54 protein-coding genes, 1 tRNA gene and 4 pseudogenes (1 of these 59 cut by a window edge) are annotated in these 55,004 nt (G+C 70.5%); 27 read left to right on the top strand and 32 right to left on the bottom strand.

Translation table 11 applies throughout. The features are described 5' to 3' along the window. Positions 1-80: the end of a SigE family RNA polymerase sigma factor gene (locus ACFW6B_RS06155; RefSeq protein WP_386592718.1), read on the top strand. 550 nt of this gene lie to the left of the window's left edge; 80 of the gene's 630 nt are visible here — the last part of the coding sequence; the start codon falls outside the window, past its left edge; its stop codon occupies positions 78-80. Next, positions 77-1,213 (top strand): hypothetical protein, encoded by a 1,137-nt coding sequence (locus ACFW6B_RS06150; RefSeq protein WP_386592508.1) that lies wholly within the window; start codon positions 77-79, stop codon positions 1,211-1,213. Before ACFW6B_RS06155 ends, ACFW6B_RS06150 begins: the two co-directional genes overlap by 4 nt. 102 nt (positions 1,214-1,315) lie before the next feature. On the opposite strand, the gene ACFW6B_RS06145 is transcribed toward ACFW6B_RS06150, so the two are convergent. Both ACFW6B_RS06145 and ACFW6B_RS06140 read right to left on the bottom strand, forming a co-directional pair. Further along, positions 1,316-2,182, bottom strand: a complete 867-nt coding sequence (locus ACFW6B_RS06145) for an SURF1 family protein (protein ID WP_386592505.1) — start codon at positions 2,180-2,182, stop codon at positions 1,316-1,318. Between the two features lie 49 nt (positions 2,183-2,231). Beyond that, positions 2,232-2,315 (bottom strand): annotated as a pseudogene (locus ACFW6B_RS06140) (nuclear transport factor 2 family protein); the annotation flags it as partial. Positions 2,316-2,569: 254 nt separating this feature from the next. On the opposite strand from ACFW6B_RS06140, the gene ACFW6B_RS06135 reads away from it, so the two are divergent. Further along, the gene (locus ACFW6B_RS06135) at positions 2,570-4,399 is read left to right on the top strand and encodes a prolyl oligopeptidase family serine peptidase (RefSeq protein ID WP_386592503.1); all 1,830 of its coding nucleotides are present in this window, start codon (positions 2,570-2,572) and stop codon (positions 4,397-4,399) included. 83 nt (positions 4,400-4,482) lie between these two features. Here ACFW6B_RS06135 and ACFW6B_RS06130 read toward each other — a convergent pair whose 3' ends face one another. Continuing rightward, a complete protein-coding gene (locus ACFW6B_RS06130) occupies positions 4,483-6,441 on the bottom strand; it encodes an NAD-binding protein (protein WP_386592716.1) in 1,959 nt (652 codons plus the stop codon). Positions 6,442-6,953: 512 nt separating this feature from the next. On the opposite strand from ACFW6B_RS06130, the gene ACFW6B_RS06125 reads away from it, so the two are divergent. Together ACFW6B_RS06125 and ACFW6B_RS06120 are read left to right on the top strand one after the other, a co-directional pair. Further along, positions 6,954-7,559 (top strand): DUF4232 domain-containing protein, encoded by a 606-nt coding sequence (locus ACFW6B_RS06125; RefSeq protein ID WP_386592501.1) that lies wholly within the window; start codon positions 6,954-6,956, stop codon positions 7,557-7,559. A gap of 116 nt (positions 7,560-7,675) precedes the next feature. Further along, entirely contained in the window at positions 7,676-8,611 is a 936-nt protein-coding gene (locus tag ACFW6B_RS06120) for a hypothetical protein (protein WP_386592498.1), read from the top strand. 793 nt (positions 8,612-9,404) lie between these two features. Here ACFW6B_RS06120 and ACFW6B_RS06115 read toward each other — a convergent pair. After that, positions 9,405-9,743 carry a hypothetical protein gene (locus ACFW6B_RS06115; protein ID WP_386592496.1) on the bottom strand — a complete coding sequence of 113 codons (339 nt, stop codon included), beginning with the start codon at positions 9,741-9,743 and terminating at the stop codon, positions 9,405-9,407. A 275-nt stretch (positions 9,744-10,018) separates the two neighbouring features. On the opposite strand from ACFW6B_RS06115, the pseudogene ACFW6B_RS06110 reads away from it, so the two are divergent. From ACFW6B_RS06110 to ACFW6B_RS06095, 4 genes and pseudogenes are all read left to right on the top strand, one after another. Then, positions 10,019-10,734 (top strand): annotated as a pseudogene (locus tag ACFW6B_RS06110) (DUF3631 domain-containing protein); the annotation flags it as partial. 432 nt (positions 10,735-11,166) lie between these two features. Further along, positions 11,167-11,376, top strand: a complete 210-nt coding sequence (locus ACFW6B_RS06105; protein ID WP_386592494.1) for a helix-turn-helix domain-containing protein — start codon at positions 11,167-11,169, stop codon at positions 11,374-11,376. Positions 11,377-11,476: 100 nt separating this feature from the next. Beyond that, positions 11,477-11,782, top strand: a pseudogene (locus ACFW6B_RS06100) (site-specific integrase); the annotation flags it as partial. A 280-nt stretch (positions 11,783-12,062) separates the two neighbouring features. Further along, the gene (locus ACFW6B_RS06095; protein WP_386592492.1) at positions 12,063-12,653 is read left to right on the top strand and encodes a site-specific integrase; all 591 of its coding nucleotides are present in this window, start codon (positions 12,063-12,065) and stop codon (positions 12,651-12,653) included. A gap of 562 nt (positions 12,654-13,215) precedes the next feature. Here the strand turns inward: ACFW6B_RS06095 and ACFW6B_RS06090 are convergent. From ACFW6B_RS06090 to ACFW6B_RS06080, 3 genes are all read right to left on the bottom strand, one after another. Next, a complete protein-coding gene (locus tag ACFW6B_RS06090; protein ID WP_386592490.1) occupies positions 13,216-13,488 on the bottom strand; it encodes a hypothetical protein in 273 nt (90 codons plus the stop codon). A gap of 161 nt (positions 13,489-13,649) precedes the next feature. Continuing rightward, entirely contained in the window at positions 13,650-13,859 is a 210-nt protein-coding gene (locus ACFW6B_RS06085; RefSeq protein WP_386592488.1) for a hypothetical protein, read from the bottom strand. A gap of 4 nt (positions 13,860-13,863) precedes the next feature. After that, complete coding sequence (locus tag ACFW6B_RS06080; RefSeq protein ID WP_386592485.1) at positions 13,864-14,418, bottom strand: DUF5994 family protein; 555 nt, start codon at positions 14,416-14,418, stop codon at positions 13,864-13,866. A 282-nt stretch (positions 14,419-14,700) separates the two neighbouring features. On the opposite strand from ACFW6B_RS06080, the gene ACFW6B_RS06075 reads away from it, so the two are divergent. Continuing rightward, entirely contained in the window at positions 14,701-15,195 is a 495-nt protein-coding gene (locus ACFW6B_RS06075) for a DUF5994 family protein (protein ID WP_386592483.1), read from the top strand. A gap of 66 nt (positions 15,196-15,261) precedes the next feature. On the opposite strand, the gene ACFW6B_RS06070 is transcribed toward ACFW6B_RS06075, so the two are convergent. From ACFW6B_RS06070 to ACFW6B_RS06060, 3 genes are all read right to left on the bottom strand, one after another. Then, positions 15,262-16,461, bottom strand: coding sequence for a PP2C family protein-serine/threonine phosphatase (locus ACFW6B_RS06070; RefSeq protein ID WP_386592481.1), 1,200 nt, complete (start codon positions 16,459-16,461; stop codon positions 15,262-15,264). A gap of 459 nt (positions 16,462-16,920) precedes the next feature. Beyond that, positions 16,921-17,451: an NUDIX domain-containing protein gene (locus tag ACFW6B_RS06065; protein ID WP_386592479.1), complete on the bottom strand. Its 531-nt coding sequence runs from the start codon at positions 17,449-17,451 to the stop codon at positions 16,921-16,923. Position 17,452: 1 nt separating this feature from the next. After that, positions 17,453-18,808, bottom strand: a complete 1,356-nt coding sequence (locus tag ACFW6B_RS06060) for a tetratricopeptide repeat protein (protein WP_386592477.1) — start codon at positions 18,806-18,808, stop codon at positions 17,453-17,455. 223 nt (positions 18,809-19,031) lie between these two features. Here ACFW6B_RS06060 and ACFW6B_RS06055 point away from each other — a divergent pair, with 223 nt between their 5' ends. The 5 genes from ACFW6B_RS06055 (at position 19,032) to ACFW6B_RS06035 (ending at position 22,294) form a co-directional block, all read left to right on the top strand. Next, on the top strand, positions 19,032-19,781 hold the full coding sequence (locus ACFW6B_RS06055) for a hypothetical protein (RefSeq protein ID WP_386592475.1): 750 nt from the start codon (positions 19,032-19,034) through the stop codon (positions 19,779-19,781). A gap of 76 nt (positions 19,782-19,857) precedes the next feature. Further along, a complete protein-coding gene (locus ACFW6B_RS06050; protein ID WP_386592473.1) occupies positions 19,858-20,769 on the top strand; it encodes an aminoglycoside phosphotransferase family protein in 912 nt (303 codons plus the stop codon). A 1-nt stretch (position 20,770) separates the two neighbouring features. Further along, positions 20,771-21,463: a class I SAM-dependent methyltransferase gene (locus ACFW6B_RS06045; RefSeq protein WP_386592470.1), complete on the top strand. Its 693-nt coding sequence runs from the start codon at positions 20,771-20,773 to the stop codon at positions 21,461-21,463. Between the two features lie 31 nt (positions 21,464-21,494). Next, positions 21,495-22,040 (top strand): HAD domain-containing protein, encoded by a 546-nt coding sequence (locus tag ACFW6B_RS06040; protein ID WP_386592468.1) that lies wholly within the window; start codon positions 21,495-21,497, stop codon positions 22,038-22,040. Next, on the top strand, positions 22,037-22,294 hold the full coding sequence (locus tag ACFW6B_RS06035; RefSeq protein ID WP_386592467.1) for a hypothetical protein: 258 nt from the start codon (positions 22,037-22,039) through the stop codon (positions 22,292-22,294). Before ACFW6B_RS06040 ends, ACFW6B_RS06035 begins: the two co-directional genes overlap by 4 nt. 153 nt (positions 22,295-22,447) lie before the next feature. Here ACFW6B_RS06035 and ACFW6B_RS06030 read toward each other — a convergent pair whose 3' ends face one another. From ACFW6B_RS06030 to ACFW6B_RS06000, 7 genes are all read right to left on the bottom strand, one after another. Beyond that, on the bottom strand, positions 22,448-23,617 hold the full coding sequence (locus tag ACFW6B_RS06030; protein WP_386592465.1) for a helix-turn-helix domain-containing protein: 1,170 nt from the start codon (positions 23,615-23,617) through the stop codon (positions 22,448-22,450). Further along, positions 23,604-24,398, bottom strand: coding sequence for a hypothetical protein (locus tag ACFW6B_RS06025; RefSeq protein ID WP_386592463.1), 795 nt, complete (start codon positions 24,396-24,398; stop codon positions 23,604-23,606). The genes ACFW6B_RS06030 and ACFW6B_RS06025 overlap by 14 nt, the downstream gene beginning before the upstream one ends. Positions 24,399-24,716: 318 nt before the next feature. Continuing rightward, complete coding sequence (locus ACFW6B_RS06020) at positions 24,717-25,586, bottom strand: hypothetical protein (RefSeq protein ID WP_386592461.1); 870 nt, start codon at positions 25,584-25,586, stop codon at positions 24,717-24,719. 56 nt (positions 25,587-25,642) lie between these two features. Next, entirely contained in the window at positions 25,643-27,289 is a 1,647-nt protein-coding gene (locus ACFW6B_RS06015) for a relaxase/mobilization nuclease domain-containing protein (protein ID WP_386592460.1), read from the bottom strand. Then, on the bottom strand, positions 27,290-27,784 hold the full coding sequence (locus tag ACFW6B_RS06010) for a MobC family plasmid mobilization relaxosome protein (RefSeq protein WP_386592458.1): 495 nt from the start codon (positions 27,782-27,784) through the stop codon (positions 27,290-27,292). A gap of 230 nt (positions 27,785-28,014) precedes the next feature. Then, positions 28,015-28,812, bottom strand: coding sequence for a DUF2637 domain-containing protein (locus ACFW6B_RS06005; protein WP_386592457.1), 798 nt, complete (start codon positions 28,810-28,812; stop codon positions 28,015-28,017). Between the two features lie 191 nt (positions 28,813-29,003). Next, complete coding sequence (locus tag ACFW6B_RS06000; protein WP_386592714.1) at positions 29,004-30,227, bottom strand: DUF3631 domain-containing protein; 1,224 nt, start codon at positions 30,225-30,227, stop codon at positions 29,004-29,006. Between the two features lie 293 nt (positions 30,228-30,520). Here ACFW6B_RS06000 and ACFW6B_RS05995 point away from each other — a divergent pair, with 293 nt between their 5' ends. From ACFW6B_RS05995 to ACFW6B_RS05985, 3 genes are all read left to right on the top strand, one after another. Further along, positions 30,521-31,003, top strand: a complete 483-nt coding sequence (locus tag ACFW6B_RS05995) for a helix-turn-helix domain-containing protein (protein WP_386592455.1) — start codon at positions 30,521-30,523, stop codon at positions 31,001-31,003. Positions 31,004-31,132: 129 nt separating this feature from the next. Then, positions 31,133-31,513: a helix-turn-helix domain-containing protein gene (locus ACFW6B_RS05990; protein ID WP_386592454.1), complete on the top strand. Its 381-nt coding sequence runs from the start codon at positions 31,133-31,135 to the stop codon at positions 31,511-31,513. Positions 31,514-31,540: 27 nt separating this feature from the next. After that, positions 31,541-33,070: a LacI family DNA-binding transcriptional regulator gene (locus ACFW6B_RS05985; RefSeq protein WP_386592452.1), complete on the top strand. Its 1,530-nt coding sequence runs from the start codon at positions 31,541-31,543 to the stop codon at positions 33,068-33,070. 66 nt (positions 33,071-33,136) lie between these two features. On the opposite strand, the gene ACFW6B_RS05980 is transcribed toward ACFW6B_RS05985, so the two are convergent. From ACFW6B_RS05980 to ACFW6B_RS05960, 5 genes are all read right to left on the bottom strand, one after another. Continuing rightward, positions 33,137-33,589 (bottom strand): hypothetical protein, encoded by a 453-nt coding sequence (locus ACFW6B_RS05980; RefSeq protein ID WP_386592449.1) that lies wholly within the window; start codon positions 33,587-33,589, stop codon positions 33,137-33,139. A 13-nt stretch (positions 33,590-33,602) separates the two neighbouring features. Then, a complete protein-coding gene (locus tag ACFW6B_RS05975; protein WP_386592447.1) occupies positions 33,603-34,502 on the bottom strand; it encodes a TIR domain-containing protein in 900 nt (299 codons plus the stop codon). 195 nt (positions 34,503-34,697) lie between these two features. Further along, positions 34,698-34,771 (bottom strand) — tRNA-Pro (locus tag ACFW6B_RS05970). 28 nt (positions 34,772-34,799) lie between these two features. Then, positions 34,800-35,600: a Pr6Pr family membrane protein gene (locus tag ACFW6B_RS05965; RefSeq protein WP_386592445.1), complete on the bottom strand. Its 801-nt coding sequence runs from the start codon at positions 35,598-35,600 to the stop codon at positions 34,800-34,802. Between the two features lie 270 nt (positions 35,601-35,870). Continuing rightward, positions 35,871-36,797, bottom strand: a complete 927-nt coding sequence (locus ACFW6B_RS05960; protein WP_386592443.1) for a metallophosphoesterase — start codon at positions 36,795-36,797, stop codon at positions 35,871-35,873. 170 nt (positions 36,798-36,967) lie between these two features. On the opposite strand from ACFW6B_RS05960, the gene ACFW6B_RS05955 reads away from it, so the two are divergent. Beyond that, positions 36,968-37,432 carry a GatB/YqeY domain-containing protein gene (locus ACFW6B_RS05955; protein WP_386592441.1) on the top strand — a complete coding sequence of 155 codons (465 nt, stop codon included), beginning with the start codon at positions 36,968-36,970 and terminating at the stop codon, positions 37,430-37,432. A gap of 269 nt (positions 37,433-37,701) precedes the next feature. On the opposite strand, the gene ACFW6B_RS05950 is transcribed toward ACFW6B_RS05955, so the two are convergent. After that, on the bottom strand, positions 37,702-39,978 hold the full coding sequence (locus ACFW6B_RS05950) for a transglycosylase domain-containing protein (RefSeq protein WP_386592439.1): 2,277 nt from the start codon (positions 39,976-39,978) through the stop codon (positions 37,702-37,704). A 405-nt stretch (positions 39,979-40,383) separates the two neighbouring features. Between ACFW6B_RS05950 and wblA the strand changes: the two genes are divergently transcribed. Further along, entirely contained in the window at positions 40,384-40,722 is a 339-nt protein-coding gene (gene wblA / locus ACFW6B_RS05945; RefSeq protein ID WP_028799159.1) for a transcriptional regulator WblA, read from the top strand. Between the two features lie 147 nt (positions 40,723-40,869). Here the strand turns inward: wblA and ACFW6B_RS05940 are convergent, their stop codons facing one another. Both ACFW6B_RS05940 and ACFW6B_RS05935 read right to left on the bottom strand, forming a co-directional pair. Further along, positions 40,870-42,405, bottom strand: a complete 1,536-nt coding sequence (locus tag ACFW6B_RS05940; protein WP_386592437.1) for an ArsA family ATPase — start codon at positions 42,403-42,405, stop codon at positions 40,870-40,872. Beyond that, a complete protein-coding gene (locus ACFW6B_RS05935; protein ID WP_386592435.1) occupies positions 42,402-43,379 on the bottom strand; it encodes an ArsA family ATPase in 978 nt (325 codons plus the stop codon). Before ACFW6B_RS05935 ends, ACFW6B_RS05940 begins: the two co-directional genes overlap by 4 nt. A 126-nt stretch (positions 43,380-43,505) precedes the next feature. Here ACFW6B_RS05935 and ACFW6B_RS05930 point away from each other — a divergent pair, with 126 nt between their 5' ends. The 4 genes from ACFW6B_RS05930 (at position 43,506) to ACFW6B_RS05915 (ending at position 46,146) form a co-directional block, all read left to right on the top strand. After that, positions 43,506-43,664, top strand: a complete 159-nt coding sequence (locus tag ACFW6B_RS05930) for a DUF4177 domain-containing protein (RefSeq protein WP_386592434.1) — start codon at positions 43,506-43,508, stop codon at positions 43,662-43,664. Next, on the top strand, positions 43,661-44,131 hold the full coding sequence (locus tag ACFW6B_RS05925; RefSeq protein WP_386592432.1) for a RidA family protein: 471 nt from the start codon (positions 43,661-43,663) through the stop codon (positions 44,129-44,131). The genes ACFW6B_RS05930 and ACFW6B_RS05925 overlap by 4 nt, the downstream gene beginning before the upstream one ends. Before the next feature lie 318 nt (positions 44,132-44,449). Then, positions 44,450-45,319: an NUDIX hydrolase gene (locus ACFW6B_RS05920; RefSeq protein WP_386592430.1), complete on the top strand. Its 870-nt coding sequence runs from the start codon at positions 44,450-44,452 to the stop codon at positions 45,317-45,319. Continuing rightward, the gene (locus ACFW6B_RS05915; RefSeq protein ID WP_386592428.1) at positions 45,316-46,146 is read left to right on the top strand and encodes an MBL fold metallo-hydrolase; all 831 of its coding nucleotides are present in this window, start codon (positions 45,316-45,318) and stop codon (positions 46,144-46,146) included. The genes ACFW6B_RS05920 and ACFW6B_RS05915 overlap by 4 nt, the downstream gene beginning before the upstream one ends. A gap of 132 nt (positions 46,147-46,278) precedes the next feature. Here the strand turns inward: ACFW6B_RS05915 and ACFW6B_RS05910 are convergent, their stop codons facing one another. The 3 genes and pseudogenes from ACFW6B_RS05910 to ACFW6B_RS05900 form a co-directional block, all read right to left on the bottom strand. Then, complete coding sequence (locus tag ACFW6B_RS05910) at positions 46,279-47,097, bottom strand: nucleotidyltransferase (protein WP_386592426.1); 819 nt, start codon at positions 47,095-47,097, stop codon at positions 46,279-46,281. A 207-nt stretch (positions 47,098-47,304) separates the two neighbouring features. Continuing rightward, positions 47,305-47,979 carry a Crp/Fnr family transcriptional regulator gene (locus ACFW6B_RS05905; RefSeq protein WP_006382668.1) on the bottom strand — a complete coding sequence of 225 codons (675 nt, stop codon included), beginning with the start codon at positions 47,977-47,979 and terminating at the stop codon, positions 47,305-47,307. A gap of 194 nt (positions 47,980-48,173) precedes the next feature. Further along, positions 48,174-48,614 (bottom strand): annotated as a pseudogene (locus ACFW6B_RS05900) (hypothetical protein); the annotation flags it as partial. Here ACFW6B_RS05900 and nth point away from each other — a divergent pair. Genes nth through ACFW6B_RS05885 form a run of 3 tightly spaced genes read left to right on the top strand, consistent with a single transcriptional unit; the run spans position 48,535 to position 51,440 of the window. Beyond that, positions 48,535-49,464, top strand: coding sequence for an endonuclease III (gene nth, locus ACFW6B_RS05895; RefSeq protein ID WP_386592422.1), 930 nt, complete (start codon positions 48,535-48,537; stop codon positions 49,462-49,464). The pseudogene ACFW6B_RS05900 and the gene nth sit on opposite strands and share 80 nt — an antisense overlap. A gap of 52 nt (positions 49,465-49,516) precedes the next feature. Further along, positions 49,517-50,227, top strand: a complete 711-nt coding sequence (locus ACFW6B_RS05890) for an NUDIX hydrolase (protein ID WP_386592420.1) — start codon at positions 49,517-49,519, stop codon at positions 50,225-50,227. Between the two features lie 13 nt (positions 50,228-50,240). Continuing rightward, positions 50,241-51,440: a MarP family serine protease gene (locus tag ACFW6B_RS05885; RefSeq protein ID WP_386592418.1), complete on the top strand. Its 1,200-nt coding sequence runs from the start codon at positions 50,241-50,243 to the stop codon at positions 51,438-51,440. Between the two features lie 31 nt (positions 51,441-51,471). On the opposite strand, the gene ACFW6B_RS05880 is transcribed toward ACFW6B_RS05885, so the two are convergent. The 4 genes from ACFW6B_RS05880 to nhaA form a co-directional block, all read right to left on the bottom strand. Further along, positions 51,472-51,651, bottom strand: a complete 180-nt coding sequence (locus tag ACFW6B_RS05880) for a hypothetical protein (RefSeq protein ID WP_386592416.1) — start codon at positions 51,649-51,651, stop codon at positions 51,472-51,474. Positions 51,652-51,813: 162 nt separating this feature from the next. Further along, positions 51,814-52,764, bottom strand: a complete 951-nt coding sequence (locus tag ACFW6B_RS05875; protein ID WP_386592414.1) for an alpha/beta fold hydrolase — start codon at positions 52,762-52,764, stop codon at positions 51,814-51,816. After that, a complete protein-coding gene (locus ACFW6B_RS05870; protein WP_386592411.1) occupies positions 52,761-53,237 on the bottom strand; it encodes a phage holin family protein in 477 nt (158 codons plus the stop codon). Before ACFW6B_RS05870 ends, ACFW6B_RS05875 begins: the two co-directional genes overlap by 4 nt. Positions 53,238-53,280: 43 nt before the next feature. Further along, the gene (nhaA, locus tag ACFW6B_RS05865) at positions 53,281-54,633 is read right to left on the bottom strand and encodes a Na+/H+ antiporter NhaA (RefSeq protein ID WP_386592710.1); all 1,353 of its coding nucleotides are present in this window, start codon (positions 54,631-54,633) and stop codon (positions 53,281-53,283) included. Positions 54,634-55,004 lie beyond the last annotated feature (371 nt).

Raw genomic sequence — 55,004 nt, 5'->3', positions numbered from 1 at the left:
GTGTCTCCCTGGGTTCGGTGAAGGCGTACGGCTCGCGGGGTCTCGCCGCGCTCCGCGTCGCCATGGGGGCTTCGGCATGAGCGAGCACGACGAGCGGCGGCCCCCCGAGGACGAGGGGCGCCCGGAGCACGAGCACAAGCAATCGCACGCTGGGAACGGAAATGTGAACCAGGTCCCCGAGGAAAAGCCCGGCACACCGGACACGGACGGACCGGGACCCGAAGGGTTCGGCGGCGACGAGCTGGCACTGCGCCGGCTGTTGCAGCAGGCCGTCCAGGAGATCGAACCCTCCGACGGCACCCTGGAGCACCTGCGCCGGGCGGTACCGGCCAGGCGCGCCCGCAAGCGGCAGGCCGTGGTCGGCATGGCGGCGGCCGCGCTCTTCATGGGCACGGCCATCCCGGCCTTCGTCCACGTCTCCAACTCCTCGGGGGCGAACCCCGACCCGTCCATCGCGGCCAACAGCTCACAGGCCCAGGGCGGCGCGAGCCAGGGCAAGGGCTCGGACGGCGGCTCCGGCAAGGACGCTGGTCCGGCCGGCACGTCCAAGGGCGCCGGCGGCGACGACAAGAAGGAGACTCCCGGGGCGGGCAAGGACAAGGGCGGGAGCGGGGCCACCACGGGCGGCGCCGACCCCACGGCCTCGGCCCAGGCCGCCCTCACCTGCACGGCGGACCAGCTCGGCGGGGCCTCCGGCTTCGCCGGCGCACCGGACGCCGCCGGCGCGGTCTACGGCTCCTTCACCGTCTCGAACGTCTCCGCCACCGCCTGCACGGTCACCGGCGCGGGCACGGTCAGCACGCTCGCCCAGGGCGCGGCGGACCCGGCCAAGATCGGTGTGGCGACGCACGTGGGGGGCGACGCGGCCGCCGGGCTGCCCGACCCGTCCACGGAGGTCACCTCCCTGGTGCTTCAGCCGGGCACCTCGTACGTGGTGAAGTTCGCCTGGGTACCCTCGTCGACGTGTCCGACCGTGGTGGAGGAGCCCTCACCGGACCCCACCCCCACGGAGGGCGGCACCGAGACCGGCGGCACGACCACCGACAACGCGGTGGCCGGCACCACGCCCCAGCTCCTCGTCGCGGACGGCACGCTGGACGGCAGCGTCGTCGTCTCCAGCACGGCCGCGACGGGCGGCGCGACGGCATCGGTCACCGTGCCCAACGCCTGCGCGGGCACGGTGTACCGCACCGGCATCCTGGCATCGTCCTGACGGACGGGTGATCCGTCCTTCCGCCGGGCGGCGGCCTCGTCGCCGCCCGGCGGACAGCTGCCCGTCCGTCGCCGCGGACGGCGTCCGTCCGCCGTCGCCCCGTCAGGCGGTCGTGGACGGCTCGGCCGCGGTGGCGCCGGCCTCTTCCCCGGACTCCTTCTCCTTCTCCGGGGCGACGGAGGTCCCCGGGGCGCCCGAGGTGTCCTGGGGCTCCGGCAGCAGCCCCAGTTCGGTGTCGCGGGCGAACTCCGTCTCACGGCGCAGCAGGCGGAACCACATGAAGACGACGAAGCCCGCGAAGACGAACCACTCGCCGGTGTAGCCGAGGTTCTGGAACGCCTTGAGGTCGAGTCCCGTGTTCGCGGGCGCGGTCGGAGGCACCGCCTTCATCCCCGCGTCGGCCTTGCCGAGCGTGATCCACGCCTCGTACGGGGTGTACGGCACGAGGTTCACCAGCGACGCGGCGCTGATCGCGGCCGTCTGCCCGGCGGGAAGTCCTCCGGCGGCGCTGACACCGTTCGACCCGGGACTCTCGGACGCCTGGAGCGCGCCCGTGACCGTGACCTCGCCGGCGGGCGGGGCCGGGGCCTTCGCCGCGTCCGCCGTACCGGGCAGCCAGCCCCGGACGACCGGCAGCGCCTTGCCGCCGTCGACCCGCAGCATCGTCAGCACGTAGTACCCGCTCCGGCCGTCGAGTTCCCGGTCCGGCACGAGCAGCTGCTCGCCGTACCGGCCCGTCGCGGTGGTCTGTCTGCCGGACGTCTCCATGGTCACGGGCAGCATCGAGGCCAGCGGCCGGGCGGGCTCCGTCTCGGCCGTGGAGGCCGCCGCGTCCGCCGTCCGGTGGTCCTGCACCCGGTCCTCGAAGCGTCCCAACTGCCACGACCCCATGAAGACGCAGAAGGGGATGGCCAACAGCACGAAGACGTTGATCCCCCACCAGCGGGGCGTCAGCAGAAACCGGTACACCCCGTCCACGGTACGGGGCGGTCGTGCCGGACTCGTCCGTGGGGCCCGCTCAGTACCGCTCGGCCAGGTGTTCCCGTCCCGCCGGAGGCTCGTACGGTTCGGGCCGGAAGCCGCTCACCGTGGCGATACGGCCCCGCGCGGATCGGTCACGCGCGGATCGGTCACGAGTGGATCAGTCATGCGAAAGAGTCTGCACCCCGCCACTGACAACGGCCCCGACCTGCGCACACGCTCCTGTGACGGGACCGCTCCCGTCCGCCCGGCCGGAGCGCGGGCGCCGCGTCGCGCGGCATCCGGAAGCCGGGGGAACGGGCGGGGAACGCGAGGTTTTCCACAGGCTGGGGGCCTCCTCGGCGCGCGGGGTGCGGGGCCAGGCAGTATGGGGCCATGACTGAGAGCACCAGGTCCACCGAGCCGCAGCAGGCAGACATGCCCGACTGGGAGAAGCGCTTCCGGGCACCGCGGGTGTCGCTGCCGGACTGGGCGGAGGACGCCCCGCACCGCTCCCTTTTCGTCTCGAACGCGACGGGGACGTACGAGCTGTACGCGTGGGACCGCGCCACGGGGGAGCAGCGCCAGGTCACCCACCGGGCGAACGGCACGACGGACGGGGTGCTCTCGCCCGACGGCGAGTGGATCTGGTGGTTCGACGACACGGACGGCGACGAGTTCGGCGTCTGGCGGCGCCGTCCGTTCGGCGCCGCCCTGGTCGTGGGCGATGCCGACGAGCCGGCGGTCCCCGGCCTCGACCCCTCCTACCCGGCGGGCCTGGCCATCGGCCGCGACGGGCGTACGGCCGTGGTGGGCCGCTCGACGGACGACGACGGATCGACGATCCACGTGGCCCGCGCCGGTGAGGCCACGGTCGAGATCTACCGGCACCGCGAGTCGGCCGGGGTCGGCGACCTCTCGCACGACGGCTCGCTGATCGCCGTCGAGCACACCGAGCACGGCGACGCGATGCACTCGGCGCTCAGGGTGCTGCGCCCGGACGGTTCGACGGTCGCCGAGCTCGACGACACCGAGGGCGGCACGGTCGAGCTGGGCCTGGAGGTGCTGGGCTTCGCCCCCGTCGACGGGGACGGCCGGCTGCTCATCGGGCACCAGAGGCGCGGCCGCTGGGAGCCCCTGGTCTGGGACGTGACGACCGGCGAGCAGACCGACCTGCGCCTCGACCTCCCCGGCGACGTGGCCGCCGAGTGGTATCCGGACGGCTCGGCCCTCCTCGTCGCCCACGGCTTCGAGGCGCGCAGCGACCTGTGGCGCTACGACCTCGCCTCCGGTGAGCTGACCCGGGTCCCGACCCCGCCCGGCACGGTGTCCGGGGCGACGGCCCGCCCGGACGGGACCGTGGAGTACCTGTGGTCGTCGGCGGCCGAGCCCTCCGCCGTCCGCTCGACGACCGGCGGGATCGTCCTGGACCCGCCCGGCCAGAAGTCCCCGGGGTCCGTCCCGGTGGAGGACGTCTGGGTCGAAGGGCCCGGCGGCCGTGTCCACGCCCTGGTCCAGAAGCCGGCCGGCGCCACCGGTCCGCTGCCCACCGTCTTCGAGATCCACGGCGGCCCGACCTGGCACGACAGCGACTCGTTCGCGGCGGGCCCGGCGGCCTGGGTCGACCACGGCTACGCGGTGGTCCGGGTCAACTACCGCGGCTCCACCGGTTACGGACGCGAGTGGACCGACGCGCTCAAGCACCGCGTCGGCCTCATCGAGCTGGAGGACATCGCGGCGGTCCGCGAATGGGCGGTCACGTCCGGCCTGGCCGACCCCGACCGGCTGATCCTCACCGGCGGTTCCTGGGGCGGCTACCTCACCCTCCTCGGCGTCGGCACCCAGCCCGACGCCTGGGCCCTCGGCATCGCCGCCGTCCCGGTCGCCGACTACGTCACGGCGTACCACGACGAGATGGAGGCGCTGAAGGCCATGGACCGCACGCTCCTCGGCGGTACCCCGGAAGAGGTGCCGGAGCGCTTCGAGGCGTCCTCCCCGCTGACCTACGTCGACGCGGTCAAGGTGCCCGTCTACATCTCGGCCGGTGTCAACGACCCCCGCTGCCCCATCCGCCAGATCGACAACTACGTCGCCCGCCTCGCCGCCCGCGAGGCCGTCCACGAGGTCTACCGCTACGACGCGGGCCACGGCTCCCTGGTCGTGGACGAACGCATCAAGCAGGTCCGCCTGGAACTCGACTTCGCGGAACGGCACCTGGGCAGGTGACACCGGGGTGACGCCGGGGCCCGGGGTCTGCCGTCCGACCCCGGGCCCCGGCGGGGCGGCGTGCCCGCGTAGCCCCGTCCGGTCTACGTCCCCGCGCGCTGCCGGGGCCGTCGGCCGAGCAGTTCCGCCAGCCCCCGCCGCGTCGCGGCGAGCACCACGCGGTCCTCGGGCCGCAGGACACGAGCGGAGGGCAGGTCCCACACCAGCCGGGGACCGCGCGGGCCGGACACGGACGCCGGGGCCGTCCGGCGCTCCTCGGGAGTCGCCGTGTCCAGCGCGAGCACGCGCCAGGATCCCGCCCGGAAGGCCTCCCCCACCGTGCGCCCCTCCAGCTGAGGATGCCCGGCCACGTCCACCGAGGCGAACAGCAGCACCCGCCGCTCGACGGGAATCGCCCCGAGGATCTGCCGCCCCAGCATCGCCCCGGCGAACGCGGGCGCGGCCAGGTGGGACACGCTGCGGCTCCGGGTGAGCGCGCCGGGATGCGCGGCCCTGAGGGTGCGGTAGACGGCGGTCGCGAAGTCGTCGTCGTACAGCCGCAGTACGACCCGCAGGTCGGGCTTCAGGGTGCGTGCGGAGAGCGCGGCCTCCAGGTTCATGGTGTCCGCGCTGGTCAACGCCAGCAGCGCGTGCGCCCGATGGATCTTGGCGGCCTCCAGCACCCCTTCCTGCGTGACGTCCCCCAGCACCACGGGCACCCGCAGGCTCCGTGCCAGCGCGAGCCCCCGGGCCTCCGGATCGGCCTCCACGCACACCACGGGGATGCGCAGCTCGCGCAGCCGCGCCAGCACACGCGTACCGATCTTGCCGAGCCCGAGCAGCACCACGTGTCCGGACAGTCCGCGCGGCGGCTTCCGCAGGGCGGTCCCGCTGCGGAAGGTGCCGAGCGCCTCCAGCACCGCGGCGAGCAGCACCGGCAGCAGCAGCAACCCGACCAGCCCCGAGCAGAGTTGGAGGATCTGCCGTCCGGGCGGCTGTCCGACGGCCGGATCGTTGATGGCGAAGAGGTCGAGCAGCGTCAGATACGTCGCCTGCAGCGGCTGCTCTCCGGTGACCAGCATCGACGCCACGGCGAGCCCGACCACGCACGCGACGAGCCCCACGAACGACCAGCGCAGCCGCCGGGACAGCAGCGAGCCGAACCAGGGGACGACCCCCCGCCCGGAGTTCAGTTCGGGACCGGAGTACGACACGTTCTCCAGGACGACGGTGCCGCGCCCGGTGGCGGCGGCCACCGCCCTTTCGTCGGGCAGCAGTTGGGGACCCTGCGCGCCGCTGCCCTCGGAACCGTCGGCGCCGGCCGGGTCGTTGGTCGTGGCGGAGAGCAACGCCAGTGTGCACAGCCCGGGATCGGCGACCTCGCCCGGACCCGGCGGCGGCCGCTCCACCGCGCGCAGCATCAGCCCCTCGGTCTGGACGACCTTGCTGGTGCCGGTCACGGCGGTCGCGGCGAGCGCGGGAGCGGCCGTGTCGGCGTCGGACAGCACGGTGGTGGAGGCGTCGTAGGCCTCGGCGTTCCCGCCCGGCCGGGAGGAGTTCGCGGTCCCGCCGTCGGGTGCGCCGCCGGGCGTGGCGGCGGAGGCCAGTGCGGAGGCCTGGTCGAGGAGTGCCTCGATGTGCTGTCCGAGGCGCCGGTTGTAGAGGCGCAGGACGAGCCGGATCCGCGGGTTGAGCCGCCGGGCCGTGAGCGCGGCACGGATGTTGGTCTCGTCGTCGTCGTACACGAGGGCGAGTGCGGTGGCCCGCTCGACACCCGCGTGGGAGAGCGCGCTCTCGGTGAGCTCGGCGGCCTCCACGACCCGTTCGGAACCCGGCGCCTCGTCACTTCCGCCGGTTCCTCCTCCGTTGCCGTTCCCGGAGGCCCGGTTCACGGCCGCGGACACCCGGTCGAGCAGGGCGGCGGTGGCCCGCGCCCGTCCGACGACCGGCGACCGCGCGCCGTGCTGCGCGGGCGGCACCACGAGGGTGACCCGCTCGCCGTACACCCCGCGCAACTCGGCGGCCAGCCGCTGCGCCAGGGCGTCGTCGCCGGCCACCACCATGTGCTCCGCGGCATCGCTCGACGCGCTCTGAGACGGAAGATTCCCCACGGGGGAGAAGACTGCCGTACGGATACGGGTGGTTCCAGGGAGAGGGCCGGTCGGGCCGGGTCCGACGGGGTGCCCGGCCACCGTCTCCGGAGGTTTCCCGTCCGGCTTCCTCCTGGGTCCCCATCGGTTTCCCGACGCCGTTCCAACGCGGTTCCCGACGCGGTTCCAACCGGTTTCCCGTCCCGGACAGGCATCCCAGGCTTCCTCGTCTCCGCAGGTCACCGTGGGTGGGACCGTTCCACCGTTGCGGGTCGGGCGGCTTCCGTTGTCCCGGGTCCCCAGGACGTCCGAAGCTTTGGCCATCGCACCGACCGAAGCGGCCCGCCGCCCGGCAGCACTCCTTCCCCGGCCCGTCCGCCCAGGGGACACCCGTCTCTTCGGTCACCCGGATCGAGGGCGACCTCGTGACGGTCGGAAACCTCGTGACGATCCGGAACCTCGTGAAGATCAGAAAAGGAACACACATGAACGTGAAGTCCGTTGTGGGCCGCCGCGTGGCCGTGGCCGCGGGTCTCGTCCTGGCCCTCGGGGGCGGTGTGTCGGCACAGGCCGCCTCCGCCGCCGGGGCGGGGACGGCCGGCGGGAAGGCGCACGTCGCGGCGAAGCCGCGCTCGGGCTCCGTCGAGGCCAAGCGCGCCGTCCCCGCCTGCTCCCAGAAGGAGCTCGGCGTGTCCGCGGTGAAGGAGGGGGACGCCCGCCACCTCGTCCTCACCGTGCAGAACGCGAGCGACAAGAAGTGCAACCTCTACCGCCACCCGGTCGTGAAGCTCGGCAACGCCCAGGCCACGACCCCGGTGATCGAGGAGAGCGACGGGACCCCGGGCGTGCCCGTCACCCTCGCCCCCGGCCAGGAGGCCTATGCCGCGCTGCTCGTCGCCGGCGGCCGCATGGACGATTACGAGGCGAAGAGCATCACCCTCGGCCTCCAGGGCAGCAAGCCCGGCAGCAGCGCGGGCAAGCCGATCGACGTCCCCATGCCCGTCAAGACGCTGCACGCGGACGACGGCCAGCTCGTCACCTACTGGACGACCGCCTCCGGCTTCGCCCTGGATTTCATCATGTCGAAGTGACGGACCTCGGCCGAAGCCGGCATCCGCGCGCCCGGGTATCCGAGGCACGGCGTCCCGCCCACAGACCACCGATCCACTGATCCACTGATCCACTGATCCAAGAAGGAATACACGACATGAGCAGGAACACCCACGCACGTCGCCGTCCGAGCCGTCGTGCGGCCGTCGCCGCCGGTCTCCTCCTGGCCGTCGGGCTCGGCGCGGCGACGCAGGCGGTGGCACAGGCCGCCCCCGCCGAGGCATCCGTGAAGACGTCCGCCGCGGTGCGGTCGGTCAACGGCTTCAACGGCAATGTGGTGACCCAGGTCGCCGACTTCTACGGCGCGTACGTCGACGCGAAGGACACCCCCCGGGGCCCGGACACGGCCCTGGCCAAGGCGCTGCGCGCGCACTACCTGACGCCCGCCTTCGCCAAGAAGCTGGAGGCGTGGGAGAAGACGAACGGGGCGGACGGTGTCCTGCGCGCCCAGAACGTTCCGACCGGATGGACGGTGCGCGAGGGCAACGGCGGCCTCGAGGTCGTCGTCACCCTGACCTTCGGCGGCCTCGGGGAGTCGCCGGTGACGACGTCCAGCTTCGTCGTGAAGCTGGACGTGGTCGACGGCATCGCCGACATCCGCCCCACGGGTACCACCCCCGCGAAGCTGTCCTCGAAGGTGCCCGGGAAGGGGTCCGCCGCGGGGCGGTCGGTCAGTGGCAGGACCGGTGACTCGGTGACCCAGGTCGCCGACTTCTACGGCGCGTACGTCGACGCGAAGGACGCTCCCCGGGGCCCGGACACGGCGCTGGCCAAGGCGCTGCGCGCGCACTACCTGACGCCGGCCTTCGCCAAGAAGCTGGAGGCGTGGGAGAAGACGAACAAGATGGACGGTGTCCTGCGCGCCCAGAACGTTCCGGTGGACTGGACGGTGAGCGGGGACGGCGAGAGCCGCGAGATCAAGGTCACCCACCGCTTCGGCGGCGGGGAGGCGCCGACGGTGAGGACCAACCTCGTCGTGGAGGCGGACGCGGTCGACGGCGTCGCCAACATCCGCGGCATGAGCGCCCACTGACGAAGCATCCGCTCCGCTTGGTCCGCCCCCGGCTTCGGTCGGCGGCGGACCCGCAGCGCTGCCGACCCCCGGCCCGCGGCCCGCGGAACGCCGAACGCCGAACCTTCCCCGGGGCGAGGACGAACGACGCGGGGCCCTGCACGCGCTGGTGCTGTTCTGCCGACAGGCCCGCGCCCCGAGACGACTTCTTGCCCTTTCTCGTCCCGGGGCCTGGCCACGGTCCCTTGACCGGGCGTCATCGACCGCTGAAGGCCGGCGCCGAGGGCATCGGACGGCCCGGGAACAGCTCTGACCACGACGGCGAGAACCCCGACGGACCACCCGCGCGTGCACCCCGCTGCCGATGCCTATGGGGTCGGCATTCCTTAGAGCAGGAAAGCCACGAACATCCACACCGGAATGACGAGAGCAAGGGCGAGCCCGGCGAGGCATCCCCACATGGTCAGCCTGAAGCTGGTCCGCCGGTAGTCGTCCCTATGGGGCATGCCCCATTCAACCAGCGGATCCCCGGCCTGACGCCGGGGACGGATACGCGGCCTCCGCCGGCGTTCATGCGGGAGTCCGGGCGCCGGAGAGCGGCGGCACGATGGCCGTCGGTCCCGCTTCGCGCCCGGACCTCCACGACTGACCGGTCTTCGGGCCGGCCCCTACCGGACGCGGCGGGCGCGGACTCCGTTGGCCTCGAAGTCGTACACGTACTGGTTGATCCGCAGACCGTCGACGGCGCCGGACCACAGGTAGTCACGGCCCTTGCTCACCGCGACGCTGTAGTCGAGGTACGGGCTCCAGCGGTTCAGCGAGCTGACCGGGACCGGTCCGCCACCTGGATGCCGAGGCTGCCCTTGCCGTAGGGCGGGCTGGAGGCATTGTTCCCCTGCACCTGGTACGAGCCGTACGGGCCGTCCCTCAGTGCGGCGACGGGAGAGCCGATGGTGTTGCGGGCGATCACACCCCAGTGCTCCGACTCCGCCACCCGGGCCTGCGCGGAGGCGGCCACCGCTCCCGGGACGGTGGAGGCGGCCAGGGTGGCCGGCGCCGTGACGGCGATGGCGCCCCTGCCGCGTCGGAACCCGAGCGCCCCCGCCGGAGGCGCGTTCCGACCCGAGCACTTCGTGCCCAGGGCTCCACTCATGGGCCGTTGCCTGCTGCGGTCCCAGGGGCCGGCCCGCGCTTACGCGGGCACTCGAACCGGTGGTCCTGCGTTCCACCGCCTGGAACGGGGCCGTCTCGACCCCGAGCCGTGGACGCCCCGGCCGTCGGCGCGCCCTGTGCTCCGCGGCGCCCCGGTTTCCGCCACCTGATGAAGACGAGTGCCGAGATCACCGGGATGACGATCGCCCCACCGGCCATGCCGGGGAGGAAGTTGAACACCGAAGACGGCCACATGACGAAGCAGACGGGAGCGGGGTCGCGGTCGCCGGTCTCGGCTCGCTGCCGGACACGATCCTGACCCGCTCGGTCATTGTCCGCATGCGGCGCCGCGCCCCGAACGAGCAGGTCGAGCCGTTCCGGCAGCGCATCCACGAGAAGGAAGGGCACGCGCTGCGCGATCGGCTCGCCACATGGGCGCAGTCCGTGAGTCACCTGGTCGACGGGGTCTTCCCGGGAGCTGCCGGAGAGCATCAGCAACCGGCCTGCGGACGTGTGGGAGCCCTTGCTCGCCATCGCAGACGCCGCGGGCTCGCGCTGCCTGCATCGAGCTGGTGAACGCGGCCAAGACCAGCGACAAGGGCAGCATCGGAATACACCTGCTCACGGACCTGCGTGACTACGTGTTCAACGGCATCGACCGTCTGCCCACTGTCGCCATCCTCGACCGGCTGCGCGGTCTCGAAGAGGCGCCGTGGGCGGATATGAGCGGCAAGCCGCTCGACGCGCGCGGGCTGTCGCGGATGCTGCGGGAGTACATGACCGCGGACAACACCCCGATTGCGGCCCGCAACATCAAGACCGGCGGCAGCGTCATGAAGGGCTACTACGCGACCGACCTGCACGACGCGTGGCAGCGCTACTGCCCGCCCCCCCGTGGAAAGTCCGCTACTTCCGCTACCTGCGCTACCGGGCAGGTCAGAGCCCTGGAAGCGGTAGCGGATCGGCACTCCGCATCCGCTACCGCGACGCCCTATCCGCTACCTGCCCCGAGGCGGTCTAGCGGCCATCGAAGTAAATCGCCACGGCAACCCACAGAGGGAAGCCGAGAGTGCAGATCAGCGCGAGCGCCAGCCCCGCCAGACAGCCCCATGTGGTCAGACGAGCGCTGGTTCTCGCATGGTCATCGCTCTTCGGCACGCCCTCGTCCAAATCCATCCACCCGCTACCGCCCGGCCCCTAGCCCCTAGAGCCCGGTAGCGGCTTTATCCGCTACCGCTACCGCTACCGCTACCGCTACCGCTACCGCTACCGCTACCGCTACCGCTACCGCTACCGCTACCGCTACCTCTATCCGCTACCTGAATCATGCCCCTGACCAGGGCGGTAGCGGAAGTAGCGGAAGTAGCGGACCTGACAGGAAGGGGGCCACAGCCCCTGGAACCCTGCCGAGGAGGCACCGCCGCATGACCACCGCTGCTGTACCTGCCGAACAGCTCCTCTACTGGCCCGAAGAAGCGGCTAAGGCCCTTCGTATCGGACGCTCGATGGTCTACGAGGAGATACGCCTCGGACGACTTCAGACCGTCCGCATCGGCCGTCGCCGTCTCGTGCCGCCGGAGTACATCGAGCGGTACGTCGAACTCCTCAAGCGCGAGGCAGAAGCCACCGCTTGAGTTCCCCATCACCCGAGTTCCACAGGACCGCGCCCGGCAGGGTGCGGCCCTGTTCTATGGAGGCACGACAGAGCATGACCGACACCCCGAGCGCGTCCAAATGGCTGGCCATGGTGCGGACACCATCTATTGGGACCCGGCCAAGAAGAGTTTCGTAGGAGCCGTCTCCCTGGGACACGGCCCGAACGGCAAGCGCCGCCGACCGAAGGTGTACGGCAAGACGAAGACCGAAGTGCGCAACAAGATCCGGGACTTGAAGAAGGAGATACAGACGGGCGTCAAGGCGCCGGCCGACTACACCGTGGCCGACGCGGTGAACGACTGGTTGGAGCGCGGACTGAGGGGACGCGACGAGAAGGGCACCATCGGCAAGAACCGCTCGATGGCGAACAAGCACCTGATCCCGTTCATCGGCAAGGCCAAGCTGAGGGAACTCAGTGCGGACGACGTCGACGACTGGTTGGACGACAGGGCCGAATTCCTGGCGACGCGAAGCCTGCGCGACCTGCTCGCCATCCTGCGCCGTTCCATCGCACACACTCAGCGCCGGGACAAGGCCGCGCGGAACGTCGCCCTGCTTGTCACCGCACCGGAGGGACGCCCCGGCCGACCGAGCAAGGCACTGAACTTGGAGCAGGCGAAAGCCGTGCTCACTGCGGCCCGCGTCACGGCTGTACGCCTACCTCGTGCTGTCGCTCCTCAGCGGTGTCCGCACGGAAGAGGCGCGGCCCCTCACCTGGGATCACGTCTTCCTGGAGCCGGAGAACGGCGTCCCGCCCCACGTCGCGGTGTGGCGCTCGGTGCGCAAGCACGGGGAGACCAAGACCAGGAAGAGCCGCCGGACCATCGCTCTGCCGAAGCAGGTGGTCGAAGTCCTCGAAGAGCACATGCGCTGGCAGAAGCAGGAACGGGCATCGAGAGGGATGGAGCGGAGCCCGACCGGACGTGTCTTCACGACGCGCAGCGGCGAGCCGCTCGACGCTGCCAACGTCCGGCGAGACTTCAAGGCCATCGTGAAGAAGACCGGACTGAAGCCGGAGTGGACCCCGCGGGAGCTCCGGCACAGCTTCGTGTCCTTGCTTTCCGACCATGGCATCCCCCTGGAGCGGATCGCGCTCCTGGTCGGCCACAGCAGCCAAGCGACCACAGAGGCGGTCTACCGCAAGCAGCTCCGTCCCGTGATCACGCAGGGCGCCGAAGCGATGGACGACATTTTCGCCGAAGATCAGGAAGGGGAGGGTGCGGAAGACGGGGAAGAGGGCGACGCGGTGGCCTGATCAAATTCGTTTGGCCCCTGTTTGGCCCCCCGGGCATGACAGAGGCCACATAGGAACGTTCCTATGTGGCCTCTGACCAGTGTCGGGGTGGCGGGATTTGAACCCACGACCTCTTCGTCCCGAATGAGGTTCGGCCCGGATCTTCACCGGCCGGTTTGTCGTTTCGCCTGGTCACAGCGTTGGTGTGCGGCGGGCTCGGGCGGTGTCGCGGGGGCTTGGGGAGCAAGTCGGCTCCCAGACGGCTCCCAGGAGGGACATACCTACGGTGCCCACCGAGGGAACCTTGCCCGGTGGCTCGCGCTATGAGCTTGGGCGTTCGCGTTTCCCGACCGCGTCCTCGGACTGGACCTCGCGCGAGAGGTGGGCCATCAGCATCAGGCGGCGGCATGACGTCGGGTGCACGGGCCTCATGGCGGCGGTCGTCACAACGGCCCCAGCGCATTCACTCCGCCGAGGCCGCCCTTCCGGATCGTCACACGTGAGAGTGCTCGATCCACGTTCAATTCTACGACTGCGGGCCGGAGAGGCCGAGAGGGAGAGCGGGCCATCGGGGGAGTCCGGCTCAGCCGCGTTCTTCCTCTTCGGCCTCCATGCGGCGGATTCCCTGGTGGGTGAGGGAGACCATCGCGGGTGTGTTGCCCGGTTCCCAGTCGACGGTGATCAGGCCCTCGCCAGCGAGGTAGGTGCAGGCGGCGGCCAAGTCTTCCTCCGGGATGCGCAGGTCGTTCCGCAGCTTCGGCCCCGGGACTCCGAGGAGTCGGTTGCCTTCGGTGGCTTCGTAGAGGGCGGTCAGGACCCGTTCGCGGTAGACCTGTCGCTCGCGGAGTGTCGCCATGACCGAGTCCTTTCCATGCGTGAGGAACGGCCGACGCTCGCCGTGTCGGCGGGGTACAAGGGGCTTGGTCCCTTCACCGGCGAAGCGAGAGGCCGGCGGGTGGGTTGTCCCGGGTGTCGGGTGCCCCACCCGCGGCCTTCGGTCGGAGGAGTGGTCTGGGGTCAGGGCCAGGTGCCCGTACGCCTGCGGCTGGGCGCTTGCCCTGACGAACTGCGGGGGCTGTGGCCGGGTGGACGGGCGATGGCCGGGAAGGGGTCGCTGAAGTGGTAGTCCGCGATGCGTGCGTCGTGCTGGGCGTTGAGCTGGTGGATCAGGCGCATGCCGAGCGCGATCACGAGGGCGCCTGCCGCGAGCGCGATCAAGGTCTCCATGACGTCACCTCCGCGGGTTCCCGGGCAGGGGGATCATCCGCGCTCCGACGACCGGGTGCCGGACCGGCGGCGGGGCGGACCCGCCTTCGGTCTCCCAGGCGTCCTCGCTGCTTCGGGCGTCCCGCATACGGCGGCCGGTCGCGGCCTCGTCGGACATCAGGACACCGGCGGTGAGGCTGCTGCCGGGGATGGCGGCGGCGGTCATCAGCCGGGCAGCTGCGGCGGGTTCGGTCTCGGGCGGGATCACCAGCAGGTCGCAGCGGCCGACGGTGTAGGAGAGCAGGATCATCTTGTCGGGATCCTGTTCAGTGAACCAGCCGACGTGCACGGTGTGCCTGCCGGAAGCGACCTTGTGCGGGACGACGGGCCAGCGGGTGGGGTTCACCACGACGCGAGTGATGCGGCCGAAGTGCTCCTCCAGCGCGTCGACCAGGTCAGGAAGTTCCGTGGCCAGGTGTCGCGAGCGGGGCCACCAGGCGCCGTCCAAGAGGCCGACGAGGGTGGTCTTCGGCGTCAGCGAAAGGCGCGCCGAAAGCGGGGGTGCGACGGTGGTGGTCATGATCGCGGACCCGTCCCCGGGCCGCCCTGCGGGGCGGCCCAGTGTCTTGATCGCCGGAAACGACGTCCGCGTGGGAGCGGGTGTTCGAGTTACTCCCGGTACCTTCAGCCTACTCCGCGCCGGGGTCGGACGAACGGTTTCCGACCAGCTGGTTTCCGACCGGGAACGCCGCCCGGCCGGTGGTCGCGGGCGGGACCGCGGGCACGCGGAGTACCGTGAGACCACGGCGGTATCGCGCCGGCCATGAGGTGCCGGCGGCCCCGCGCAGGCAGGCGGACCACCATGGCTGACTCTGACACTCCCACCCCTCGGAAGCTCCTTCCGGACGAGATCCACCGAGCGGTGAGGCCCGGAACGGCCCTGCTGCGGTTGCAGACGACGCCCGCCCGCGAAGGCGTCCTGGACGGCGCCTGGTGGCCCCGCTCCCGCGACGTCGGGACCGAGCTACCCGCCCTGATCCAGGCACTCACCACACACCTCGGCCCCATCACGCGCGTCGGCCTGGACACGGACGCCTGGGAGGAGTTCCCGACTCGTGTGGTCGTCGACAACCGGGTCGTGCACCTCGACTCCTTCCCCGTCGGCGACGACACCGTCCTCATCACCCGTGGCGACAGCGACCACTTCGCCCTCCTGGTGGTGCCCCCGGACACGACACCGGACGCGGCGCGTGACGCCATGGCCCGCGCGGTCCGAGCCGACAACGTTACCCAGGCCGCCGAGATCCTTGTCGCAACGCATCCCGAACCGGTGACACACCGCCCGGAGCCAGCATGATCAGGATGGCGAAGTTCCTGGCGCCCTGCAGGCCGCCTCGCCGGCGCCTCCCGGCACGGCCCTCCGTCATCCACACCACTCGACCAGGACCAGCGTGGCGTCGTCCGAAGTGGCGTTGCCCCGTGCCCGTTTGAGGGTGTGGGAGAGGTCCCGTACCACCGCGCGGACCTCTCGGTCCGCCCGCTCCAGTCGGTTCACCCAGTCGATCAGCTGGTCCTCGCCGAACTCCTCCTGTCCGCTCTCGTGTTCCTCGATCAACCCGTCGGTGAAGCAGAGGACGCGATCCCCCGGTTCGAGCGTCACTCCGCTGACCTGCGGCTGTGCTCCTCCGAAGCCGACAGGGAGGGTCGTGGGGCTGTCCAGGCGGCCTACGACGCGGTGCCCGCGGATCAGAATGGGGGCGGGGTGCCCGGCGTTGACCCACTGGAGGCGGCCGGTGTTCGTGTCCAGCCGCATCATCTGCGCGGTCACGAAGTGGTCGGGTGCGAACTGCTCGGCCACGGCCCGGTCCATGAAGAGGTAGATCTCGGACAGCTCGATGCTGATCCGGCGGGCGTGCCGGTACGCGCCGATGGCCACGGTGGCCATCGTGGCCGCGTCCAGACCGTGGCCCATGGCGTCGATCATGGCGAGGTGGAAGGTGTCCCCGTTCAGGGCGTAGTCGAAGCTGTCGCCCGCCACGTCGTAAGCGGGCTCCAGAACGCCGGCGACGGCGACGCGCGGCGTCACCATCGTCAGCGGTGGCAGCAGCGACCACTGGATCTCGGCGGCGACGCTCATCGGTTCGCTGCGACGGGTGCGGAAGAAGAGGTCGGTGTAGCCGTTCTTGGTCTGCACCATGTCGGCGATCAGCCCGGCGATCCTGCGCAGCAGGCGGCGGTCGTCGTCATCGACGGCGTCCAGCGTGACGGCCAGGACACCCGCCTGGTCGCCCCCGTCCAGCAACGGCAGCAGGACCCGTACCCCGTCGGCCAGCACGACTTCGACCGGGCGCGAGGTGAGGAAGCACCGGCCGGCCTCGGAGCCGTCGATGGGCTGGGGTTCCCCGCCCGCCAGCCCTTCGCCCGGCAGGGGGACCAGCCTCTGCTGCCCGTAGTCCTGGAGCAGGATCTGCGGATCCCGTCCCCCCAGCCGCGCCACCGTGTCGGCGAGCACCGGACCGACCCGATGCGGTGGCAGCTCGTGGGCCCGGTCCAGGAGCCCGCCCAGCAGCCCCTCCCCGAAGCTCTCCGAGCGATCCGGATCCCCGGCCGATCGGACTGTCATCCCGCTTCCTCCCACAGGCGACGGACGGGCTGCGCAGCGCCTTTACGCTGCTGCCCGGCGGGCACAGGAGCGAGGCCCGTTACCGGCGATCTCGCCACCAGGATGCGCCTCGACGGCAGAGGACGCCACACGGGTGCCATCGAAGGTCGCCTCTGTACACACTGTTGCCGGAGGGCACCCCGGCGTACCGACTGATCGGAGCCGAACCTGGGAGGCTGTCGACGACATGTACCGGAAGGCTGCAGGGGCGCCGGACCACCCAGAGACGCCCCAGGCGGCATGATGTACGCCTCCGCCAGCGGGAAGCGGCTCGGGCACGGCTCGCTCTGGTCGCTGTTCGCCATGGGCCGCCCGAGCCCCCTGCGCCTGCCGCAGACGGCCCAGCGGACGGATCGATCGCCACGCCCGCCCTGGGGCGATTGCGAAGTGAGCGGTTCCGCCGGGACCGTGCGAGCCAGACTACTTCCAGCCGTCCAAGGAGACCTGTGGCCCGTCGGTGAGGTAGCGGTGGAGGGCGCTGGCGGTGGTGTCGACGAAGGCTTCAGGGATGGCGTCGGCGTCGATCCAGCGGACCTGGGCGTGCTTGCGAGGTTCGCGGTTCTCGGGTTTGCCGGTCCATTCGTGGGCGGCGAAGACGACGGTGAGGAAGCCGTTGGGGGCTTCGACGCCCCACGCGCCGTGGATGACATGGGCGACCTTGAGGGACTCAGGCTTCACCGTGAGACCCGTCTCCTCGTAGAGCTCGCGGACCGCGGTCTTGGTGATGGGCTCGCCCGGTTCGCTCTTGCCGACGGGGAGGTCCCACATGCCCTGGGCGAACTTGGCGTTCTGGCTGCGCTGGAGGAGGACGACGCGGTTGGTGGCCTTGTCGTGGACGATGACGGCGGCGACCAGCAGGGTCATCGAGTCGAGCGCCGGCTTGAGGGCTTGGGAGCGGTCGTCGGTCTGCTGGGCCACGGGGTTCCCTTCGTCGGGCGAGTTGTTGGGCATGTTAGGCGAGGGCCTCGCGTGCACGGCGGGCGAGATCGGCGGCGCCGGGCACCTTGCGCCGCTGGTAGACCGCGAGGGTGGAGCGGATCGAGGAGATCGCCTTGCGGGTGCGATCTGAGGTCATGCCCTCCATGAGGACCAGGGCCTGGGTCCAGGCGGCGACCGCTTCGTCGGCGCGAGCCTGAGCAGCGAGGCTGTCGCCAAGGTCGGCGTGGGTGAGGGCATGAACGCGCTTGTACTTCTCGGGGTCCCAGCGGGTGAGGGCGTCGCGGTGCTGCTGCTCGGTGCCGATGTGGTCGGCGAGGTCGGTGAGGGTGCGGGCTGTGTGGCTGGCCACGGTGCCGGCGGCGGGGCCGCTCACACGGGAGTAGCTGGGCTGGGGGCCATCGTCTCGTAGGAGGGCGTCCTCAGCGGCAAGCAGGGCGCGCGCGGCCAAGGGGCTTTCGTTCACGGCGGCGTAGGCGCGGGCGTGGGTGATGTGGAGGAGGGCCTCGGTCTGGCCGTCGACGTGGCCGAGTCCAGCCCGGAGGGCGCCTTCGACGAGGTCGACGCAGTGGTGGGGCTGCTTGAGGCTGAGGGCCTGGTGGGCGAGTGCGCGCATCATCCAAGCCCCGTGGCCGTGGGGGTCCGCCTCGCAGGAGAGTTGGTAGCCGACCTGGTAGTAGCGTTGTGCGGCGCCTTCCTGGCCGAGGTCGTGGTGCTTCCAGCCTGCGAGGTAGGCGAGCTCGGCGACGGCGCCGAAGGCGGCTTGGCGTAACGCTTCGCCGGGGAAGCGTCCGCGGAGCATCGGGGCGGCGGTGTCGGCAAGGTAGGCCGTGACCGTGGTCAGGCCGTGCCCACCGCCAAGACGTTCGTCGGCCGCGCTGAAAGCAGCCGTGATCTGCCGTACGACGTCCACGTCCTCCGCGCCGACCACGGACGTGCCGGTGCGAGCGCGGAGCATACGGGCGGTGGCCTCGTGGTCGTAACCGAGCGGCATGGCAACGCCGGCGGTGGTGAAGGCCGCGATGGCGAGGAAGCGGCGCCGCTCTACGTCGGCCCGACCCAGGTCGGTGACCGCGAGGACGGGGTCGGATTCCACCGGCTCCTTGGCATCACCGGCCTGGAGGCCAATCTCGGTCTGGGTGACCCTGCGCCCCGCTCGGCGGGACAGTGCCTCGGCCAGGTACTGGCCTACCCGGCCCGACGGGGTGCGGGTGCCGTTCACCCAGTGAGAGATGGCCGACTTGTTGGTCTGGAGGATCTCGCCGTTCTCGGCGGCGATGCGCCGCACGTCTCGGGCGAGGGCCTCGTAGGTGCAGTCGACCGTCGCGATGACGTCGCGCAGACGAGAGTTGGGGTCTCTCTGCGCCGCCACGATCGCCTCCGCCCTGGAGCTGTAAACCGCGTATACCGCTTCAACTGCCTTCCACCGTACCCACTGAGCGTGACCACCGGTTCACTTATCAGCAGCCGCCCGGAACGGCGCGACCGTGATCCAGGCTCCCCCTTGGTCCGGGCGGCACCCCGAAGTTCCGTACGCCCACACCGGGCTCGGGCATTCCTGTGCCCGAACCCGGCCATTCAGAGACGGAGACACGGTGACCACCATCGACACCACGGCCATCACGGTCGAACTGCCCGAGGCATTCGACCCGCGCTGGAACCGCCTGCCCGGCGTCCAGGTCGACGGCCGGCGCATCACCATCGACCCGGCCGAGTACTTCTTCCGCTTCGAGTCGAACACGTGGCTCGTCGCCGACTGGGAGCTGGTCAAGACCCAGCTCCTGGGCGTCGACGAGACGACCGAGAGCGCGGTCGAGCAGCTCGCACTGGACTTCATCAAGCAGAACAGCGAGTCCACCTCCGACGCGGCCCGTGTCCTGGCCACCGCGTACGAGGTGTACGCCTACCTCTTCCGCGACGAGCACCTCGCCGGCCTCGGACTGCCACAGATCACCGCCGACCACCTGCGGATGCTGCGCGAGGCCGCCACGCTCATGGCGCTCAACAAGGTAGAGCTGGACGGGCACATCTCCAACGTCGGCCCGTGCTGGTTCTTCCCCGCCGCCACCTCCGTCGTCTTCGACCTGGACGACGAGACGGGCGGCATGCTCGACGAGGTCTACCACGGCGGCTGGTTCAACGAGCACCGCCGGATCGAGTCCATCAAGGCCCACACGGCGCTCGGCGGCCGCCTCGTGCACGGCTGCCAGTCCGTGCCGGACCAGTCCGGCGGCGTCGTCGCGCCCTACGGTGCCTCGATGGCGAACTTCCGCGACGACCTCGCCGCGTTCAAGGCGGGCTGGATCGAGCAGGTCTACGCCCACCGCGTGAACCCCGCCACGTAACCCACCCGACCAGGCTCCGGGGCGGGCCGGCACTTCTCGCCCGCCCCGGCCGCCGCAACATCCCCGGAGCCCTCACGTGACCACGAACCCCAGCGCCGAACTCCTCGACAACCTGCTCACCATGGTCGGCCAGACCTGCGTCGTACGGGAGGAGGTGCGGGTGTGGTCCATGTCCGGAGTCGAGCGCGTGGCCTTCCCCGACGGTGCCACGGCCGTCTTCAAGTACGCCAAGAGGCCGTTCGACTGCGAGGACCAGGCCCTCCGCCTGGCCCACACCCTCGGCGTTCCCGTCCCCCAGGTCCACGCCTCCGCCGTCCTGGACGGCTGGCTCGGCATGCTCCTGGAGGACCTCGGGCCGTCCGTCCGCGAGGCCGACGACCTCGACGGCGTTGCCGCGGCCGTGGTCCTGCACGGCGCCCGTACGGCTCCGCCCTTGCCCGTCCTCGACCAGGAACGCTTGCGTACGCTCCCGTCCCGGGCGCTGGAGCACCTCGGAGGGCTGCGTAAGGCTGAGCGGTGGCAGGACGCCGACGACGTCGAGGACGCACTTAACCGAATCGCCCAGGCCGCCAACGTCCGCTCGGCCGGAGCGACGATCGCCCCCTTCGGCTGGGTGCACTCCGAGTTCCACCCCACCAGCCTTCACATCGGCGAGCGCGGCTGGCGGCTGCTCGACTTCGCCCGCGCCTTCACCGGCCCCGGTCTGCTCGACCTCGCCAGCTGGCACGGCACCATCGAGCCCCCGCACCCCGTGCGCCTGCGCGTCTTCCTGGAGCAGTACGTCACCGCCGGCGGCACCCCCGACGCCCTTGCCAAGCGAGGTGGGCTCACCGCCGAGAACTGGGCCCTGGGCTGGCACCGCATGTGGGCCGTCGAGTGGTTCATGGAGCAGTCCGTTCGCTGGATCAACGACCCGGCCACCGACCCCGCGTACATGAAGTCCGTCCGCCGGCACCTCACCGATGTGCTCCACCACCTGGAGATCTGACGTGCTCACCCAGGCTTCCCCATGGCACGCCCACGCCCTCCAACGCACAGCAGCCGGACTCGCCGAGCCCCTGTCCGTACCCGCACGCATGGAATGGACCACGAGACCCGGCCAAGGATCCGGTGCCGAGATCCTCGGCCCCGACCTGCGCGGCAAGCGACTCCTGGAACTCGGCTGCGGCCCCGGCCACAACGCCGCCCACCTCGCCACCCGGCACGGGGCTCACATCATCGGCGTCGACCTCGTCGGCCTCCAGATCCGCCGCGCCCGCTCCCATTACGGACGGCTGAACAACCTCACTTTCGCCGCCGGCCACGCTCTGCACTACCTCCAAGCCTCCGACGAGCAGTTCGACGCGATCTACTCCGTCTTCGGCGCTGTCGGTCTCGTCGCCCCCGAACTCCTGCTCCCGGCCATCGCCCAGCACCTCACGCCCGGCCGGGTGCTCGCCTTCTCCGTCCCCCACCCGCAGCGTGGCGGCCGCAGCCCCTCCGGCGACGACCGCCCCCGCCGCGACCACGTCACCCTGCCCGACCGCACCCGTCTCCCCATCGCCCGATGGGAGTTCGATACCGACCGCTGGGAGAAGCACCTCAGTCAGGCGGGCTTCTGGCTCACCTCGGCCCAGGAGTTCCACGACCCCCGCATGGGCCAGTGGCCCACCACCCTGCTGATCCGCGCCCGCAAGCTCTGACCGCCGCCCTCGCCTGGCTACTGGAGGACCGATGCGCCCGCCTTACCTGCTCCTCGACGTCGACGGCGTCCTCATACCCTTCCCCGACGCCGACGGGACCACCCCGGCCACACACGTTCGCCACGATGTCGTCCCCGCCGGTCGCAGCGCCGACAACCCCGTCACCATCTGGCTCGACCCTGACCTCGGTCGCCTGCTCATGGACGTCATCCGCACCGGCTTGGTCACCCCGGTCTGGTGCACCAGCTGGCGCCAGGACGCAGCCACCCTGGTCGGACCGCTCCTCGGCCTCCCGGCCCTGCCGTACGTCGATCTCCCGCGACCGCAGATCACCACCAGCCACCCCAACGGCTACCTGTGGAAGCGCGACCACGTCGACACCTGGCTCGGTGATGCGCCCGCTGTCTGGATCGACGACGACTTCACCCGCCTTGACCACGACTGGGCTGCAGCCCGTACCGCCCGAGGCGCGGCGACCATTCTCGTCCAGCCCGACCCCCGCGTCGGGCTCCAGCCGGAGCAGCTGACTCGGGTCACGACGTGGGCTGCCCAGGTACCCACGATCCGAGCCGCATGACGCCCTCGCTGCGCCTCGGGCTGCGTGCGTCACGACTCGCCGAGCCGCTCGTTGAGTACCGGATCAGGTGCGGTGAAGCTCTGTCCGTACCGAGTTCGTCACCAGCACGGTACCGAGGCGGCGAGTACGCACTGGCGGAGATCCCACTGACCGTGGAAGGGCTCGACGGCATCGACCTCCAGCCCGAGGAGATCGCCCACGTCCTACGGGGAGCCATGAGTGCCGGATGCCTCGGAGTCGAGGCATCGCTCTGAGCCTTCGAGTACGTCAGCACGCCATCAGGGGCCGACTCTGAGATGAGCCGGCCCTGATGGCGTCGTTACGTGCTACGGGCTTGGTGCCGGAAGCTCTCGGGGCCGTGTCGGGGAACGAACCGTTCCCGCGGCTCCTAGGGGCGAGCGACGCTGCTACTGGACCAGCCGGAGCACCGGCCTCTGTTCCTGAACGCCCAGCAGGTCCTGCACCCTCTTGCTTGTCCACGCCAACTCATGAGCCAGCTGGGAAACCGATAGGCCCGCTTCCTTGGCAGCCAGTTCGAAGGCTTGTCCAAGCAGCGAAGGCTGTTCACTGGGGAAGTTCGAGACGGATTCCGCGGTGAAGCCCGGCTGGCCGTCGAGAGCGCGTAGGCGCTGGTACGTCCTGCTGGTAGTCGCGTCGGAGATCAGCCCCAGTTCGCGGCATCGGTAGACGAGCGAATGGAGGGAGACCCCCCAAACTCCCCTGAGCTCGGCCAGGCGTGCAAAATCCATTCGCCGCGGCAGGAACGGAAGGATGCTGTCCTGGGGGGTCAGGAACTCGGCTGCGAATGCGTCAGCCTCTTTCTCCTGACGGCTGTCACCAGTGGCATCGCCGTGAAGAACAAGGTGGCCCAGCTCATGGGCGGCCGTGAACCGGTGCCGGTAGATGTCGTCGGCCCGGTTGGCGGTCAGAACGACGAGCGGCCGTGCTGCCCGGGTGGAGAAGGCGTCCACGCTCGCAGCGGAGGGATCACTGGCAGGCGGCATGACCACCACGATTCCGTGGGACTCCATCCGCCTCACCAGATGCGTGACAGGGCCGTCGCCGAGACCCCAGCGCCTGCGAAGCTCGCGGGCTGCTGACACGGGGTCGGTGGACAGCTCCTCGCCGGGATGGACCTCCCCACCAGCGAAGCCTGGCAGATCGACGAGAGGCAACTGGATCCGCTGTTCCAGCGCGTACGTGAGCTCCCAAATCTGCTCCGCGAAGGCGAGCGCACGCTCTCGCTGAGACTTCGGCGTGCTGCGCAGGCTTCGGAAATGGGCCATGGAAGCGTCGAGCCGATTGGCTGGCCTACCCAGCAGGAAGAACGTCACCGGAACCCCGAGGATCTCCGCGAGCCGGGGGATCAAGTCAGGTCGCGGCTTCGACACCCCCGTCTCGTACTGACCGACAGCGGCAGGCGTCACCCCGAGCTGGACAGCCACGTCCTTCTTCGTCATCTCAGCCAGACGACGGGCTTGGGTCAGCCGGGTGGGATCGAAGCCGTCGGAGATAGCACGTGGCGTGGTGCCTCGTTCTTCCGTACCGGGGATGAGGTCTTGCTTAATGGGTCGCATCGTCTTCGCTGGTCTGGTCCTCGACAGGTTCTGCCTCGGTCTGCACGGGGACGTGCAGAGCCTGGTCCGAGGCGGTACGAGAGGACAGCGTAAGGGTGGGTTCGATTCCGTCGGCGAAGCTGGTGTGTGCCGTGACCTGGTTCGGAATGCTGATCGGTCGCAGCGTGTACGAGGTGACCTCCTGAGGCAGGTGAAGCGGCTCGGGATCGGTGGCCCACTCCAGCTGCCGGTTCATTCCGAGTGCCGCGATGCCCCAGTACGCCTCGAGGAGCTCGGAGGCGTTGCAGGCGAAGGGCACGAGGACCAGCTGGGTGCCCTGCGGGACCGTCGCCAGAGCGCCGCGCGGTTCGGCGATCGGGACGGTCGGCCCGAAGTCGAGGTCGAACGGATCCTGAATGTGCTTCGGCGCCGGCGCGAACGTGAAGAGCTCCTGCACCAGCCGGGACTCGCTGGGGATGCGCGCGCTACGGACGTCTGACTTGGTCTTGGAGTACCGGAACGGGTAGATCAGCCCGTTGCCGATGAGCATCAGCTCGTAAGAGAACTGGAACGGCTTGACCGCACGGGCGCCAGGCACCTTCTTGAGCTCGTCCTGAAGCCGCTCGTATTGGTTCTCGTATCGGCTGGTGCCGTAGACGCGGGTGGTACGGGATGAGGCTTGTTCCTGTGCGGCCTGTGCGTTGGCCTGCATGTTGCGAAGGCCCTGCCCGACGCTGCGGCGTACATCTGCTGCGTGCTTGCCGAACACGTCGGTCGTCCACGACGACGAAGGCATACTCATGCGGACGACTCCTCAGGTCGGACTACGCATCGAAGCATTCCAGTGCGGCTCTGACTTTAGTTGATGTCAGAGATTTTGCACAACTGCTTTGGTGTTCGGCGTGTTTGCTGCCCGTTCGCCACCAGCACGGTACCCAGGAGGCTGTGCGCGTGTAGGAGTTGCTGGGCCAGTGGTCCTGGCTTGTGCTCCCTGCCCCAAGAGCCGCCTGTTCCTCGCTGTTCCTCAGGGAACACAACGTGCGGCGGAACTCCCCTACGCCAGCTGATGGCTACGCCCCCAGGCCCAGACTCCTTGAGTTTGGGCCCGAGGAGCTCACCGTTAGGTGCGTCGGGAGAGGTGGGCGGCCAGTTCCTGGGCTTCGAGTGAGAGGCCGGCGTGGACTTCGCGGGCGAAGGCGGTGCCGGGGCGGAGCATGGGGGGCCGGATCGTGGCCCAGTGCTGCGCGGCCTGTTCGATGGCCTGCTGGGTGTGGTGGATCGCGGACTGACGGTGGGTGAGGTACTGCTCGGCCTGCTGGTCGGCCTGGTGCCAGGTGATATCTCCCCGCTCCGCGAGCTGGGTCAGGGGCGGGGTGGTGTGGCCGTCGGCGAGACGGAGTTCGTCGGCCTCGGCGATCTGCTTCCGGATGCGGGTCTGTTCTTGGCGTTCCTCCAGTGTGGTGATGGCGTTGTCGAGGGTGAGGTGGCCTCCGGCGACCTGCTTGGCGAGGTCGGGGGCGTTCTCTGTGAGGCGGTTGCGCTTCTCCTGGAGGGCGTCGGCCTGGGCCTTGTGCTCGCGAGCGATGTCGTAGGCAGCGTCGAGTGGGAAGGCGCCGATGCGGACCTGTTCGGCGAGGTGGGGGGAGTGCTGGAGGACGACGTTGGCGGCGGAGAGGCGAGTGCGGCTGAGGCCGTGGGTCTTGGCCAGGCCGCGCAGGGAGTGTCCCGAAAAGGAACAGGCCATGGCGGTGATCATTGCCTGCTGGCCCTTGGCGATGTGCTGGCGGACGACGTTGTTGGAGAAGATCAGCGCTCGGGGGTTGTCGCCGGTGTATGTGGTGAAACGGGGTTCGACGCCAGCGATCTTGCAGGCGGCGAGGCGGTTGCGGCCGTCGAGGAGGACGCCGTCCGTGTCGAGGACGATCTCCTTGTACAGGCCCCCCGTCTTGATGGACTCGGCGAGGTCGAGCAGCTCGTCGGGCTCGAGCATCGGGAAGATGTCGGCGGCGGGGTGGATCTTCAGGGGGTGCTCCTTGAGGGTGGGGTTCAGCGCGTGCGGCGCTGCTGGCTGGTGTTGGTCGGGAGATAGGGGGCCGACGGGGATGCCGGGGCACGGCTCGTGGTGCCGGTCAGGTCGGCGAGGCGGTGGAGTCGCCAGGTGAGGACTTCGCTGACGCTTGTGGCGGTGTCGGTCTCCCGTCGGGCGGTGGCTTCGGTGAGGAGAGCGGCGGGCTTGTGGCCGGCGGCTTCGGCTCGGGCGAGGGTGGCTGCGAGAGCAGGCCAGCCGGGCTCCGCGAGGACTTGTTCGGCCAGTTCGGGAAGGGCTCGGCACAGGGTGAACTCCTGCCGTCGGCGCAGTGACTCGGCCAGCCGTGTTCCTCGCTGTCGGAGCGCGGCCAGTGGCTCGGTGGCCTGGGCCTGATAGGCGGCGCGGAGGTGTGCGGCGGTCTGGCGGGCGGCTTCGGCCTGCTGGGTGTGGTTGCGGGTGCGGTGCCAGTGCTGGGTGGCGATGACCGCGAGCAGCAGGGCGTCGAGGACGGCTGCGAGGAGGGCTCCGTCCTTTGGGGCGGGCTCACGCAGGATCGCCTTCACCGCCCGGCGGGTGGCCCGGGCCGCTTGGTGCTGGGCGCGGATGCGGGACCGTGCGGCGCGCTCGAAGACAGTGGCGGCCTGGACGAGCTGCGGTCGGAGGCTGGCGGGGGCGCCCAGGGGGAGCGCGTCGAGGGCTTCGGCGAGGACGGTGATGTGGGCCTGCCCGGCCTCGTCCTTGTCGTGCGTGAGCTGGTCGGGTGTCTGGTCGATGGCGATGGAGAGTCGTCGCCAGGCCGGGGCGTCGGTCCGCTCCGCCGGTGCGGTCTCGGTGGCCGTGAGGCGTGAGGCGATCTTGGGGTAGGAGAGGTCGGGGGCGAGGGTGGAGCCGGAGAACCAGACGGGCTCGCCCCGGGCGTTGGTGTCGTCGTCGAGGGCGACCTTGTAGCCGCGGACGTCGCCGGAAGGAAAGTGCTGGACGTCGATGAGTGCGCCGGCCCCTTCGACGAGCCGGAAGAACTCCTTGGTGGTCGTGGCGGCCGAGACGGCGGTGCGGACGATGGTGCGCAAGTGCTCACGGGAGGTCCGGGCGTTCCCCGTGCGGCGGGCCTTCTCCTGCTCGGCGCGGGTGGGGCGCTTGGCGGCGGTGCGGTCTCCGCGCGGGACCTGGCGGAGCCCGTACTCCTTCTCGATGGCGACGAGTTCCTTGTCGGCGCGCAGGAAGTCGTTCCAGTTCCGTGGCGGGCGGAGGTCGCCCCGGACCTTGGTGGCGACGATGTGGATGTGGTCGGCGGCGTGGCGGACGGCGACCCAGCGGCAGGCGTCAGGGTCGCCGACCGGGGCGATACCGGTGACGTCGAGGACACGGCGGGCTATGGCGGCCCACTCGTCGTCTGACATGTGGCGGTCCTCGGGGGCGGCGCGGATCGAGCAGTGCCAGACGTGGTTCTTCGGCGCCCTGGCGCCGGCCTGTTTGACTCGCAGGTCGAGGACGGTGGCGAGCTGGGCGAGAGTGGCGTCGGGATCGCGGCCGGGGTCGGGGGCGAAGCCGTCGAAGGAGGCGACGAGGTGGGGATCCGTGTGCTCGTTGGCGCGGCCGGGCCCGTAGAGGTAGTTGAGGACGCCTCGTGTCTTGTGGCCGGGCTTGACGATGTTTGCGATCAATCAGGCCATCCGGTGGTTTGTGGCGGCCGCGTCGGCGGCGGCATCGACCGCCATGACCGCCTGCCGGACTACCGCCACGAGTCGGCGGGCCTCGGCGAGAACGGAGGCGTCCACAGGGTGTGCATGGCCGCCGGCGTTGAGGCGGTGGGCGATCTGGTTCACGTTCGTGCCGATCCTGGCGAGCTCGGTACGCAGCGCGGCGTACTCGTCGATCAGGTCGTCGGTGGCAGCGCGCTGCTCGGGTAGTGCGAGGTCGCCGTTCAGGTGGGCCATGACAATGGCGCCGACGAGATGCGCGCCGGCCAGGCTGTGGCGGCGGGCTTCGGCGAGGATCGCCTGCTTCTCGTCGATGCTGTAGCGGACGTCGACACGCTCCTTGCGCTGCACGTCCTGGCGGGCGCGGCGGCGGGCGACTCGGCGCAGCGCGGCCTCGTCGGCGGCACGCGCGCCTCCTGTCCCCGGTGCGCCCTCGCGCCGGGGACTCGCCTCCGCCACCCCCGGGGCGGAGGCTTCCGCGTGGGACCGGCCCTTGGACGGTCCAACGTCATACCTTGCTCCGCCCGGGGCTGGGGTGGTGGTTGAGTGCTGGGTGGTGTGGAGGGAAGCGGGGACAGGCTGGACGGGCATGGTCGGGCCTTCTCACGGTGCGGCTGGGGGCAGGGGGGAAGCGTGCTCGCCCCAGGGCATTTCTGGGGCGAGCGGCTGGCCCGTGGGCGGGCTCGGGCCTATGCGGCTTCGGCGTTGTTGCGGTCGAGTTCGGCTTGGAGGAAGCCCTTGACCTGGTCGAGGCGCTGACGGCCGATGCCGAAGCCCTTGTCGCGGATGGCCTTCTCGACGTTGCGGCGGGATACCTGGCCGCCACGTCCCAAGGGGGCGGTGCGTCCGATCTCGACTGCCTCCTCGAAGGTGGCCATCGGCTTCTCGCCACGTTGCTTGGCGGGCGGCTCCTTGGGTTGAGTCACTTGCTCGGCGGAGCCCTGAGCCACGTCCTCGGCGGACGTCGGCTCGCTTGTGGCTGCCGCTGCGCCACGTTCTGGAGTGGTGGCCGCCGAGATGCGGCGGCCGTCTTCTTGTGGCTCGGTGGGTGCGGGGTGGCGCTGGACGAGGAGGTAGAGGTGGACGGCTCCGGCGAGGGCGAGTGGGGCGATGGCGGAGATGATGCCGACGGTGACGTTGCCGAGGACGAGCTCGTTGTGGCGGCCCTGCTGGTTGAGGCGGATGGCGTGCAGGACGTTGGCCCAGATGCTGGTGGCGGTGGCGATGCCGACCAGGGCCGAGACATACACACGGGAGCGCAGGCGTGCGGTGCGCAGGACGAGCAGGGCGCCGATGCCGATGGCGATGAAGCCGTCGATCACGAGAGGGAAGGCGTAGGTGAGCAGCCGGTGGATGTGGCTGGCAGCGGCCATCTGACGCAGGGCGTCGTACGAGAGAGCGAAGGCGGCCACGGCTAGGAGGGCCACGCCCGCGCGGATCAGGAGGGGCAGGGAGGCGGGAGGTGCGGTGGTGCTGGGAGAAGGCAAGGGGAGGGTGCTCCATGAGGCAGGGAGAAAGATGGGTTCGGCCGTGGCAGGTGGGACCCGTCGCGACCCGTCGCATGCCTGGTCAGAGCAGGTACGGGTCAGGGCGGCGATGTCGAGTCGACTCGTTGCGGGCCGGTGACCCGTCCCGGCCCTGACCTGCGAGGCGACGAGTCGGGACGGGTCGTGCCGGGTCAGGCGCTGGTCGCGGGTTCCGGCAAGGTCATCGGCTCGGCGGCCGGTGCGGGCTCCGGGCAGTAGCGGGCCCAGGCGTCGGTGAACTGCAGGCGGGTAAAGCCCTTGGCCTGGAAGCCGTCGGGGAAGCGGCGGTTCGCCGAGCGGATCCCGTAGTCGTTCAGCAGGATCTGCAGGCCGCGCGGCGTGAGGCCCTTGTCGCTGTACTCGGGCCAGGGCGACTCGGCGTCCTCGTTCAGGATGCCGAGCAGGCGGCCGGTACGGATGACCGCCGGGTTTCCTTCGGAGGCGAAGGCGCGGCGGATGTCGGCGAGGAGCCGGTTGTTCAGGGCGCTGTGGTCCTGATCCTGCTCGGCCTCGTGCTTCGTCATCGCCAGGCAAGCGGCGCGCGCGGCCTCGGGCCACGGACCGCCAGCGAGGTCGGCGACGGCGACCAACGGCTCCCACGTGTCGGCCGCCCGATCTTCCACTGGCAACGGCGGGGTCAGATCCATGGCGGTGGCGTGGAGTGGGGTGAGCCAGGCCACGAGCCGGTCGCGCAGGGCGTGAAGGGCGGGAGTGTCCCGTACGGTGCGGAACTCGGCGACCTTCTCGCCGGGCCTGCGGCGGCGCATCCGGATGACTACCGACCGGTCCATGATCGTGTCGGGCAGGTCCCCGATGCCGGCGAGGGCCGCCATGGCGAAGGTCGGGAACTTCGACACCTCGTGGTTCGGGCCGGAGACCCGCAGAGTTGGGCGGTTGCGCTGGTGGCCAGCGTTGAGGAGCCCGCGCATCTCCTCGTTCTTCTCCGCCACCTTCGCCGACCCGAAGAGGGTGTCGGCCTCGTCGACCAGTAGCGTCGGAGGGTTCTTGGTGATCGACCGGAAGACGGCGGCGGCCGAGGCGTTGACCGTGATCAGCGGGTCGTGGACGGTCTCGGTGACCACGTCCAGGAGCCGTGACTTGCCGCACCGCTTCGCCGGACCGACGACCGCGAGACGCGGGGCGTGCTGCCACGCGGTCTGCAGGTGCGTGGCAGCCACCCACAGCGTCACCGCCGTGAGTGCGTCCTCGCTCGGCAGCACCACATACCGCCGGAACTGCGCCCGCAGGTCGGACAGCACCTGCTCGCCCTCGGAGGGTTCGGCGGGATCCGGCTGGGGGCTGGCCGGCTGGCCGGGGACAGCGGTCGGCGGCCACTCGACGGGAAGCGATGGCGTGTTCGGGGTGGCTTCGTCCATACTGGACATCGAGCTCCTCAATCTGCGGGCCATACGGGACGGCAATCCCGGCTCTGCAGCTAGTCGTTCAGGGATGGGCGGCGTGAGGTTTGCGCTTTGAGCCCCTCGGTGTCTTCAGCACCGGGGGGCTTTCTGTTTGTCGGGCTAGGTGATGGCGGTCTCCAGCGGATCGCAGCGGTGCGGCACATCTATCACTATGCACTAGGCATAGCTGCTTTGCAAGTAGCAGAGCATGGTGTACCGTCTAGGGTGCTGCGAATTGCAGGAACCTGCTGCGAGAGGAAGGAGGGGGAATGTCCGACGACGACCGCGAGGGCGTCCTGCTCAAGGGCGAGGACAACGCCGCCAAGCGGATCAAGGCCGAGCGCGAGAACCGTGCCTGGAGCACCACCACGCTCTCCGACCGCCTCAACGAGGCCGGCTATGAGATGAACCCGTCGGCGGTCTGGCGGATCGAGAACGGCAAGCGCCGCATCAACCTCGACGAGGCCATCGGCTTCGCCGAGGTCTTCGGGGTGTCGCTGTCCAACCTCGTCGGCCCGCCGGCCCTGGCCGCCGCCGGCCGCGCCATGGAGCTGATCGACACCGTCGTGGCCGCCAGCGCGGCCGCCCAGCGAGCCCAGCACGTGTACCGCCGGGCCAACGCCGAACTCGCCGCCTACCTCGACGAGCACCCGGACATCCGCGAGGAGGCCGACGTGATGGTCAGCAACGCCATCGCCGAGAACACCATGAAGATCAACCAGGAGGAGTTCGGGCTCCCACCCCAGCCGTAGCCCGCTCCTCCGGCCGCCCTGGACCGCAAACCCCAGGACCCGGCCAGCCACACGCCCATCCCATCTCTGAACGACACCGGCCCGGCCGGGGTTGCCGCCCCACACGTCGAGGCCAGGAGAGGACCCTGCTTGCGCCACACCGCGATACCCCACGCCTCCGCACAGACCCGGGACGCCGAAACCGTGCCGCCGCGCCTCTACCTTCCCGAGGACGTTGCTGCAGTGCTCGGCTGCTCCACGTGGTGGGTCAAAGACCGTGCCCGCCGACGGCTGATCCCCTTCACCCGGGTCGGCCGCGCCTACCGCTTCACCGGCGAACACCTCGCGGAGATCATCCGTATGCACGAGGCCCGTCCGGTCGTCCCCGGCCGCCCTGCTGTGACTGCCGCTGTCCCGAAAATGAACGCGCCCCGTCGCACTTCTCCACCCGCCGAACCCCCGTCCACGAGCCGTCTCCGCGCCCGACCGCCACGCCGAGCGCGCCAGGACCAGTTCGGGACCGCCGCGTAAGAGGCGACACAAGAGGAGGGGGAACACATGGGATTCGCGGAGAAACGCGCGAACTACTGGCGCGGCCGATACAAGATCGCTCCTGGCAAGCACCTCACGGTCGTCGACGATGGCGGCAAGGCGATCAGGTTCGCCACCAAGGGCGAGGCCCAGCGCGCCGCGAGTGAGGCCGAGAACAAGTTCCGGCGGGGCGATTGGCGCGATCCGGCCCTCGGCCAGGAGACGTTCGGAGAGTATGCGAGCCGCTGGTACGAGGCCCAGGACCTGGCCGCCTCGACGATGCAGAACTACAAGCGCCACATCGAGGAGCACCTGCTCCCCGACTTCGAGGACAAGGCCCTCGCCGGCATCCTGCGTACGGACGTCGAGCTGTGGGAGAAGAAGGAGCGGGCCGTGTACGCGGCCTCAAGCGTCAAGACCTGGCGCTCGACGCTCCACCTGATCATCGAGGACGCGATCGACGAGGGCGTGATCACGTCCAATCCGGCTGCCAGGCGGCGCGGACGCGGTAAGCGCGCTGGCCGCTCCCGCGACCGCGGCCCGGAGAAGGTCATCACCGACGCTCTCGGCATCCTGCTGACTGCCGAGCGGGCGTCACTGCTCTCTGGCCGCGACGACGAGTTCGTCGCCGTGGTGCACAAGGGCTACACGGGCATGCGCTGGGCCGAAATGGTCGGCCTGGAGACGGAGTTCGCCCGGCCCGGATCCTTCCGCGTCGAATGGCAGCTGTACGAGCTGGACACTGGCGAGCTCGTGCGCGTCCCGCCCAAGGACGACAGCTACCGCACCATCGACTCGATGGACTGGCTGTCGGCGCTCGTCGTCAATCACATCGCCCGTACGAAGCCGACGCCCTGCCCCTGCCACGGCAAGGCGTACATCTACCGAGGGCTCGGCGCGGCACGCACGGGCGGCCACCAGGGCGCCAAGCTCGTCGACGTCGCCCGCCGTGCCGGCGTCTCCACGGGCACGGTGTCCAACGTCCTCAACCACCCCGACCGCGTCGCCGAAGCCACACGTGTCAAGGTTGAGCAGGCCATCGTGGACCTCGGCTTCGTACGCGGCGGAACGGTTTCCGAGCACGCGGCCCACTGGCGCCGAAACGGCTTCGCCACCTGGCTGTTCACGCCGGCGGTCTCCGGCTGGTACCCGAAGAAGGCACCCCAGGAGGCACGTCCGGTGCCGCTCCTCGGTGAACCGTGGCCCGGCGTTCCGGCACGAGGCCGCAACGCCACCGACCGAGCGGACGCCTGCTGGGTCCCCATCGCCAAGGGCCTCACCCCGCACGGACTGCGCCACACCCACCGCACGATGATGGAGGACCTCGGCACCGAGAAGGTCCTCATGGACGAGCGCATGGGCCACATCGACGGCTCCGTCTCCGCCCGCTATGCCCACGTCACTCCAGGCATGCGCCGCCGCCTCATGGCCGGCCTGACCGACCAGTGGGAGGCGGCGCTCGACGCCCGCCTGGCCATGTGTCCGACATCGCCGGTGCGCGTGCTCAACGAGATTCTGCGCGCACACAGTGCCCGTGGGTCGGCGCTACTTGGTTGATGCCTCACACCGATGCCCCCACGCGAACATCGCGTGGGGGCACCTGCGTTTCGTTAGTGCGTCAGGTCAGACGGCGAAGACTTGACCGCATACGAGGCAGTGATATGGGCCTGAGATGTCTTCGGGTACCTTCACCGGCTCGTACGAGTGGCAGGGGGATGCCACGATGACCATGTCGTCGGGCTCGGTCAGCGGCGAAGGCACCTCTCGGGAGTCCACGTCGCTCTTGACGCTGACCTTCAGGTACTTGCTGCGGCTCGGCCTGAACGCGTTCTTCAGCTCGTCCTCCACCATTCGTGCTGCGGCGGGAGCGATCACGCCTCTGGCGTAGTCGATCTGTTCCTGCGTCCACCAGGAGTCCGGCCCCGCTGGCTGCCCACAAAGAGGGCAGTAGTAGGCAGTGGGTGACGGCTGCTGTTCGGCCTCTTCGTTCGCCGGTCCGTGGTGCCACTTGAACTGGCTGATGCAGTGGGGACACTCTCGACGCACGAAACCGTCGTGGTCGAGAGGCAGGCTCATCGGAATTTCCATGTCAGGCCCCGTCCACGAACTCTTCGACCCTGATCGGCACCCCATCGGCGGTCTTGCCCGTCAGGACGACGTTGAAATAGGAGCTTGACCCCGTCCCCAGGGAGCGAGCGCTCATCACGCGCACCGACTTACCGGCCGGCAACTTCGGGACGGGGAACTCACCCTGGTTGCGTGTGACGAGCTCGTCCTTCTCTTCGGCTTCCACGTCAAGGTCGTAGACGTCTCCGGGGCCGTGATTAGTGATCACGACCGACCCCATCTTCCTCGACCCGTTGTCGACGTAGCGGGCACTCAGCCGGGGGGTTCCAGCCGCCTGCGAGGACGGCAGCTTCCGTCCCAGCGGAAGTCCGCCACCCGGCGGCACCGGGGGAGTGAGGTCGCCGGCGTCATGCCAGTCCGTGCCGGTCATCCGCACAGCACACCCGGCCGTCTGCAGGCGCGTCGCGAGGTCCTGGCGCTTCCTCGTGGAGTTGTCGAGGCGGATCACGTGGCGGCCGTGAATGTCGCTGAAGACCTTCACCTGCCCGAGTTCCACGATGACGGTGCGGTTCTCGTCTCGACCCATGGCCATGCCCGCCTCGAACAGGACGTTCGGCCGGGGCTGCATCTGCGGGCCGCACTCGGGGTCCCCGGCGTACGTGAGGCTCTCGTGCAGGTAGGTGACGTCGTCGGGGGTCTGGAGGACGACTACTGCCTGAGCGTTCGAGAACGCTGTGTCCAGGACCTCACCGATGTACGGGGAGCCCTTGCCGGTCATCTGGATGGCCTCGGACCACTCGATGGGATCGAGGCCCAGCGCCCGCAGGAACTCGAAGAGTCCCTTGCGCGCGAGTTCGTTTCGTCCGTGGATTACGAAAACCTTGCGAGGGTCTGCGCTGCCCTCGGCCACTCGGTCTGCCATGTCTTGCTCACCACTCACGGTCGAGGGAGAACTGTTCCCAGCGACGGTAGCGGCAGGCACTGACAACGAGGCAGCCCGATGCGGGGAGCCGCTTCCCGAAGTCGGCTCCCAAACGGCTCCCAAGACGACCCAGGAAACCACTCAGGGGCCCGACCCGCTCTCGCGGATCAGGCCCCTGACCTGGTGTTTCAGCTGTCGGGGTGGCGGGATTTGAACCCACGACCTCTTCGTCCCGAACGAAGCGCGCTGCCAAGCTGCGCTACACCCCGATCGTCGCTGCTCTCGCGGCGACGTCGTTTACTTTAGCCCACCGGTGGCCTGAGACGAAATCCGGTTTTCTGGGCGTCGGACGCGGCGCCGGACCGGGTCGGGGCGTACGTGGTCGAGGACCACGACGAGGAGGGCCAGGGCGTAGAAGGTGACGCCGAGGACGGCGGTGTTGCCGAGGACGCCTCCGTAGCCGTGCCGGTCCACGTCGACGAAGGGGTAGAGGTAGCGGGCCGGGGTCCCGGGCGTCAGCATCGCCCCGCGGGCGAGGCTGAAGGTGAGGTAGGCGAGGGGATAGATCAGCCACGTCGCCGCGTGGCGCGGCGCCAGTGGGGTCGGGCGGGTCAGCAGGAGCCAGTCGAGGGCCACGGCGATCGGCGTGACCGTGTGGAGGAGCTGATTGGCGACCGCGTGCCAGCCGGAGAGGGGGGCGTCGCCTCCGGTCATGGAGAACGGGCTCGACTGGTTCGCCAGGACCAGGTGATAGACCAGGCCCGTGATCGAGATGTAGATCAGTGTGCCGCCGGTCAGCACCCCGGGCAGGGGCCTGCGCGCCGACCAGGCCCGGCGGGCCGATGCCGCGAAGACCAGGGCGACGAGCAGGTTGGTCTGGATCGTGAAGTGGCTCAGCACCCGGGCCGGGGAGCCCAGCTTCATCTCGATGGCCACGCCCGTCGCCGCGGCGAGGGCCACCAGGGCGCGGTAGGCCGCCGCGGCCGGGCGGCGGGAGGGGGCCACCACCGCCGTCGCGGGGACGAAGGAGCGGGTCGCGGGGAGGATGCCCGGTATCGCGGGGAGATCGGGTATGTCCCTGGGCATGGGGGTGATCATGCCCTCACGCTAAGCGGATCGGGGCATATGGGCGATATGGGTCGACTGGGTGGGTTACAGGGCCGTTCGGCGGCGTCCTGCGGCAGGGGTCTGTGGCAGGGCTCTGCGGCGTTGCTGTCCGTGGGTGTCGCCGGTCTACTGTCCCGGGGTGTCCCGGGGTGTCGCGCAGGGCCTGCGGGCGGGGCCCGGACACGTCTTCCGGGTGCCCCGGTCCGCGCCCCGGGCGTCGACCGGGCCTCGGCCCCCTCGACGCCCGGCCCCCTGCAACCGCTACGCCCGCTCCACCAGCGTCAGCAGCGACGCCTCCGGCGGGCAGGCGAAGCGGACCGGCGTGTAGCGGCTCGCGCCGCAGCCCGCCGAGACGTGCATGTACGAGGTCCGGCCCTCCGCCGTGTGCCTGGAGAGGCCCTTGACGCGGTCCGTGTCCAGGTCGCAGTTGGTGACGAAGGCGCCGTAGAAGGGGAGGCAGATCTGGCCGCCGTGGGTGTGGCCCGCCAGGATCAGGGGGTAGCCGTCGGCCGTGAAGGCGTCCAGGCTGCGCAGGTACGGGGCGTGCACGACACCCATCGAGAAGTCGGCGGACTCGGACGGGCCGCCGGCCACGCGCGCGTAGCGGTCGCGCTTGATGTGCGGGTCGTCGAGGCCCGTCAGCTCGATCTCCGAGCCCTCTATCTTCAGCGTCCCCCGGGTGTTCGTCAGGTTCAGCCAGCCCGCGGTGTCGAAACCGTCGCGCAGGCCCTCCCACGGGTTGTGGACGGCGCCCACGACCGGCTTGTTGCCGTTCAGCCCGTGCCGGCCCGCCGCCTTCTCGAACAGGTACCGGGCGGGGTTGCGGAGCGTGGGGCCGTAGTAGTCGTTCGAACCGAAGACGTAGGCACCCGGGAACTCCATGAGGGGGCCGAGCGCGTCCAGCACCTCGGGCACGCCCTCCGGGTCCGAGAGGTTGTCCCCGGTGTTGATCACGAAGTCGGGGCGCAGACCGGCCAGGGAGCGCAGCCAGCGCTGCTTCTTGCGCTGCCCGCTCACCATGTGGATGTCCGAGACCTGCAGAATGCGCAACGGCCGCATCCCCTGAGGCAGGACCGGGACGGTCACCCGCCGCAGGCGGAAGGAACGGGCCTCGAACCCCGCCGAGTACAGCAGACCGGCGGCACCCACCGCCGTGATTCCCAGGGGTACTTTGTATAGCGCGCGCATGCGCCCATCGTGTCAGACTCCGCTGAGCGCCCTTCACCGGCTGTGGACAGTCCGGAAGTCCCGCGCGGCACCGCGGAGGGAGGGCGTTCCCGGACGGCCTCCGGGCCCCGGCCGGGCGCGCTGCGAAATCAACAGGCGTCCACATCACCGCACCTGCGACACTTGGCGGCATGACCACGCTCAAGTCGAAGTTGCAGGAAGACCTCAACGCCGCGATCAAGGGGCGCGACGAGCTCCGCTCCTCGACGCTCCGGCTGACCCTCTCCGCGATCACCAACGAGGAGGTCGCGGGCAAGACCAAGCGCGACCTCTCCGACGACGAGGTGCAGAAGGTGATCGCCCGCGAGGCGAAGAAGCGCCGTGAGGCCGCGGAGGCCTTCACGCAGGGCGGCCGCACCGAGTCGGCCGAGCGTGAGCTGGCGGAGGGCGAAGTGCTCGCCGTGTACCTGCCCAAGCAGCTCTCCGACGACGAGCTTCGGCAGATCGTCGTCCAGGCCGTCGAGGAGGCGAAGGCGGCCGGTGCCGAGGGTCCGCGCGCGATGGGCGCCGTCATGAAGATCGTGAACCCGAAGGTGGCCGGGCAGGCCGAGGGCGGCCGCGTCGCCGCCGTCGTGAAGCAGCTGCTCGCGGGCTGACGCCGACATCACCGCTGGTGCTGTCGCTGGTGCCGGCTCCGTAGGCGTCGGCACCAGCTCCGGGGTCGGAGCCGGTGCCCGTTCCGGGCCTGGTTCTCTCTCCGGGCCTGGTTCCGGATCCGCTTCCCGCCCCGGCGCCGACTCCGGCCCGGTACCCGGCCCCGCTCCGGATTACGCAGAACGCCCCGTGGGCCAGGACCGACTCCTGGCCCACGGGGCGTTCACGCGTTCACGCGCCCGGCGTACGGGCCGCGGCTACGGGTTACGGCTCAGCGCGGGCCGCCGTTCCCGTTGCCGTTGTTCGTGTTGCCCTGGATCAAGCCCTCGGGGAAGGAGAAGGAAGGCGTCGGGAACACCACTCCGCCGTTGCTCTGGCCGTTGATGGTGTTGCCGGCGATGGTGTTGTCGTTCCCCCTGCCGCCGTGGCGACCGCGGCCGCGGCCGTCGTCGTCCTGGTCCTCTTCCTGCTTCTTCTCGGGGTCGGGAATGTTGACCAGGTTGAAGGACGGCGCGTCCTTGCCCGAGAGGGCGCCCGACATCAGGTCCCGCCAGATGGGGCCGGGAACCTGACCGCCGTACACCTTGTCGTGCCAGACGCCGCCGATCTGGATGCCCCGCATCTGGACCTGCTGGGTGGCGCTGCCGACCCAGACCGCGCCGGACAGGTTCGGCGTGTAGCCGACGAACCAGGCGTTCCTGCGCTCGTCGGTCGTACCCGTCTTGCCGGCGTTGGCGCGGTCGGTGAGACCGGCCTGCTGGCCCGTACCGGAGTCGATCACGCCGCTCAGCAGGCTGTTGATGGTGTCCGCGGTCGTCTCGGACATCGCCCGCGAGCACGTCGACTTGGGCACGTCGAGGGACTTCTCACTGTCGCCGACCTGCTGGCTGATCGCCTCGATGGCGATCGGGGTGCAGTACATGCCGCGGGAGGCGAAGGCCGCGTAGGCCGTGGCCATGGTGAGCGGAGAGATGCCCTTGGCGCCCAGGGCGATGGAGGGAACCTCGGGGAGCTTGTCGCCGTTGCCCTGGACCACGCCGAGCTTGCCGATCTGGTTCATCACCGGGCACAGGCCGATGTCGGAGATCATCTGCACGAAGTAGGTGTTGACCGACTTGGCCATCGCCTCCTTCAGCTGGTACGGACCCCGCTCGGACTCGCTCTCGTTCGGGACCTCTTCGTTGGCCTGGTTGGTCCACGGCTTGCTGCTGCAGGTCTGCACCGGGCTGGGGTACGGCATCTTGTACGGCGAGGAGTACTCCTGCGTCGAGGGCCGGCCCTGCTCCAGCGCGGCCGCGGCCACGAACGGCTTGAACGTCGAACCGGTGGGGAAGCCGAAGTTCGAGCCGCCCATGGCGTAGTCGACCGAGTAGTTGTACTCGGTCTCGTTCTTTCCGTAGCCGTACGGCTTCGACTGGCCCATCCCGAGGATCTTCCCGGTGCCGGGCTCGACCAGGGTGGCCGCCGCGGCGACCTTGTCGGACTTGTAGATGTGGTCCTTCAGCGACTCCCGGATCGACGCCTGGGACTGCGGGTCGAGCGTCGTACGGATGGTCAGGCCGCCCTGGTTCCAGACCTTCGCCCGCTCCTCCCGGGTCTTGCCGAAGACCGGATCGCTCAGGAAGACCTTCTCCACGTACTTGCAGAAGAAGCTGGCGCCCTTGATGGCCGTGATGCAGCCGTTCTTCGGCTGGCTGACGTGCAGCCCGAGCTTCGTCGCCTTGGCGGCGTCGGCCTGCTCCTGGGAGATGTCGTGCACCTCGGCCATGCGCTGCAGCACGGTGTTGCGGCGCTTGAGGGCCTCCTCCTCGTCGTTGACCGGGTCGTACCGGCTCGGCGACTGGACGATGCCCGCGAGCAGCGCGGACTCCTGGAGGTTCAGGTCCTTGGCGTGCTTGGAGAAGTAGCGCTGGGAGGCGGCCTCGATGCCGTACGCCTGCTCACCGAAGAACGTGATGTTCAGGTAGTTCTCGAGGATCTTCTTCTTGCCCAGCTTCTCTTCGAGCTGGATCGCGTACTTGAGCTCGCGGATCTTGCGGCCGATGGTCTGCTGGGTGGCCTGGGCGACCTTGGTCGGGTCGTCGCCGGCCTCCTCCACGAAGTAGTTCTTCACGAGCTGCTGGGTCAGGGTGGAGGCACCCTGGGCCACGCCGCCGTTCTGCGCGTTCTGGTTGACCGCGCGCAGGATGCCCTTGAGGTCGATCGCGCCGTGCTCGTAGAAGCGCGAGTCCTCGATCGCGACGATCGCCTTCTGCATGGAGGGCGAGATGTCCTTGAGGTCGACCACGGTCCGGTCGCGCGAGTAGACGGTCGCGATCTGACCGCCCTTGCTGTCCAGGATCGTGGTCCGCTGACTCAGCGACGGACTCTTCAGGTTGTCCGGGATCTCGTCGAACCCCTGGACCGACCCCTTGGCCGCCAGACCGAGCACACCCGCGGCGGGCAGCGCGATTCCGGCCATGACGGCGCCCGCGAGCACGCTGACACCGAGGAACTTGGCGGCCTGCTGCGTAGGGGACAGACCACCGCCCGAGCGCTTCTTTGGCATGAGGGCAGCCTACGTTCTCATTCGCCGGACACGCGTATATGCCTTGGCCTAAGCTGCTCTCAACTGTCACAGCAGTGCGGCCACGTATCAATACGTCCGGCGAACCCGAATCGTTCCGGAGGTTCCGCGTTCTTGTGGAGCGCGTGTCCGAATCAGCCTTGTGTGTCACAAGGCGTCCGTTGTGACTCGACCCGACTGTCCCGGTTCGTCGGGATGGTCGCGTATGTCCTCGGCTCACTCCCCCGGGTGATCTGCCGCTTACGCATAGTCCGTTCGGGCCATTCAAGATTGGGCCCGAAGGGGGTGTTGCGCTGTGCCCACCTTCCGTAACGTCCTCAACTGGCGGCGGTGAATATGCCGCTGCCGCCGTGGGGGAGCCTCGATTCGGGAGAGGACGGCGCCGGTATGGGCTGGGTAACCGACTGGAGTGCGCAGGCGGCCTGCCGCACTACCGATCCGGATGAACTGTTCGTTCAAGGAGCAGCGCAGAACAGGGCCAAGGCAGTGTGCACCGGATGTCCGGTTCGCACGGAGTGCCTCGCCGATGCGCTCGACAACCGCGTCGAATTCGGCGTGTGGGGTGGCATGACCGAGCGTGAGCGCCGCGCGCTGCTGCGCCGGCGGCCGACCGTCACCTCGTGGCGTCGTCTGCTCGAGACCGCGCGCACGGAGTACGAGCGCGGGGCGGGTCTGCTGCCCCTCGACGAGGAAGAGGTGTACGAGCGCTACGCGGCGGTGGGCTGAGGGGAGTTGGCCCGTCGCGGCCAGGACGCCGCTCTCGGGCCCCTCGGACCCGTGCGGGCCCTTCCGGGGCCCGCTCGGCGGTCGCGGGGTCGGACAGGGCCCGAACGCCCCCTCAGCGCCTCCGCGCTCAGCTCAGCGCCTCCGCGCTCAGCTTTCGGGGAGCTCCGGCCGGTGGGCCGCGAGCCGGTTCCCGATGTCCCGCAGCCCGGCGAGATCGTGGACGTCTCCGGGCAGCGCGGCGACTTCCGCCACCGGCACCTCCGGGTGGCGCGCGGCGAAGCGGTCACGCGTGCGCTGCTCACGGGAGAGCAGCTGCATGCGCTCGGCGTGGAGCCTCAGCAGGCCTGCGGTGAGCTGGTCCACGGATCGCTCGGGGTCCGTGGTGACGGTCCCGTCCGTGGCGGTGGTCCGGTCCGTGGCGGCTGTCCTGTGCGTGGTGGCGGGGGAGCCTTCGTCAGGAACTGGTGCGCCGGAACCCGGTGATTCTGAACTGCCGTACGTGTCGGGAGAGTTACGAAGTCCAGCCTTCCCGCCCGCCTGATCCACAATGCGGACGCCGGCAAGATTTTCTGCGTCTGAGGATGCGGCTGCGGACTCGGGGGTTTCGACGTCGCCGACTTCGGTGTTCGTCCCGTCCCCGTCCCCGGCCCCGGGACTCTTCCCGTCGCCGACGTCGGCGTTCCCCGCCGCGGCCTCCGGACTCTCCGCTTCGATGGCTTCGATGGATTCGGCGGAATCGGTGGAATCGGCCGAATCGAGGTCCTCCGCGGCGGCGAGCGCCCGCTCGGCGGAGAGCCGGGTGGCTCCGCTGCCGTGCACCCGGTTGAGCACCAGCCCGGCGAACGGCATCTCCTCCGCGGCCAGCCGCTCCACGAAGTACGCGGCCTCGCGCAGCGCGTCCCGCTCGGGCGCCGCCACCACCAGGAACGCGGTGCCGGGCGCCTGGAGCAGCTTGTACGTGGCGTCGGCCCGCGTACGGAAACCGCCGAACGTGGTGTCCATGGCCGAGACGAACGTCTGCACGTCCTTGAGGAGCTGGCCCCCGAGCAGCTTGCCCAGGGTGCCCGTCATCATCGACATCCCGACGTTCAGGAACTTCATGCCGGCCCGGCCGCCCAGCTTCGCCGGTGCCGTCAGCAGCCGGATCAGCCGCCCGTCGAGGAAGGAACCGAGCCGCTTCGGGGCGTCCAGGAAGTCCAGTGCCGAGCGGGACGGCGGAGTGTCGACCACGATCAGGTCCCACTCGTCGCGCGCCCGCAGCTGGCCCAGCTTCTCCATCGCCATGTATTCCTGCGTGCCCGCGAAGCCCGCCGAAAGCGACTGGTAGAAGGGGTTGTTGAGGATGGCCGCCGCCCGGGCGCCGTCCGCGTGCGCCTCGACGATCTCGTCGAACGTGCGCTTCATGTCGAGCATCATGGCGTGCAGCTCGCCGCTGCCCTCGACGCCCTTCACCCGGCGCGGGGTGTTGTCGAGGGAGTCGATGCCCATCGACTGCGCCAGCCTGCGCGCGGGGTCGATGGTGAGCACGACCACCTTGCGGCCGCGCTCCGCGGCGCGCAGCCCGAGCGCCGCCGCCGTGGTCGTCTTGCCGACGCCGCCCGAACCGCAGCACACCACGATGCGGGTCTCCGGGTCGTCGAGCAGCGGGTCGAGATCGAGGACACGGGCGGGGTCCAGGCTCATGACATCCCTTGCTTACGCAGCTGTGCGGCCAGTTCGTACAGGCCCGCCAGGTCCAGGCCCTCGGCGAGCAGCGGGAGTTCGTGCAACGGCAGGTCCTGCTCGGCCAGCACGCTCCGCTGCTCGGTCTCCAGCGTGTACCGCTCGGCGTACTCCTCCGCCTGCTGGAGGAGCGGGTCCACCAGCCGTTCGGCGAGCCCGCCGCGCCGCGCCCCGCCGAGCCCGGCCGCGGAGAGCGACTTGGCGATCGCCGAACGGGGGGCGGTCTTCGCCAGCTCCAGGTCGACGCCGTCGAGGAGCGCCGGACGCACCATGTTCACGATGATCCGGCCCACGGGAAGCTTCGCCGCGTGCAGCTCCGCGATCCCGTCCGCGGTCTCCTGTACGGGCATCTCCTCCAGCAGCGTCACCAAGTGGACCGCCGTCTCCGGGGACTTGAGGACGCGCATGACGGCCTGGGCCTGATTGTGTATCGGGCCGATCTTCGCGAGGCCGGCGACCTCGTCGTTGACGTTCAGGAAGCGGGTGATGCGGCCCGTGGGGGGCGCGTCCATCACCACGTAGTCGTACGTGAAGCGGCCGCTCTTCTCCTTGCGCCGCACCGCCTCGCACGCCTTGCCGGTCAGGAGCACGTCCCGCAGCCCGGGCGCGATGGTGGTCGCGAAGTCGATCGCGCCGAGCTTCTTGAGGGCGCGGCCGGCGCCGCCCAGTTTGTAGAACATCTGGAGGTAGTCCAGCAGCGCCAGTTCGGGGTCGATGGCGAGGGCGTACACCTCCCCGCCCCCTGGAGCGACGGCGATCTTCCGCTCCTCGTAGGGCAGCGCTTCTGTCTCGAAGAGCTGCGCGATGCCCTGTCTGCCCTCGACCTCGACGAGGAGGGCGCGCTTGCCCTCGGTCGCGAGGGCGAGCGCGAGGGCCGCGGCCACCGTGGTCTTGCCGGTACCGCCCTTGCCGCTGACGACCTGGAGCCTGCTCACGTATTCGAGCCTAACCAGTCCGCCGCCGGAGTAAGCAGGAGGCTGTGGACAAGCGGCGCTGTCGGCGGCGGGGCGGCGGGTGGCTCGGGCGGGAGCCGGTGGGTGCCAGCGGCTACAGTCGGCCCCATGACCAAATGGGAATACTCCACCGTGCCTCTGCTCGTCCACGCCACGAAGCAGATTCTGGACACCTGGGGCGAGGACGGCTGGGAGCTCGTCCAGGTCGTGCCCGGCCCCAACCCCGAGCAGCTCGTGGCCTACCTGAAGCGCGAGAAGTCCGCGTGAGCGGGGCCGTCGAGGCGAAGCTCGCCGAACTCGGACTGAGCCTCCCGGACGTCGTTCCGCCGCTGGCCGCGTACCAGCCCGCCGTGCAGTCGGGCGTGTACGTGTACACCGCGGGGCAGCTCCCGATGGTGGACGGGAAGCTTCCGGTCACCGGGAAGGTGGGGGCCGAGGTCACGGCCGAGGAGGCCAAGGAACTCGCCCGTACGTGCGCGCTGAACGCTCTCGCGGCGGTGAAGTCGGTCGTGGGCGACCTCGACCGCATCGCGCGTGTCGTCAAGGTCGTGGGCTTCGTGGCCTCGGCGTCGGACTTCACCGGGCAGCCGGGTGTGCTGAACGGGGCGAGCGAGCTGCTGGGCGCCGTGCTGGGCGACAAGGGCGTGCACGCCCGGAGCGCGGTCGGTGTGGCCGTGCTGCCGCTGGACGCGCCGGTCGAGGTCGAGATCCAGGTGGAGCTCACGCAGGCGTAGCCCTCTGGGGTGTCACCGGGTTCGGTCCGGTGGTGGGTGGGGGCCGTGCCGGTGCATCAGCCCGTCGCCGTTGGACGAGGCGTGGCCGTCGGTGGCGACGGGCATCGATGTACCGGCACGGCCCCTCGCGCCGGATCCCGGCTGCGGGTGCGGGATCCAGTCCCTTGCGGGCGTGATTTTCAGCGCCTCCGGCGTTTGAGGAGCGGGGGTCCGGGGGCGGAGCCCCAGGTTCGGGTCGGGTAGGGGCGGAGGGGGCGAAAAGGGCCTGTGGGGCGGTGGGGCCTCGAACATCCGCCCGGCTCGGGATAGCCTCCGGCCATGGGGAATGGGCAATGGTTTCCGGCAGAGTGGCCGGAGCGGATTCGGGCGCTCGCCGAGGGCACGCTGACACCGGTCGCACCCCGGCGCGCCGCCACGGTGATGCTGGTCAGGGACGGCGAGACCGGCCCCGTGGTCCACATGCTGCGCCGACGTGCCTCCATGGCCTTCGCCGGAGGCGCGTACGCGTATCCGGGCGGCGGGGTGGACCCGCGCGACGACGAGCAGCAGATCCGCTGGGCGGGGCCCACGCGCGCGTGGTGGGCGCAGCGGCTCGGCGTGGACGAGGCCTCCGCCCAGGCCATCGTCTGCGCGGCCGTGCGGGAGACGTACGAGGAGGCGGGCGTCCTGCTCGCCGGCCCCGGCCCGGACAGTGTGGTCGGTGACACCACGGGGGACGACTGGGAGGCGGACCGGGCGGCCCTGGTCGCCAGGGACCTGTCCTTCGCGGAGTTCCTCGACCGCCGGGGGCTCGTGCTCCGCTCGGACCTGCTCGGTGCCTGGGCCCGCTGGATCACCCCGGAGTTCGAGTCCCGCCGCTACGACACGTGGTTCTTCGTGGCCGTCCTCCCGGAGGGCCAGCGCACGCGGAACGCCTCCACGGAGGCCGACCGCACCGTGTGGATCCGTCCCGCCGACGCGGCGGCCGGCTACGACAAGGGCGAGCTGCTGATGATGCCGCCCACCATCGCGACCCTGCGCGGGATCGTGGAGTACGAGAGCTCCGCCGACGCCCTCGCCGGCGCGGCCGCCCGTGATCTGACCCCCGTCCTGGCCGAGGCGCGTCTGGAGGACGGCGAGGTAGTCCTCTCCTGGCCCGGACACGACGAGTTCACCAAGCACGTCCCGACCGGCGGGGCATCCGCATGACCGACGCAGCAGCCCTTCCCGGCCAGCCGCGGGGCACGGTCCTCTCCGGTCCCGCCACCGCGCGCGCGGTGAACGTCCTCGCCCCCAACGCCTCCGCGATGACCCTGGACGGCACGAACACGTGGATCGTGTCCGAGCCGGACTCCGAGCTCGCGGTCGTCATCGACCCGGGCCCCCTGGACGACGTACATCTGCGCACGGTCCTGGACACGGCCGAGCGGGCCGGGAAGCGTGTCGCGCTGACCCTGCTCACCCACGGGCACCCCGACCACGCGGAGGGCGCGTCGCGCTTCGCCGAGCTGTCGGGGACCGCCGTCCGCGCCCTGGACCCCGCGCTGCGGCTCGGGGACGAGGGGCTGGCGGCGGGAGACGTGATCGACCTCGGCGGGCTCGAACTGCGTGTCGTGCCGACTCCCGGGCACACCGCCGACTCGCTGTGCTTCCACCTCCCGGCCGATCAGGCGGTGCTGACCGGGGACACCGTCCTGGGGCGCGGTACGACCGTGGTGGCCCACCCCGACGGGCGTCTGGGGGACTATCTCGACTCCCTGCGCCGGCTGCGCTCGCTGACGGTCGACGACGGCGTCCGCACCGTCCTGCCCGGTCACGGGCCGGTCCTCGACGACGCGCAGGGCGCGGTCGAGTTCTACCTCGCCCACCGTGCCCACCGGCTCGCCCAGGTCGAGACGGCCGTGGAGAACGGCCTCCGGTCGCCGGAAGAGGTCGTCGCCCGCGTCTACGCGGACGTGGACCGGTCGCTGTGGCCCGCGGCCGAGCTGTCGGTGCGGGCGCAGATGGACTATCTGAAGGAGCACGGGCTCATCTAGGAGGCCACGGGCTCGTCCGGGAGGCGTTCCGCGGCCGGTGGCGTTCGTGGCGGCTTCTCCGGGACTGCGGCGGCTTCTCCGGGATTCCGGAGGGGGTCTTCAGGGGGCTGGAGGAGGTCTTCAGAGGCGCCATCAGGGGCGGGGTGCCTTGATGCCGTGCACGCGTGCGTACTCCCCGGCCAGCCACGGCCCCAGATCGTCCGCGTAGGAGCGGAGCACGGCGGGGTCGCCGGTCGGCTCGTACCCGCGTACGGCCGCCCCGCGCATCTCGGCGGCCCGCCCCGGGTAGTACGCGCCGAACGCCCCGGCCATCTCCCCGAGGTCGCTGGTCCAGCCGTTCCAGCGCGGCATGACGAGCGTGAAGCCGGTGCGGACGAGGTGCCGGGACAGCGAGCGGACCAGCGGGCGTCTGGCCCCGTCGGTGTCCGCGGCCGCGGCGATCCGCTCGCGCCAGCGGGGCAGCAGCAGGGCGAGGTCGCCGTTGGTCTCGCGGGCCAGCAGTGTGTCGGGACGGTAGCGCGGAAGGTGCCCGGCCAGGTCCTCGCCCACGAGGGGGGTGCAGAGGCAGGCGACGAACCAGCCGAGGTCGTGGGTCTCCAGGTCGCTCAGCAGCCGGGCACGGCCGAACAGCAGGATCCCCACGCCGTCGATCTCGGCGAACTCCCGGTCGAGCGCAGTTTCGAGCGCGCGGGCGGCGGCGCGGTCGGTGCCGGTCGGCTCCTCGCGCAGCGACAGCAGCAGGTCGAGATCGGAGCGTCCCACGCGCGCGGTGCCGCGCGGGATCGAGCCGTAGAGGTACGCGCCGTCCAGCCGGGCCCCGAAGACGTCCTGGACCCGGTCACGGGCCGCCGCGACGACGGCCTCGAAGGCGTACGGGACGCGCGCGAGCGATCCCTCGCGCTCGATGTGCCCCTGGGCGTCGAGCCCTCTGCGGTGCCCCTGTGCGGCCATGCGCCCACTGTGCCGCGAAGGGCTGTGGGGCCGCAGATCTTTTACCGCCGCGGGTCTGCCACGGCCACGGCTGCGCGGGCCGGGGGGAGAGCGGGGACCGGAAGACCGTGGTGGGGCGACGGCGGCGGGGGGCCGGCCGCGAGGGGTACGACGACGGGGTCCCGCCTCGGTGGGAGGCGGGACCCCGTCGTCGTACGGTCGCAGGCGTCAGCGCGAGCGCTTGGCGAGCCTCTCCACGTCCAGGAGGATCACCGCGCGGGCCTCCAGGCGGAGCCAGCCGCGGCCCGCGAAGTCGGCGAGCGCCTTGTTGACGGTCTCCCGGGAGGCGCCGACCAGCTGGGCCAGCTCCTCCTGCGTGAGGTCGTGCACGACGTGGATGCCCTCTTCGGACTGCACGCCGAAGCGGCGCGACAGGTCGAGCAGGGCGCGCGCCACACGGCCGGGCACGTCGGAGAAGACCAGGTCGGACATCTGGTCGTTGGTCTTGCGCAGGCGCCGGGCGACGGCGCGCAGCAGGGCGGCGGCCACCTCGGGGCGCGCGTTCAGCCAGGGCTGGAGGTCGCCGTGGCCGAGGCCGAGCAGCTTGACCTCGGTGAGCGCGGTGGCGGTCGCCGTGCGCGGGCCCGGGTCGAACAGCGACAGCTCGCCGATCAGCTCGCCGGGGCCGAGGACGGCGAGCATGTTCTCGCGCCCGTCGGGGGAGGTGCGGTGAAGCTTCACCTTGCCCTCGGTGACCACATAGAGGCGGTCGCCGGGGTCGCCTTCATGGAAGAGGGCGTCGCCTCGCGCGAGGGTCACCTCACTCATGGAGGCGCGGAGCTCCGCGGCCTGCTCGTCATCGAGCGCCGCGAAGAGCGGGGCGCGCCGCAGAACGTCGTCCACGAGTTCTCTCCTTGTCGACCTGCTCAGGGGACCTTGCTCCCCCTTGGTACCAGGGGACCTGGTTCCCCATCTTGCCGGACGGTCCAAACAGTGTGATCAGTCACAAGTCTGCCGCACTGGCGTCCCAACGAGTGCGGCAGGGGGCCAATTGGGGGCCGATCTTCAGGGTCCGGGGCGGATGTCGGCGCCGGGCTTTAGGCTGGCCGGGTGTCCAAATCGCCGGTGAGAGCACAGGCCAAGGGGGCTGGGCGGGTGGTTGTATGTCGGGATTCCGCTGTGGGCGAACAGGCCCCCGGCGGAACCAGCGAACAGGCAAAAGCGATGAAACCGACTCCGGTGGAGGCGGCGCCCGGGGTGGCGTCCGAGTCGGCGTCGACCACCGCCGGCGGCAAGAACGTGAAGAGAACGGCCCCCCGGACCGCCGGGAAGGCGGCACCTGCGAAAACGGCCACCGGGAAGGCGGCACCGGCGGAGGCGGCCTCCGGGAGGGCGACCGCCGAGAAGCCCCCCTCCGGGAAGCCCGCCGGGAAAACCGCGTCCAAGAAGGCCGTTCGGGTGACCGCCGCGTCCGAGAAGTCCGGGAAGGCGGCCTCCGAGAAGACCGCCTCCGAGAAGGCGGCCTCCGAGAAGACCGCCTCCGAGAAGGCGGCCCCCGAGAAGACAGCCTCCGGGAGGAGGGTCTCCGCGCGGTCGGCCGCCGCGTCCTCGCGCGGCGAGTCGCGCACCGCTCTCGTCCGCCGGGCCCGCCGCATCAACCGCGAACTCGCCGAGGTGTACCCGTACGCCCACCCGGAGCTGGACTTCGAGAACCCCTTCCAACTGGTCGTCGCCACGGTCCTGTCCGCCCAGACCACCGATCTGCGGGTGAACCAGACGACACCGGCGCTCTTCGCCAGGTATCCGACCCCCGAGGACCTCGCCGAGGCCGACCCGGAGGAGGTCGAGGAGATCCTGCGCCCGACCGGGTTCTTCCGGGCCAAGACGAAATCCGTCATAGGGCTCTCCAGGACCCTGAGGGACGAGTTCGGGGGCGAGGTGCCCGGCCGCCTCGAAGACCTCGTGAAACTGCCCGGAGTGGGCCGCAAGACCGCCTTCGTCGTGCTCGGCAACGCGTTCGGGCGGCCCGGGATCACCGTCGACACCCACTTCCAGCGGCTCGTGCGGCGCTGGCGGTGGACCGCCGAGACCGAGCCGGACAAGATCGAGACGGCCGTGGGCGGGCTCTTCCCGAAGAGCGAGTGGACCATGCTGTCGCACCACGTGATCTTCCACGGCCGCCGCATCTGCCACGCCCGCAAGCCCGCGTGCGGCGCCTGCCCCATCGCCCCCCTCTGCCCGGCGTACGGGGAGGGCGAGACGGACCCCGAGAAGGCGAGAAAGCTCCTGAAGTACGAGAAGGGCGGCTTCCCCGGACAGCGGCTCAACCCCCCGCAGGCCTATCTGGACGCGGGCGGCAGGCCCGCGCCCCCGCTGGGCGCCGGATGACGGAACGAACACGGCTTCGGCGGGCGTTGGGAACAGCAGAACGGGGGCGGCGATGAAGCACGCAGGCGACACACGGAACGCGAGCGGCGCGCAGGGCGGGCCGGTGCTCAGCAAGGAGGGTCTGCCCGGCTGGCTGGACCCGGTCGCGCGGGTCGCGGAGACCGTGGAGCCGCTCCAGCTCAGCCGTTTCCTGCCGCCGGCGAACGGTGCGGGCCGTCAGTCCGCGGTGCTCATCCTCTTCGGTGAGGGGCCGCGCGGCCCCGAGCTGCTGCTCATGGAACGGGCGGGCACCCTCAGGTCGCACGCCGGACAGCCGTCGTTCCCGGGCGGTGCCCTCGACCCCGAGGACGGCGACCCGAAGACCGACGGACCGCTGAACGCGGCCCTGCGCGAGGCCGAGGAGGAGACCGGTCTCGACCCGAGCGGAGTCCAGCTCTTCGGCGTGCTGCCCCGGCTGTACATCCCGGTCAGCCGCTTCGTGGTGACCCCGGTCCTCGGCTGGTGGCGCCGCCCGACGCCGGTCGGCGTCGTCGACCCGGGCGAGACGGCCCGGGTCTTCACCGTCCCCGTGGTGGATCTCACGGACCCGGCCAACCGTGCGACTACCGTCCATCCCAGCGGTCACCGAGGTCCGGCATTTCTGGTCGAATCGGCCCTGGTCTGGGGTTTCACTGCCGGAGTGATCGACAAGATCCTGCACTTCGCGGGCTGGGAGCGTCCGTGGGACCGCGAGAAGCAGGTCCCGCTCGACTGGCGCGCGTGACAAGGTGACCTTCGTGAATGTGCTGGACATCCTGTTGCTGGTCGCTGCCGTGTGGTTCGCGATCGTGGGCTACCGCCAGGGCTTCGTCGTCGGCATCCTGTCGGTGATCGGATTCCTGGGCGGTGGTCTCGTCGCCGTCTACCTCCTCCCGGTCGTCTGGAGCTGGGCGACCGACGACAGCAAGGTGAGTACGACCGCCGCCGTCGTCGCCGTGGTCGTCGTGATCGTCTGCGCCTCCGTCGGCCAGGCCCTCACCACCCACCTCGGCAACAAGCTGCGCCGGTACATCACCTGGTCCCCGGCCAGAGCCCTGGACGCCACCGGCGGCGCCCTGGTGAACGTCGTGGCGATGCTGCTCGTCGCCTGGCTGATCGGCTCCGCCCTCGCCGGCACGACGCTGCCGACGCTCGGCAAGGAGGTCCGCAACTCCAAGGTGCTGCTCGGGGTGTCCCGCGCGCTGCCCGCCCAGGCCAACACCTGGTTCGCCGACTTCTCCTCGGTCCTCGCGCAGAACGGCTTCCCGCAGGTCTTCAGCCCGTTCGCCAACGAGCCCATCACCGAGGTCCAGCCCCCCGACCCCCAGCTCGCCGCCAGCGCCGTCGCCACCCGCTCGCGGAACTCCATCGTCAAGGTCATGGGTACGGCGCAGAGTTGCGGAAAGGTCCTCGAAGGCACCGGCTTCGTCTTCAGCGACCGCCGCGTGATGACCAACGCGCACGTGGTCGGCGGGGTCGACGAACCCACCGTCCAGATAGGCGGCGAGGGCAAGAAGTACGACGCCACGGTCGTCCTCTACGACTGGGAGCGCGACATCGCCGTACTCGACGTGCCGAACCTGAAGGCGCCCGCGCTGCGGTTCAGCACCGAGGACGCGGTCAGCGGCGACAGCGCGATCGTCGCCGGGTTCCCGCAGAACGGTTCGTACAACGTGCAGCCCGCGCGCGTGCGGGGCCGCATCACGGCCAACGGCCCGGACATCTACCACCGCAAGACCGTGCGCCGAGACGTCTACTCGCTCTACGCGACGGTCCGTCAGGGAAACTCCGGCGGACCGCTGCTGACACCCGACGGCAAGGTGTACGGCGTGGTGTTCGCGAAGTCGCTCGACGACGCCGAGACCGGTTACGCACTCACCGCGGACGAGGTCCGGCAGGACATCGCCAAGGGGCGTACGGCCGACCAGCAGGTGGACAGCGACAGCTGCGCGCTGTGACCGGCCGGGGGACCTCGACCGCGGTGGGGCCTCAGCCTCGGGGATGGCGCAGCCGCACGGAGACCCAGCGGGCCCGGCGCCGCAGGATGCGCGGAATCCCCACGCGCGGATCCGTGCCCGTCAACTGCGGGTCGCCTCCCTGACGAGAGCTCAAGCCCGTGGTCGAGCGGCGATTGCGTGCTACGTCACTGTAGTCGTGCGTCCAGCCCATACCCCGACGTCTGCCCCTGCCCCAAGGTCGATAACCTCGCCCCGGCCCCTCAATTGGCCTATGCGCCGGGCAATTGGCGGTTCATAGGACAGGTGTTCACGGGCCGCGTTCCGGACGCGGCACCGGGCGCGTTCGCGAGGTCACCCACGGATGACCGAGGTGTCACCGGTCGGGTTCCGGATCCTTCAGCCAGTTGATCAGTTCGGTGGAGAAGGCGACCGGATCCTCTTCGTGCGGGAAGTGGCCGAGTCCGTCGAACAGCCGCCAGCGGTACGGCGCTTCGACGTACTCGCCGGAGCCGGCCGCGCTCCGCGTCCGCATCACCGGGTCGAGCGAGCCGTGCAGGTGCAGGGTCGGCACCCGCACCGGTCGCTTCATGCGCCGGTTGAACTGGATGCCGTCCGGGCGTGCCATGGAACGCACCATCCACCGGTAGGGCTCGATGGAGCAGTGCGCGGTCGAGGGGATGCTCATGGCCCGGCGGTACGTCTCCAGGGTGTCCTCGTCCGGCTGCCGGGGGCCCGACCAGTCGCTCACCAGACGACCCACCAGGGCGGCGTCGTCGGCGAGGAGTTGGCGCTCCGGGATCCAGGGCCGCTGGAAGCCCCAGATGTACGAGCCCGCCGTCGTCTGCCGGATGTCGGAGAGCATCGCGGACCGCCAGCGCCGCGGATGCGGCATGGACGACACCGCGAGCCGGCGGACGAGCTTGGGCCGCATGGCGGCCGCCGTCCACGCCAGATAGCCGCCGAGGTCGTGCCCTACCAGAGCGGCGTCGGGCTCGCCGAGGGAGCGTACGACCCCGGTGATGTCGAGCGCGAGGTTGGCGGGGTCGTAGCCGCGCGGGGTGCGGTCGCTGCCCCCGACGCCCCGCAGGTCCATGGCGACCGCCCGGAACCCGGCGTCGGCGAGCGCGACGAGCTGGTGCCGCCAGGTCCACCAGAACTGCGGGAAGCCGTGCAGCAGCAGGACGAGCGGTCCGTCGCCGAGCTCGGCGATGTGGAAGCGCGCGCCGTTGGCGGCCACGTCCCGGTGCGTGACTTTGCGGTCGCCGGGAAGGTCGATCCGTACGACCGAGGTGGGTTGCGCCGAAGGTGTGGCGGGGTCCGTCATGAGGACGAGCGTGCCACAGCCTTGGCGGAGCCCTCGACCGGTTCGGGCCGCGGGTGCGGCTTGGCGTTCTGCAGGACACCCGCCGTCTCCTTCATGGAGGCGGCCACCTTCTGCGGTCCCTGGCTCTTCTTGGCCTTCTTCGCGAAGACCGTGCCGATCAGCGCGAGCACGGCCGCGACCAGCACGTTCGCCGCGAACGACAGCAGGAAGCAGATCGCGAGATTCCAGTGGCTCCAGGTCCGGATGCCGTACGCGAGGGCGAAGCTGAGCATCGGCAGGGAGAAGATCAGGACCGCGCCCGCCGCCGAGAACGCGCCGCCGCTGACCGCACCGCGCTTGACGTCCTGCTTGAGCTGCGCCTTCGCCAGCGCGATCTCGTCGTGCACCAGCGCGGACATCTCGGTCGTCGCCGCGGCGACCAGCTGGCCGATGCTGCGTTCGGCACCGACCGGGTTCCCGTCGGGTGCACTCATCGCGATCTCCCTCTTCTGCATGTGTTTGTGCGGTCCTGTCAGATCATGCCGGACCGTCGTTCCCCTCGCTTGCCCCACCCGCCAGTTCGGCACGCCTGCGGTGTTCCGCGGCCCTGCTTTCGTAGATCGCCGCCATGCGCAGGTGGTACGCCGGCTTGTGCTCCTCGTAGATGTCGGGGATGCCGTCGTGGTCCTCGTCGCGCTCCTCGGCCTCGCACAGCGAGCGGTACTTGGAGTTACGTATCTTCAACAGCGCCGTGGCGAGCACGGCCGCGATGAACGAGCCGATCAGGACGGCGGCCTTGGTCTCGTCGGTGAGGCTCGTGTCGCCTTCGAAGGAGAGCTCACCGATGAGCAGCGAGACGGTGAAGCCGATGCCGGCGAGGGTGGCGACGGCGAGGACGTCGGCCCATTCGAGGTCGTCGCTGAGCGAGGCCCTGGTGAACCGGGCCGTCAGCCATGTGCCGCCGAAGACGCCGACCGCCTTGCCGACGACGAGTCCGAGCACCACGCCGAGCGTCTCGGGCCGGGTGAACACATCCTGGATGGCACCCCCGGAGACCACGACACCGGCGCTGAACAGGGCGAACAGCGGCACGGCGAGTCCCGCCGACACCGGCCGCACGAGATGCTCGATGTGCTCGCCGGGGGAGTGCTCCTCTCCTTCGCGGGAGTGGCAGCGCAGCATCAGGCCCATGGCGACGCCGGAGATGGTGGCGTGGATGCCGCTGTTGTACATCAGGGCCCAGATGACCAGCGCGAGCGGAACGTACACGTACCAGCCGTGTACGTCCTTGCGCAGCAGCAGCCAGAAGACGCCGAGGCCCACGATCGAACCGCCGAGCGCCGCGAGGTTGATGGAACTCGTGAAGAAGACCGCGATGATCAGGATGGCGAAGAGGTCGTCGACGACGGCGAGGGTGAGCAGGAAGGCGCGCAGCGCGGACGGCAGGGACGTCCCGATGACGGCGAGCACGGCGAGCGCGAAGGCGATGTCGGTGGCGGTGGGGACGGCCCACCCCCCGAGCGAGCCGTGGCCGGACAGGGAGGTCAGGACGTAGACGATCGCGGGGACGGCCATGCCGCAGACCGCGGCGGCCACGGGCAGCAGCGCGGCCTTCGGGTCCCGCAGGTCCCCGGCCACCAGCTCGCGCTTGAGCTCGATGCCGGCGACGAAGAAGAACACGGCGAGCAGCCCGTCGGCCGCCCAGTGCTCCACGGACAGGTCGAGTCCGAGGGCGGCCGGTCCGAAGTGGTGGTGCGAGACGGTCTCGTAGCTGTGCGGGAGGGTGTTCGCCCAGATCAGGGCCGCGACCGTCGAGATCAGCAGGAGGACCCCGCCCACGGTCTCGGCGCGCAGCGCGTCCGCCACGAAGTTCCGTTCGGGCAGGGACATCAGGCCCAGGAACTTGCGCGGGGTGGTGCCGGGGGACGCGGCCACAGAGAGGACCTCCGGTCGAGCAGGCAGGACGGAGCACTCGCCGACCAGTCTTCCCGGCACACCATGAACGATCTTGTCGCGTCTTCGACGCTTTGCTTACCTTACCCATGATCCGACCGGGTCCGGTGGGGATCTTCACGGTACTGCCGAACCGGCCGGGCGGCCTGCCGGCTGGGCCGGTGGGGCACCCGGGCCGGGCGTCGGGCACCGGCCGGCCCGCGGGTGCGGGGCACGGAAACGCGCGAGGGGTGCGGGGGGGGCGCCGCGTGTCCGACCCCCCCCCCCCAGGCCGGCCGGCGCGCGGGGTCCGCCCCAGGCAGCGGCGG

Source organism: Streptomyces sp. NPDC058751 (assembly GCF_042746485.1).
Taxonomy (GTDB): domain Bacteria; phylum Actinomycetota; class Actinomycetes; order Streptomycetales; family Streptomycetaceae; genus Streptomyces.
Note: the sequence above shows the minus strand (reverse complement) of the source record. Positions and strands in the feature narration are given on the sequence as shown.

Bases quoted from the DNA above. Each gene is read 5' to 3' on its own strand.
- ACFW6B_RS06150 (WP_386592508.1), top strand. From the start codon at position 77: ATGAGCGAGCACGACGAGCGGCGGCCCCCCGAGGACGAGGGGCGCCCG.
- ACFW6B_RS06135 (WP_386592503.1), top strand. From the start codon at position 2,570: ATGACTGAGAGCACCAGGTCCACCGAGCCGCAGCAGGCAGACATGCCC.
- ACFW6B_RS06130 (WP_386592716.1), bottom strand. From the start codon at position 6,441: ATGGTGGTGGCCGGCGACGACGCCCTGGCGCAGCGGCTGGCCGCCGAG.
- ACFW6B_RS06125 (WP_386592501.1), top strand. From the start codon at position 6,954: ATGAACGTGAAGTCCGTTGTGGGCCGCCGCGTGGCCGTGGCCGCGGGT.
- ACFW6B_RS06120 (WP_386592498.1), top strand. From the start codon at position 7,676: ATGAGCAGGAACACCCACGCACGTCGCCGTCCGAGCCGTCGTGCGGCC.
- ACFW6B_RS06115 (WP_386592496.1), bottom strand. From the start codon at position 9,743: ATGAGTGGAGCCCTGGGCACGAAGTGCTCGGGTCGGAACGCGCCTCCG.
- ACFW6B_RS06105 (WP_386592494.1), top strand. From the start codon at position 11,167: ATGACCACCGCTGCTGTACCTGCCGAACAGCTCCTCTACTGGCCCGAA.
- ACFW6B_RS06090 (WP_386592490.1), bottom strand. From the start codon at position 13,488: ATGGCGACACTCCGCGAGCGACAGGTCTACCGCGAACGGGTCCTGACC.
- ACFW6B_RS06085 (WP_386592488.1), bottom strand. From the start codon at position 13,859: ATGGAGACCTTGATCGCGCTCGCGGCAGGCGCCCTCGTGATCGCGCTC.
- ACFW6B_RS06080 (WP_386592485.1), bottom strand. From the start codon at position 14,418: ATGACCACCACCGTCGCACCCCCGCTTTCGGCGCGCCTTTCGCTGACG.
- ACFW6B_RS06075 (WP_386592483.1), top strand. From the start codon at position 14,701: ATGGCTGACTCTGACACTCCCACCCCTCGGAAGCTCCTTCCGGACGAG.
- ACFW6B_RS06070 (WP_386592481.1), bottom strand. From the start codon at position 16,461: ATGACAGTCCGATCGGCCGGGGATCCGGATCGCTCGGAGAGCTTCGGG.
- ACFW6B_RS06065 (WP_386592479.1), bottom strand. From the start codon at position 17,451: ATGCCCAACAACTCGCCCGACGAAGGGAACCCCGTGGCCCAGCAGACC.
- ACFW6B_RS06040 (WP_386592468.1), top strand. From the start codon at position 21,495: ATGCGCCCGCCTTACCTGCTCCTCGACGTCGACGGCGTCCTCATACCC.
- ACFW6B_RS06035 (WP_386592467.1), top strand. From the start codon at position 22,037: ATGACGCCCTCGCTGCGCCTCGGGCTGCGTGCGTCACGACTCGCCGAG.
- ACFW6B_RS06030 (WP_386592465.1), bottom strand. From the start codon at position 23,617: ATGCGACCCATTAAGCAAGACCTCATCCCCGGTACGGAAGAACGAGGC.
- ACFW6B_RS06025 (WP_386592463.1), bottom strand. From the start codon at position 24,398: ATGAGTATGCCTTCGTCGTCGTGGACGACCGACGTGTTCGGCAAGCAC.
- ACFW6B_RS06020 (WP_386592461.1), bottom strand. From the start codon at position 25,586: ATGCTCGAGCCCGACGAGCTGCTCGACCTCGCCGAGTCCATCAAGACG.
- ACFW6B_RS06000 (WP_386592714.1), bottom strand. From the start codon at position 30,227: ATGGACGAAGCCACCCCGAACACGCCATCGCTTCCCGTCGAGTGGCCG.
- ACFW6B_RS05995 (WP_386592455.1), top strand. From the start codon at position 30,521: ATGTCCGACGACGACCGCGAGGGCGTCCTGCTCAAGGGCGAGGACAAC.
- ACFW6B_RS05985 (WP_386592452.1), top strand. From the start codon at position 31,541: ATGGGATTCGCGGAGAAACGCGCGAACTACTGGCGCGGCCGATACAAG.
- ACFW6B_RS05980 (WP_386592449.1), bottom strand. From the start codon at position 33,589: ATGAGCCTGCCTCTCGACCACGACGGTTTCGTGCGTCGAGAGTGTCCC.
- ACFW6B_RS05975 (WP_386592447.1), bottom strand. From the start codon at position 34,502: ATGGCAGACCGAGTGGCCGAGGGCAGCGCAGACCCTCGCAAGGTTTTC.
- ACFW6B_RS05965 (WP_386592445.1), bottom strand. From the start codon at position 35,600: ATGATCACCCCCATGCCCAGGGACATACCCGATCTCCCCGCGATACCG.
- ACFW6B_RS05960 (WP_386592443.1), bottom strand. From the start codon at position 36,797: ATGCGCGCGCTATACAAAGTACCCCTGGGAATCACGGCGGTGGGTGCC.
- ACFW6B_RS05955 (WP_386592441.1), top strand. From the start codon at position 36,968: ATGACCACGCTCAAGTCGAAGTTGCAGGAAGACCTCAACGCCGCGATC.
- ACFW6B_RS05950 (WP_386592439.1), bottom strand. From the start codon at position 39,978: ATGCCAAAGAAGCGCTCGGGCGGTGGTCTGTCCCCTACGCAGCAGGCC.
- wblA (WP_028799159.1), top strand. From the start codon at position 40,384: ATGGGCTGGGTAACCGACTGGAGTGCGCAGGCGGCCTGCCGCACTACC.
- ACFW6B_RS05940 (WP_386592437.1), bottom strand. From the start codon at position 42,405: ATGAGCCTGGACCCCGCCCGTGTCCTCGATCTCGACCCGCTGCTCGAC.
- ACFW6B_RS05930 (WP_386592434.1), top strand. From the start codon at position 43,506: ATGACCAAATGGGAATACTCCACCGTGCCTCTGCTCGTCCACGCCACG.
- ACFW6B_RS05920 (WP_386592430.1), top strand. From the start codon at position 44,450: ATGGGGAATGGGCAATGGTTTCCGGCAGAGTGGCCGGAGCGGATTCGG.
- ACFW6B_RS05915 (WP_386592428.1), top strand. From the start codon at position 45,316: ATGACCGACGCAGCAGCCCTTCCCGGCCAGCCGCGGGGCACGGTCCTC.
- ACFW6B_RS05910 (WP_386592426.1), bottom strand. From the start codon at position 47,097: ATGGCCGCACAGGGGCACCGCAGAGGGCTCGACGCCCAGGGGCACATC.
- ACFW6B_RS05890 (WP_386592420.1), top strand. From the start codon at position 49,517: ATGAAGCACGCAGGCGACACACGGAACGCGAGCGGCGCGCAGGGCGGG.
- ACFW6B_RS05880 (WP_386592416.1), bottom strand. From the start codon at position 51,651: ATGGGCTGGACGCACGACTACAGTGACGTAGCACGCAATCGCCGCTCG.
- ACFW6B_RS05875 (WP_386592414.1), bottom strand. From the start codon at position 52,764: ATGACGGACCCCGCCACACCTTCGGCGCAACCCACCTCGGTCGTACGG.
- ACFW6B_RS05870 (WP_386592411.1), bottom strand. From the start codon at position 53,237: ATGAGTGCACCCGACGGGAACCCGGTCGGTGCCGAACGCAGCATCGGC.
- nhaA (WP_386592710.1), bottom strand. From the start codon at position 54,633: ATGTCCCTGCCCGAACGGAACTTCGTGGCGGACGCGCTGCGCGCCGAG.